General features: G+C 57.7%; 53 protein-coding genes and 1 pseudogene. 38 read left to right on the top strand and 16 right to left on the bottom strand.

The window, feature by feature from the left end:
- Window positions 1-228: 228 nt before the first annotated feature.
- A complete protein-coding gene (locus BT116_RS22310) occupies window positions 229-744 on the bottom strand; it encodes a DUF2062 domain-containing protein (RefSeq protein WP_072347155.1) in 516 nt (171 codons plus the stop codon).
- 144 nt (window positions 745-888) lie between these two features.
- On the opposite strand from BT116_RS22310, the gene BT116_RS22305 reads away from it, so the two are divergent.
- From BT116_RS22305 to BT116_RS22250, 12 genes are all read left to right on the top strand, one after another.
- A complete protein-coding gene (locus tag BT116_RS22305) occupies window positions 889-3,135 on the top strand; it encodes a DNA internalization-related competence protein ComEC/Rec2 (protein WP_072347154.1) in 2,247 nt (748 codons plus the stop codon).
- Between the two features lie 95 nt (window positions 3,136-3,230).
- On the top strand, window positions 3,231-3,866 hold the full coding sequence (locus BT116_RS22300; protein WP_170845976.1) for a MotA/TolQ/ExbB proton channel family protein: 636 nt from the start codon (window positions 3,231-3,233) through the stop codon (window positions 3,864-3,866).
- Complete coding sequence (locus BT116_RS22295; protein ID WP_013694002.1) at window positions 3,863-4,291, top strand: ExbD/TolR family protein; 429 nt, start codon at window positions 3,863-3,865, stop codon at window positions 4,289-4,291. The genes BT116_RS22300 and BT116_RS22295 overlap by 4 nt, the downstream gene beginning before the upstream one ends.
- Window positions 4,291-5,301: a tetraacyldisaccharide 4'-kinase gene (gene lpxK / locus BT116_RS22290; protein ID WP_072347153.1), complete on the top strand. Its 1,011-nt coding sequence runs from the start codon at window positions 4,291-4,293 to the stop codon at window positions 5,299-5,301. Before BT116_RS22295 ends, lpxK begins: the two co-directional genes overlap by 1 nt.
- 23 nt (window positions 5,302-5,324) lie before the next feature.
- Entirely contained in the window at window positions 5,325-5,510 is a 186-nt protein-coding gene (locus BT116_RS22285) for a Trm112 family protein (RefSeq protein WP_003179363.1), read from the top strand.
- Window positions 5,507-6,271, top strand: coding sequence for a 3-deoxy-manno-octulosonate cytidylyltransferase (gene kdsB / locus BT116_RS22280; RefSeq protein WP_072347152.1), 765 nt, complete (start codon window positions 5,507-5,509; stop codon window positions 6,269-6,271). Before BT116_RS22285 ends, kdsB begins: the two co-directional genes overlap by 4 nt.
- Window positions 6,271-6,735, top strand: a complete 465-nt coding sequence (locus BT116_RS22275; RefSeq protein ID WP_072347151.1) for a low molecular weight protein-tyrosine-phosphatase — start codon at window positions 6,271-6,273, stop codon at window positions 6,733-6,735. Before kdsB ends, BT116_RS22275 begins: the two co-directional genes overlap by 1 nt.
- Entirely contained in the window at window positions 6,732-7,751 is a 1,020-nt protein-coding gene (gene murB, locus BT116_RS22270) for a UDP-N-acetylmuramate dehydrogenase (protein ID WP_072347150.1), read from the top strand. The genes BT116_RS22275 and murB overlap by 4 nt, the downstream gene beginning before the upstream one ends.
- A gap of 267 nt (window positions 7,752-8,018) precedes the next feature.
- Window positions 8,019-8,489, top strand: coding sequence for a (2Fe-2S)-binding protein (locus BT116_RS22265; protein ID WP_072347149.1), 471 nt, complete (start codon window positions 8,019-8,021; stop codon window positions 8,487-8,489).
- On the top strand, window positions 8,486-10,801 hold the full coding sequence (locus BT116_RS22260) for a xanthine dehydrogenase family protein molybdopterin-binding subunit (RefSeq protein WP_072347148.1): 2,316 nt from the start codon (window positions 8,486-8,488) through the stop codon (window positions 10,799-10,801). Before BT116_RS22265 ends, BT116_RS22260 begins: the two co-directional genes overlap by 4 nt.
- Window positions 10,801-11,772, top strand: a complete 972-nt coding sequence (locus tag BT116_RS22255; RefSeq protein ID WP_072347147.1) for an XdhC family protein — start codon at window positions 10,801-10,803, stop codon at window positions 11,770-11,772. Before BT116_RS22260 ends, BT116_RS22255 begins: the two co-directional genes overlap by 1 nt.
- 20 nt (window positions 11,773-11,792) lie before the next feature.
- A complete protein-coding gene (locus BT116_RS22250) occupies window positions 11,793-12,383 on the top strand; it encodes a nucleotidyltransferase family protein (protein WP_072347146.1) in 591 nt (196 codons plus the stop codon).
- A 219-nt stretch (window positions 12,384-12,602) separates the two neighbouring features.
- Here BT116_RS22250 and rne read toward each other — a convergent pair whose 3' ends face one another.
- A complete protein-coding gene (gene rne / locus BT116_RS22245) occupies window positions 12,603-15,803 on the bottom strand; it encodes a ribonuclease E (protein WP_072347145.1) in 3,201 nt (1,066 codons plus the stop codon).
- A 699-nt stretch (window positions 15,804-16,502) separates the two neighbouring features.
- On the opposite strand from rne, the gene rluC reads away from it, so the two are divergent.
- Genes rluC through BT116_RS22230 form a run of 3 tightly spaced genes read left to right on the top strand, consistent with a single transcriptional unit; the run spans window position 16,503 to window position 19,124 of the window.
- Window positions 16,503-17,459: a 23S rRNA pseudouridine(955/2504/2580) synthase RluC gene (rluC, locus tag BT116_RS22240; RefSeq protein ID WP_063325247.1), complete on the top strand. Its 957-nt coding sequence runs from the start codon at window positions 16,503-16,505 to the stop codon at window positions 17,457-17,459.
- Window positions 17,449-18,111, top strand: coding sequence for an HAD-IA family hydrolase (locus BT116_RS22235; RefSeq protein ID WP_072347144.1), 663 nt, complete (start codon window positions 17,449-17,451; stop codon window positions 18,109-18,111). Before rluC ends, BT116_RS22235 begins: the two co-directional genes overlap by 11 nt.
- A 20-nt stretch (window positions 18,112-18,131) precedes the next feature.
- Window positions 18,132-19,124 (top strand): S49 family peptidase, encoded by a 993-nt coding sequence (locus BT116_RS22230; RefSeq protein WP_072347143.1) that lies wholly within the window; start codon window positions 18,132-18,134, stop codon window positions 19,122-19,124.
- Between the two features lie 200 nt (window positions 19,125-19,324).
- Here BT116_RS22230 and BT116_RS22225 read toward each other — a convergent pair whose 3' ends face one another.
- The gene (locus tag BT116_RS22225) at window positions 19,325-19,903 is read right to left on the bottom strand and encodes a Maf family protein (RefSeq protein ID WP_072347142.1); all 579 of its coding nucleotides are present in this window, start codon (window positions 19,901-19,903) and stop codon (window positions 19,325-19,327) included.
- Between the two features lie 106 nt (window positions 19,904-20,009).
- Between BT116_RS22225 and BT116_RS22220 the strand changes: the two genes are divergently transcribed.
- The 11 genes and pseudogenes from BT116_RS22220 to BT116_RS22170 all read left to right on the top strand — a co-directional run bounded on the left by BT116_RS22220 (window position 20,010) and on the right by BT116_RS22170 (window position 29,291).
- Window positions 20,010-20,537, top strand: a complete 528-nt coding sequence (locus BT116_RS22220; protein WP_003204262.1) for a YceD family protein — start codon at window positions 20,010-20,012, stop codon at window positions 20,535-20,537.
- A 13-nt stretch (window positions 20,538-20,550) separates the two neighbouring features.
- Entirely contained in the window at window positions 20,551-20,733 is a 183-nt protein-coding gene (gene rpmF, locus BT116_RS22215) for a 50S ribosomal protein L32 (protein WP_003179396.1), read from the top strand.
- A gap of 4 nt (window positions 20,734-20,737) precedes the next feature.
- A complete protein-coding gene (plsX, locus tag BT116_RS22210) occupies window positions 20,738-21,748 on the top strand; it encodes a phosphate acyltransferase PlsX (protein ID WP_072347141.1) in 1,011 nt (336 codons plus the stop codon).
- Between the two features lie 123 nt (window positions 21,749-21,871).
- The gene (gene fabD / locus BT116_RS22205) at window positions 21,872-22,810 is read left to right on the top strand and encodes an ACP S-malonyltransferase (protein ID WP_072347140.1); all 939 of its coding nucleotides are present in this window, start codon (window positions 21,872-21,874) and stop codon (window positions 22,808-22,810) included.
- Between the two features lie 15 nt (window positions 22,811-22,825).
- Window positions 22,826-23,569 carry a 3-oxoacyl-ACP reductase FabG gene (gene fabG / locus BT116_RS22200; protein WP_018613558.1) on the top strand — a complete coding sequence of 248 codons (744 nt, stop codon included), beginning with the start codon at window positions 22,826-22,828 and terminating at the stop codon, window positions 23,567-23,569.
- A gap of 191 nt (window positions 23,570-23,760) precedes the next feature.
- Complete coding sequence (gene acpP, locus BT116_RS22195; protein WP_003175607.1) at window positions 23,761-23,997, top strand: acyl carrier protein; 237 nt, start codon at window positions 23,761-23,763, stop codon at window positions 23,995-23,997.
- A 108-nt stretch (window positions 23,998-24,105) separates the two neighbouring features.
- Window positions 24,106-25,350: a beta-ketoacyl-ACP synthase II gene (fabF, locus tag BT116_RS22190; RefSeq protein ID WP_063324916.1), complete on the top strand. Its 1,245-nt coding sequence runs from the start codon at window positions 24,106-24,108 to the stop codon at window positions 25,348-25,350.
- The gene (gene pabC, locus BT116_RS22185) at window positions 25,350-26,165 is read left to right on the top strand and encodes an aminodeoxychorismate lyase (RefSeq protein ID WP_072347139.1); all 816 of its coding nucleotides are present in this window, start codon (window positions 25,350-25,352) and stop codon (window positions 26,163-26,165) included. The genes fabF and pabC overlap by 1 nt, the downstream gene beginning before the upstream one ends.
- 3 nt (window positions 26,166-26,168) lie before the next feature.
- On the top strand, window positions 26,169-27,329 hold the full coding sequence (mltG, locus tag BT116_RS22180; RefSeq protein ID WP_072347138.1) for an endolytic transglycosylase MltG: 1,161 nt from the start codon (window positions 26,169-26,171) through the stop codon (window positions 27,327-27,329).
- 19 nt (window positions 27,330-27,348) lie between these two features.
- A pseudogene (gene tmk, locus BT116_RS22175) lies at window positions 27,349-27,705 on the top strand (dTMP kinase); the annotation flags it as partial.
- Between the two features lie 746 nt (window positions 27,706-28,451).
- Entirely contained in the window at window positions 28,452-29,291 is an 840-nt protein-coding gene (locus BT116_RS22170) for a hypothetical protein (protein WP_218189682.1), read from the top strand.
- Between the two features lie 146 nt (window positions 29,292-29,437).
- Here the strand turns inward: BT116_RS22170 and BT116_RS22165 are convergent, their stop codons facing one another.
- The 4 genes from BT116_RS22165 to BT116_RS22145 all read right to left on the bottom strand — a co-directional run bounded on the left by BT116_RS22165 (window position 29,438) and on the right by BT116_RS22145 (window position 33,426).
- On the bottom strand, window positions 29,438-29,764 hold the full coding sequence (locus BT116_RS22165) for a hypothetical protein (protein WP_072347137.1): 327 nt from the start codon (window positions 29,762-29,764) through the stop codon (window positions 29,438-29,440).
- Window positions 29,765-29,817: 53 nt separating this feature from the next.
- Window positions 29,818-31,635 carry a patatin-like phospholipase family protein gene (locus BT116_RS22160; RefSeq protein ID WP_170845975.1) on the bottom strand — a complete coding sequence of 606 codons (1,818 nt, stop codon included), beginning with the start codon at window positions 31,633-31,635 and terminating at the stop codon, window positions 29,818-29,820.
- A 248-nt stretch (window positions 31,636-31,883) separates the two neighbouring features.
- Window positions 31,884-32,516: a hypothetical protein gene (locus tag BT116_RS30765; protein ID WP_092156454.1), complete on the bottom strand. Its 633-nt coding sequence runs from the start codon at window positions 32,514-32,516 to the stop codon at window positions 31,884-31,886.
- Window positions 32,506-33,426 carry a hypothetical protein gene (locus tag BT116_RS22145; RefSeq protein WP_072347133.1) on the bottom strand — a complete coding sequence of 307 codons (921 nt, stop codon included), beginning with the start codon at window positions 33,424-33,426 and terminating at the stop codon, window positions 32,506-32,508. Before BT116_RS22145 ends, BT116_RS30765 begins: the two co-directional genes overlap by 11 nt.
- A 215-nt stretch (window positions 33,427-33,641) precedes the next feature.
- Between BT116_RS22145 and BT116_RS22140 the strand changes: the two genes are divergently transcribed.
- Together BT116_RS22140 and BT116_RS22135 are read left to right on the top strand one after the other, a co-directional pair.
- Window positions 33,642-34,613, top strand: coding sequence for a hypothetical protein (locus tag BT116_RS22140; protein ID WP_072347132.1), 972 nt, complete (start codon window positions 33,642-33,644; stop codon window positions 34,611-34,613).
- A 234-nt stretch (window positions 34,614-34,847) separates the two neighbouring features.
- Window positions 34,848-35,033, top strand: coding sequence for a putative quinol monooxygenase (locus tag BT116_RS22135; RefSeq protein WP_072347131.1), 186 nt, complete (start codon window positions 34,848-34,850; stop codon window positions 35,031-35,033).
- A 219-nt stretch (window positions 35,034-35,252) separates the two neighbouring features.
- Here the strand turns inward: BT116_RS22135 and BT116_RS22130 are convergent, their stop codons facing one another.
- Window positions 35,253-36,338, bottom strand: a complete 1,086-nt coding sequence (locus tag BT116_RS22130; protein WP_175497167.1) for an Mbeg1-like protein — start codon at window positions 36,336-36,338, stop codon at window positions 35,253-35,255.
- Window positions 36,339-36,722: 384 nt separating this feature from the next.
- Window positions 36,723-37,040, bottom strand: a complete 318-nt coding sequence (locus tag BT116_RS22125) for a carbohydrate porin (RefSeq protein WP_083569178.1) — start codon at window positions 37,038-37,040, stop codon at window positions 36,723-36,725.
- Between the two features lie 627 nt (window positions 37,041-37,667).
- On the opposite strand from BT116_RS22125, the gene BT116_RS22120 reads away from it, so the two are divergent.
- Entirely contained in the window at window positions 37,668-40,313 is a 2,646-nt protein-coding gene (locus BT116_RS22120) for an AAA family ATPase (RefSeq protein ID WP_072347129.1), read from the top strand.
- A 389-nt stretch (window positions 40,314-40,702) separates the two neighbouring features.
- Window positions 40,703-41,059, top strand: a complete 357-nt coding sequence (locus BT116_RS22115; protein ID WP_072347128.1) for a hypothetical protein — start codon at window positions 40,703-40,705, stop codon at window positions 41,057-41,059.
- A 371-nt stretch (window positions 41,060-41,430) separates the two neighbouring features.
- Here the strand turns inward: BT116_RS22115 and BT116_RS22110 are convergent, their stop codons facing one another.
- On the bottom strand, window positions 41,431-41,886 hold the full coding sequence (locus BT116_RS22110) for a transcriptional regulator (RefSeq protein ID WP_072347127.1): 456 nt from the start codon (window positions 41,884-41,886) through the stop codon (window positions 41,431-41,433).
- Window positions 41,887-42,060: 174 nt separating this feature from the next.
- Here BT116_RS22110 and BT116_RS22105 point away from each other — a divergent pair, with 174 nt between their 5' ends.
- From BT116_RS22105 to BT116_RS22075, 6 genes are all read left to right on the top strand, one after another.
- The gene (locus tag BT116_RS22105) at window positions 42,061-42,789 is read left to right on the top strand and encodes a metallophosphoesterase family protein (protein WP_072347126.1); all 729 of its coding nucleotides are present in this window, start codon (window positions 42,061-42,063) and stop codon (window positions 42,787-42,789) included.
- A 24-nt stretch (window positions 42,790-42,813) separates the two neighbouring features.
- The gene (locus BT116_RS22100; RefSeq protein WP_256572595.1) at window positions 42,814-43,149 is read left to right on the top strand and encodes a hypothetical protein; all 336 of its coding nucleotides are present in this window, start codon (window positions 42,814-42,816) and stop codon (window positions 43,147-43,149) included.
- A gap of 390 nt (window positions 43,150-43,539) precedes the next feature.
- On the top strand, window positions 43,540-43,932 hold the full coding sequence (locus BT116_RS22090; RefSeq protein WP_139209477.1) for a DUF6957 family protein: 393 nt from the start codon (window positions 43,540-43,542) through the stop codon (window positions 43,930-43,932).
- 104 nt (window positions 43,933-44,036) lie between these two features.
- Window positions 44,037-44,456 carry a DUF6957 family protein gene (locus BT116_RS22085; protein WP_072347166.1) on the top strand — a complete coding sequence of 140 codons (420 nt, stop codon included), beginning with the start codon at window positions 44,037-44,039 and terminating at the stop codon, window positions 44,454-44,456.
- Window positions 44,457-44,582: 126 nt separating this feature from the next.
- On the top strand, window positions 44,583-45,887 hold the full coding sequence (serS, locus tag BT116_RS22080) for a serine--tRNA ligase (protein WP_072347122.1): 1,305 nt from the start codon (window positions 44,583-44,585) through the stop codon (window positions 45,885-45,887).
- A gap of 355 nt (window positions 45,888-46,242) precedes the next feature.
- Window positions 46,243-47,727, top strand: a complete 1,485-nt coding sequence (locus BT116_RS22075; RefSeq protein ID WP_072347121.1) for an SIR2 family protein — start codon at window positions 46,243-46,245, stop codon at window positions 47,725-47,727.
- A gap of 254 nt (window positions 47,728-47,981) precedes the next feature.
- Here BT116_RS22075 and BT116_RS22070 read toward each other — a convergent pair whose 3' ends face one another.
- The 3 genes from BT116_RS22070 to BT116_RS22060 all read right to left on the bottom strand — a co-directional run bounded on the left by BT116_RS22070 (window position 47,982) and on the right by BT116_RS22060 (window position 52,475).
- Window positions 47,982-49,034 carry a restriction endonuclease gene (locus BT116_RS22070; protein WP_072347120.1) on the bottom strand — a complete coding sequence of 351 codons (1,053 nt, stop codon included), beginning with the start codon at window positions 49,032-49,034 and terminating at the stop codon, window positions 47,982-47,984.
- A 308-nt stretch (window positions 49,035-49,342) separates the two neighbouring features.
- Window positions 49,343-50,755, bottom strand: coding sequence for a UvrD-helicase domain-containing protein (locus BT116_RS22065; RefSeq protein WP_072347119.1), 1,413 nt, complete (start codon window positions 50,753-50,755; stop codon window positions 49,343-49,345).
- Window positions 50,745-52,475 (bottom strand): ATP-dependent nuclease, encoded by a 1,731-nt coding sequence (locus tag BT116_RS22060; RefSeq protein ID WP_047739276.1) that lies wholly within the window; start codon window positions 52,473-52,475, stop codon window positions 50,745-50,747. Before BT116_RS22060 ends, BT116_RS22065 begins: the two co-directional genes overlap by 11 nt.
- Window positions 52,476-52,724: 249 nt before the next feature.
- Here BT116_RS22060 and BT116_RS22055 point away from each other — a divergent pair, with 249 nt between their 5' ends.
- Complete coding sequence (locus tag BT116_RS22055) at window positions 52,725-53,105, top strand: hypothetical protein (RefSeq protein ID WP_072347118.1); 381 nt, start codon at window positions 52,725-52,727, stop codon at window positions 53,103-53,105.
- A 154-nt stretch (window positions 53,106-53,259) separates the two neighbouring features.
- The gene (locus BT116_RS22050; protein ID WP_139209476.1) at window positions 53,260-54,288 is read left to right on the top strand and encodes a hypothetical protein; all 1,029 of its coding nucleotides are present in this window, start codon (window positions 53,260-53,262) and stop codon (window positions 54,286-54,288) included.
- A 20-nt stretch (window positions 54,289-54,308) separates the two neighbouring features.
- Here the strand turns inward: BT116_RS22050 and BT116_RS22045 are convergent, their stop codons facing one another.
- The 3 genes from BT116_RS22045 to BT116_RS22035 all read right to left on the bottom strand — a co-directional run.
- A complete protein-coding gene (locus tag BT116_RS22045; protein WP_072347116.1) occupies window positions 54,309-55,475 on the bottom strand; it encodes a reverse transcriptase family protein in 1,167 nt (388 codons plus the stop codon).
- Between the two features lie 162 nt (window positions 55,476-55,637).
- Window positions 55,638-56,939, bottom strand: coding sequence for a phosphoribosyltransferase-like protein (locus BT116_RS22040; protein ID WP_256572594.1), 1,302 nt, complete (start codon window positions 56,937-56,939; stop codon window positions 55,638-55,640).
- A partial coding sequence (locus BT116_RS22035; RefSeq protein WP_139212961.1) for a transposase occupies window positions 56,858-57,152 on the bottom strand: 295 nt, incomplete at its 5' end. The genes BT116_RS22040 and BT116_RS22035, both read right to left, overlap by 82 nt.

The following is a 57,152-nucleotide window of genomic DNA, read 5'->3' as shown; positions in this document are numbered from 1 at the left end:
TCCAGACAAAGCGGTTCAGTCAAGAAAATGATGGACCTGTGGCGAGGGAGCTTGCTCCCGCTCGGCTGCGAAGCAGTCGTAAATCGGCGGGTGCGGTGTGTCTGATACTCCACATCTGGCAGGTTTTGGGACCGCTTCGCGGCCCAGCGGGAGCAAGCTCCCTCGCCACGGGTTTGTCGATTGCCTTAAGTGAACAGCATGACCCTACCCGGGAGGCCTTTTTGCGTCTCACATCCGGCTTTTCTTGCGCCGCTTCCACTGTCGGGCCACCCACCAGCGCCAGTAACTCATGGTGACGAAGTAGGCGAGGGCGCCGAGTACCAGGCCGGTCACCACCGAGCCCAGCAGGAACGGCTGCCACAAGGTGGACAACTGGCCACTGATCCATTCCCAGGTCAGCTCTTCGGGCAGCGTCCGGGCGGGCACGTCCATCAGCCAGGCGCCGGTCTGGTAAGTGCAGAAAAACACCGCCGGCATGGTGATCGGATTGGTCAGCCACACCAGGCTCACCGCAATCGGCAGGTTGCCGCGCACCGTGATGGCCAGTGCGGCGGCCAGCAACATTTGCAACGGGATTGGCAAGAACGCGGCAAACAGGCCAACAGCCATCGCCCGGGCGACAGAGTGCCGATTGAGGTGCCAAAGGTTGGGGTCGTGGAGCAAGGTGCCGAGAAAACGTAAGGATTTATGTTCCCGAATGCTCTCTGGGTCTGGCATGTAACGTTTGAATAGGCGCCGGGGCATAAGGCTTCTCGGTCGGTTCAACGCAGTAAGGCCGCAAGTATGTCCGGATTCTACGGCTGACAGATTCAGACTTTGTGACAATTGATAACGCCAGCGGTGCCGTGGACCGTCTATGCCTGAAGAGGGCACTCTCAAGGACGGGTTATGCGCACAGGGTTAGTCGCGCTTGCACTGGGGTTGTTGGCCCCGATTTTTTTGCCGGCACTGCCGCCGTTATGGCTGATTGCAGCCATGCCGGTGCTGGCGCTGATGGCGTTGCCGTTTCGAACCTACCCCCTGGGTTTTTTCCTGTTCGGGCTGGCCTGGGCCTGCCTGTCGGCGCAGTTTGCGCTGGACGATCGATTACCCATCGCGCTCGACGGCGAAACCCGCTGGGTCGAGGGACGAGTGGTCGGCTTGCCGCAACAGGGCGAAGGCGTGGTGCGCTTCGAACTGGCCGATGTGCATTCGCGCCGTACCCGTCTACCGACGGCGATGCGCCTCGCCTGGTTCGGGGGGCCGCCTGTAAACAGCGGTGAACGATGGCGATTGGCAGTGAAGCTCAAGCGGCCCGCCGGGTTGTTGAACCCGCACGGCTTCGACTATGCCGCCTGGTTGCTGAGCCGCGGCATCGGCGCGACCGGTACGATCAAGGATGGCCAGCTCCTGCATGCGGCCCGGGGTGCCTGGCGTGACGAGGTGCGCCAGGCGTTGGCACAGGTTGACGCCCATGGCCGCTCCGGCGCGCTGGCGGCCTTGGTCCTGGGCGACGGCGGCGGGCTGAGTCGCGAGGATTGGCAGGTGCTGCAAGACACCGGCACCGTCCACTTGCTGGTGATCTCCGGGCAACACATCGGCCTGCTTGCCGGCCTGGTGTACCTGTTGGTGGCCGGAGCGGCGCGTTATGGCCTGTGGCCGGCGGGGCTGGCGTGGTTGCCTTGGGCTTGTGCGCTGGCCTTTTGCGCTGCCCTGGGCTACGGCTTGCTCGCCGGCTTCGAGGTGCCGGTGCGGCGGGCCTGCGCGATGATTGGCCTGGTGTTGCTGTGGCGCTTGCGTTTCAAGCAGCCAGATCCGTGGTGGGCATGGCTGCTGGCCTTCGTCGGGGTGCTGGTGTTCGACCCGCTTGCCAGCTTGCGGCCAGGGTTCTGGTTGTCGTTTGCAGCCGTGGCCATATTGATGTTCACCTTTGGCGCCCGCCTGGGGCCCTGGCGCTGGTGGCAAACCTGGACCCGTGCCCAGTGGCTGGTTGCGCTTGGCCTGTGTCCGTTGTTGTTGATCGTGGGCTTGCCGGTCAGCCTCAGCGGGCCGTTGGTGAACTTGCTCGCGGTGCCCTGGATCAGCCTGTTGGTATTGCCGTCAGCGCTGCTTGGCACTGCATTGTTGCCGGTGCCGTTCATGGGCGAAGGCCTGCTGTGGATCGCCGGCGGGCTGCTGGATCTGCTGTTCAAGGGGCTGACGCTGGTTGCCGGACGGATGCCGGCCTGGGTCCCAGCTGCGGTCCCGCCCTGGGCCTTGGCTATCGCCGTCCTCGGTGCTTTTCTGCTGCTGTTGCCCAACGGTGTGCCGCACCGTGTACTGGGCTGGCCGATGGTGTTGCTGATGGTATTTCCACCGCAAGAACACCTGCCGCAAGGGCACGCCGAGATCTGGCAACTGGACGTGGGCCAAGGGCTGGCGGTGCTGGTGCGGACCCGGCGGCACACCCTGCTTTACGACGCCGGACCGCGCTTTGGCGAGGCTGACGCGGGCGAGCGGGTCGTACTGCCGACCTTGCGCAAACTGGGTGTGCGCGGCTTGGACCTGATGTTGCTCAGCCACGCCGACGCCGATCACGCTGGCGGTGCCCGCGCCGTGCGCAATGGGCTGCCGACGCTGGAGGTGATCAGCGGCGATCCCGACGCGCTGCCCGCCGAGCTGCTGGCCGGGCCTTGCGACCGTGGCAGGCGCTGGGAATGGGACGGGGTCGGGTTCGAACTGTGGCGGTGGGCCTCTGCTGTGGAGAGCAACCAGAAGTCCTGCGTCTTGCTGGTGGAAGCTGGTGGTGAGCGCCTGCTGCTGACCGGCGATATCGACACGCATGCCGAGCGCGCCTTGCTCGACGAGGCCCTGGCGGTGCCGATCCAGTGGCTGGCCGCGCCGCACCACGGTAGCCGCAGTTCGTCGTCGATGGCGTTGCTGTCGCGTCTCAAGCCGCATTCGGTATTGATCTCCCGAGGGCAGGGCAACGCGTTCGGCCACCCTCATCCCCAGGTGATGGCCCGGTACCGGCGCTCGGGCCTGACGATATACGACAGTGCCGAGCAGGGCGCCATTCGTCTGCAACTGGGCGCTTTCGAGCGGCCGCGTACCGAGGCCGGGCATCGCCGGTACTGGCGTGATCCGCCAGCAGTCGGGGCACCGAGGCAATATTGATCCAGCGCAATCGGCTGATGCGCTTATCGGTGGGGCGGGTCTGCAAGGCGAGTCTGTGTGATAAAGTGGCGCACTTTTTCGAGGGGGCAGTCACTGTGTGGGAATTGGTCAAATCCGGCGGCTGGATGATGTTACCGATCATTCTGAGTTCCATCGTGGCACTGGGTATCGTTGCCGAACGCCTGTGGACCCTGCGTGCCAGCCGCGTCACCCCGGAGCATCTGCTCGGGCAGGTCTGGGTCTGGATCAAGGACAAGCAACTGAACAAGGACAAGCTCAAGGAGCTGCGGGCCAGCTCCCCCTTGGGGGAAGTCCTCGCCGCCGGCCTGGCGAACTCCAAGCATGGCCGCGAGATCATGAAGGAATGCATCGAGGAAGCTGCCGCCCGGGTCATCCACGAACTGGAGCGCTATATCAATACCCTGGGCACCATCGCCGCCATGTCCCCGCTGCTGGGCCTGCTGGGTACGGTGCTGGGCATGATCGACATCTTCAGTGCGTTTACCGGCTCCGGCATGACCACTAACGCCGCAGTACTGGCGGGGGGCATTTCCAAGGCGTTGATCACCACCGCCGCCGGCCTGATGGTGGGTATTCCGGCCGTGTTCTTCCATCGGTTCCTGCAACGCCGCGTCGACGAGTTGGTGGTCGGTATGGAGCAGGAAGCGATCAAGCTGGTCGAGGTGGTGCAAGGTGACCGTGACGTGGACCTGGCTGGGGGCAAGAAGTGAAATTCCGCCGCAAGCCACGGGAAAACATCGAGATCAACCTTGCATCGCTGATCGACGTGGTGTTCATCCTGCTGCTGTTTTTCGTCGTGACTACCACGTTCACCCGGGAAACCCAGCTCAAGGTTGAATTGCCACAGGCCGTCAGCGGCTCGCCGGCCGAAGACCAGCAACTGAAGAATCTGGAAATCACCATCAGCGCCGAAGGGGCGTTTTCGGTGAACAACCAATTGCTGCCCAAGAGCGACCTGGCGAGCCTGATCGAGGCCCTGCAGAAAGAATCCGGCGGCGACACCAACCTGCCGCTGTCCATCAGCGCCGACGGCAAGACCCCTCATCAATCGGTGATCACCGCCATGGACGCGGCTGGCAAGCTCGGTTTCAGCCATCTGCGCATGACCACGGTCGAGGCGGCCCCCGCACCCTGATGGCCATGTCCGATCGATTGCTTGCCGCGTGGTACGAAGGTCACCCGGCCCTGACGTTGTTGCGGCCGCTGGAGTGGTTGTACCGACGGGTGGTGGTGGGCAAACGCGAGCGTTTCCTGGCGGGCGAAGGCCACATCTACCAGCCCCCCGTGCCGTTGGTGGTGGTGGGCAATATCACGGTCGGTGGCACCGGCAAGACACCGTTGATCCTGTGGCTGATCCAGCACTGCCAGCGCAGTGGCCTGCGGGTTGGCGTGGTCAGCCGGGGTTACGGCGCCAAGCCGCCGCAGCTGCCGTGGCGGGTCGCGGCCGAGCAGGGCGCCGACATCGCGGGTGATGAGCCGCTGTTGATCGTCCAGCGCACAGGTGTGCCGTTGATGATCGACCCTGATCGCAGTCGCGCGATCCAGGGGCTGCTGGAGGCCGAACCACTGGACCTGATCCTGTCCGACGACGGCATGCAGCATTATCGGATGGCCCGGGACCTCGAGCTGGTGTTGATAGACAACGCCCGCGGCTTGGGCAATCGCCGTTGCCTGCCTGCAGGGCCGTTGCGCGAGCCGGTCGAGCGCCTGCAATCGGTCGACGCGGTGCTGTACAACGGCGCCAGTGCCGACCGTGAAGACGGTTTCGCCTTCCAATTGCGCCCCACCGCGCTGGTGAACCTGGCCAGCGGCGAGCGGCGTTCCCTCGACCATTTTCCGCCCGGCCAGGCCCTGCATGCCGTGGCCGGCATCGGCAATCCCCAGCGTTTCTTCAAGACCCTCGAAACGCTACACTGGCGGCCAATACCGCATGGGTTTGCCGACCACGCCGAATACAGCGCCCAGGCCTTGAGTTTCACGCCATCGCTGCCGGTGGTCATGACGGAAAAGGACGCAGTCAAATGCCGTGCCTTCGCCGCCCCCGACTGGTGGTACCTGGCGGTAGACGCCGCGCCGTCGCCGGCTTTCGCGGCCTGGTTCGATACGCAGTTGATGCGCCTGTTGCCGGATCGGCTTTTGCCTTAAAACCTTTTATCCAGGGGAATTCCATGGACACCAAATTGCTCGATATTCTGGCCTGCCCGGTCTGCAAAGGCCCGCTCAAGCTCAGCGCCGACAAGACCGAACTGATCAGCAAGGGTGCCGGCCTGGCCTACCCGATTCGCGACGGCATCCCGGTGATGCTCGAAAGTGAAGCCCGCACCCTGACCACCGACGAGCGCCTGGATAAATGACCGCAGCCTTTACCGTTGTCATTCCGTCGCGTTTCGCTTCGACGCGCCTGCCCGGCAAGCCGTTGCTGTCGATTGCCGGCAAGCCGATGATTCAGCATGTCTGGGAGCAGGCCTGCAAAAGCAGCGCCCAGCGTGTGGTGGTAGCGACTGACGATGCGCGCATCGTCGAGGCCTGCAAAGGCTTTGGCGCCGAAGTCGTCCTGACGCGTGAAGACCATAATTCCGGCACTGACCGCCTGGCGGAGGTCGCGGCGAAGCTCGGTCTTGCCGCCGACGCTATCGTGGTCAATGTGCAAGGTGACGAGCCGTTGATCCCGCCGAGCGTTATCGATCAGGTCGCCGCCAACCTCGCGGTCCATACCGAGGCGCGCATGGCCACCCTGGCCGAGCCGATCGAGGATGTGCAAACCCTGTTCAACCCCAACGTGGTCAAGGTGGTCAGTGACCTCAATGGCCTGGCGTTGACCTTCAGCCGCGCGACGTTGCCCTGGGCGCGGGACGCATTCGCCCAAGGCCGTGACGTGATGCCGGAAGGCGTGCCATACCGCCGCCACATCGGCATCTATGCCTACCGCGCCGGCTTCCTCCAGGACTTCGTCGCCTGGGGCCCGTGTTGGCTGGAAAACACTGAAGCCCTGGAACAGCTGCGTGCCCTGTGGCACGGCGTGCGGATCCACGTCGCCGATGCGCTGATCGCCCCGCCGACCGGCGTGGACACCGCCGAAGACCTCGAGCGCGTTCGTCGCCTGCTGGAGGCTTGATGCGGGTCCTGTTTGTCTGCCTCGGCAATATCTGCCGTTCGCCCACCGCCGAGGGCATCCTGCGCCACAAGTTGCGTGAGGCCGGGTTGGCCGGGCAGGTGGAAGTCGCTTCCGCCGGCACCGGTGACTGGCACGTCGGCAAGGCCCCGGACAAGCGTAGCCAGGCGGCGGCCCTGAAGCGTGGCTACGACTTGTCGGCCCAGCGTGCGCAACAGGTGACCCGCGCTGATTTCGCCGCCTATGACCTGATCCTGGCGATGGACAGCAGCAACCTGCGCCACCTCAAGGCCTTGCAACCGGCCAATGGCAAGGCCGAGCTGGACCTGTTCCTGCGGCGCTACGAAGCTGAACTCGACGATGTGCCGGACCCGTACTACGACGGCGAACAAGGTTTCGAACAAGTGCTGGACCTGATCGAGCGCGCTACCGATCGCCTGGTGATCGAATTGAAGGGGCGGTTATGACCTTGCAGGTGCGGGCGGGCGTCAGCCTCAAGCCCTTCAACAGTTTCGGGGTGGACGTCACTGCCCGGTTGTTCGCCGAAGCCCACGGCGATGGTGATGTTCGCGAGGCGTTGGCTTATGCCGCCGAACATGCCGTGCCATTGTTGGTCATCGGCGGCGGCAGCAACCTGCTGCTGACCGGCGACATAGACGCGTTGGTGCTGCGCATGGCCAGCCACGGCATTCGCCTGCTCAGCGATGACGGCGAGCGCGTAGTGGTCGAAGCCGAAGCAGGGGAGCCCTGGCACCCGTTCGTCCAGCACACGCTGGCGCAGGGCTGGTCCGGGTTGGAGAACCTCAGTCTGATCCCCGGTACTGTGGGCGCGGCTCCGATGCAAAACATCGGCGCCTACGGTGTGGAGATCAAGGACGTCTTCGCCGGCCTCACCGCGCTGGATCGCCAGACCGGCGAGCTGCGCGATTTCAGCCTTGAAGACTGTCGGTTCGCTTATCGCGACAGCCTGTTCAAACAGCAAGCGGGTCGCTGGTTGATCCTGCGGGTGCGCTTCGCCCTCAGTCGCGCCGCACACTTGCATCTGGAGTACGGTCCGGTTCGCCAGCGATTGACCGAGCAGGGCATCGAGCAGGCGACACCCACCGATGTGAGCCGGGCCATTTGCAGCATCCGCAGCGAAAAACTCCCGGACCCGGCCGTGCTGGGCAATGCCGGCAGCTTCTTCAAGAACCCGCTGGTGCCGGCTGCGCACGTAGCGCACCTCAAACTGCAATACCCTGACCTGGTGGCTTATCCACAGCCTGAAGGGCAGATGAAAATCGCCGCCGGCTGGTTGATCGAACGGGCCGGCTGGAAGGGCTTTCGCGAAGGTGATGCCGGGGTGCACAAGTTGCAGGCGTTGGTGTTGGTCAACTACGGCAACGCCACGGGCCCGCAACTTCTGGACCTGGCCCTGCGTATCCAGAAAGACATTGCCGAGCGGTTCCAGGTCGAGCTGGAAATGGAACCCAATCGGTACTGAACCGCGCTTGCCCGATCACCTGGAAAAACGCCCTGCACACCTTGCGCACGATCATTTGTGCAGGATTGTGCAGGGCGTTTTGCTTGATCCTGGGTTAATTTAGCTCGCTAACGATGTCACCATCGGCATCTTGAAGGCCCGGTGCAGACGCCTGCGTGCGCATGCATAAGAGAGCCCGATCAGCCTGAGTCAGTCTGCGACAACCGAACCGTCAACCCAGCGGCAGATTGCTCGACCCCATAACTCGATAACTATGCGGGCGTGCCCATGATTACCCTGAAACTCAATGGAAAAGACCATCAACTGGATGTGACCGAGGACATGCCGCTGCTGTGGGCTATCCGGGATGTGGCCGGTTACAACGGCACCAAATTCGGCTGCGGCATGGGCCTGTGCGGCGCGTGCACCATCCACATCGACGGCGCCCCGGCGCGCAGTTGCATTACGCCAATCGGTTCTGTGAATGGGCAAAATGTCAGCACCATAGACGAACTTCATGTCGATCCGGTTGGGCAAATCGTCCAGAAGGCCTGGCTCGACACAGCAGTGGCCCAATGCGGTTACTGCCAGGGCGGGCAGATCATGTCGGCGACCGCCTTGCTCAAGGCCAACCCCAACCCGAGTGATGAGCAGATCGAAGAAGCCATGGTCGGCAACATCTGCCGTTGCGGCACCTACAACCGGATCAAGACCGCGATCCGCCAGGCTTCCACTCACCTGAAGGAGGCCAAGGCATGAGCCGCTTGCCTGATGATTTCGTGCTGAGCAACCTCAGCCGCCGTGGTTTCCTCAAGGGTGCGAGCGCCACCGGCGTGCTGGTGCTGGCGGCCACGTGGGGGCTGCCGGAGGCCTTTGCCGAGGAAAAGAAATTCGGTGCCGAGGGCATGCCCCATGGCGCGGTCGACGATCCGAAGGTGTACGTCAGCATTGCTGTCGATGGCAGCGTGACCGTGATCTGCAACCGTTCGGAGATGGGCCAGGGTGTGCGTACCAGCCTGAGCATGGTTGTGGCTGATGAGCTGGAGGCCGACTGGGCGCGAGTGAAGGTGCAACAGGCGCCGGCCGATGAGGCGCGTTTCGGTAATCAGGACACCGACGGTTCACGCAGCATGCGTCATTGGTACGAGCCGATGCGCCGTTGCGGTGCTGCCGCCCGGACCATGTTGGAACTGGCCGCCGCCGCGCAGTGGAAGGTGCCGGTGGATGAATGCCATGCCCAACTGCACAAAGTGCTGCACCAGCCTTCGGGGCGTGAACTGGGTTATGGCGAATTGGCCGCCGCCGCCAGTGCCCTGGCGGTGCCAAGCCGTGGCAGCCTGCGCCTCAAGCAGCCATCGGAGTTCCGCTACATCGGCAAGGAGGCGAGCCGGGCCATCGATGGCGCAGACATCGTCAACGGTCGTGCCGTGTTTGGTGCCGATGTGCATTTCGACGGCATGCTCTATGCCGTCATCGCGCGTCCGCCGGTCTATGGTGGCAAGGTCAAGGGCGTGGACAGCAGCGCCGCGCTGAAAGTACCGGGCGTGGTCAAGGTGGTGCAGATCGAAGGGCGCCCGCTGCCCTCGGAATTCCAGCCGTTGGGCGGCGTGGCGGTGGTGGCGAAGAACACTTGGGCGGCGATCAAGGGCCGCGAAGCGTTGAAAATCCAATGGGACGACGGCCCGAATGCCGGTTATGACTCCATTGCCTATCGCAAGGAGCTGGAAGCGGCGGCCCTCAAGCCCGGAAAAGTCGTGCGCAGCAGCGGCGATCTCGACGATGCGCTGGCCAAGGCTGATTCGACGTTGGAAGCATCGTATTACTTGCCGCACCTGTCCCAATCACCGATGGAACCGATGGTTGCCGTCGCCCGGTTCAAGGACGGCCAATGCGAGGCCTGGGCACCGAGCCAGGCCCCGCAGGTGACCCGTGAACGTGTCGCTGAACGCCTGGGCATTCCTTTCGAGAAGGTCACGGTGAACATCACGTTGTTGGGCGGCGGTTTCGGGCGCAAGTCCAAACCCGACTTTGTCGTCGAAGCGGCTGTGCTCGCCAAGGAATTTCCCGGCCAGGCAATACGGGTGCAATGGACCCGTGAAGACGACATCCATCACTCATATTTCCACACGGTATCGGCCGAATACCTCAAGGCTGGCCTGAACCAGGACGGTATGCCGTCCGGCTGGTTGCACCGCACCGTGGCCCCGAGCATCACCGCACTGTTTGCACCGGGCATGACCCACGAGGCGCCGTTCGAAATAGGCATGGGCGTGACCAACATGGCTTACGCCATCCCGAACCTGCGCCTGGAGAATCCCGAAGCGGTGGCCCATGCCCGGGTGGGTTGGTATCGCTCGGTGTCGAACATCCCCCATGGTTTCGCTATCCAGAGTTTCATCGACGAATTGGCCCACAAGGCCGGCCAGGATCCGCTGAAGTACCAGGTCAAATTGCTTGGCCCGGATCGCAAGATCGATCCGCGTAGCTTGAGCGAAGAGTGGAACTATGGCGAATCCCCCGAGCGTTATCCGATTGATACCGCGCGGATCCGCACGGTGCTGGAAACCGCTGCCAAGGCCGCCGGTTGGGGCCGGGAACTGCCCAAGGGCCGTGGCCTGGGCTTGGCCGTGCACTACAGCTTCGTCACTTACGTGGCGGCGGTGATCGAAGTAGAGGTCAAGGACGACGGCACGGTGATCGTGCACAAGGCGGACATCGCCGTGGATTGCGGTCCGCAGATCAACCCTGAGCGCATCCGTTCCCAGTTCGAGGGCGCCTGCGTCATGGGGCTGGGCAATGCCATGGTGGGGGAAATCAGCTTCAAGGATGGCAAGGTGCAGCAGGACAATTTCCACATGTACGAAGTGGCGCGCATGTCCCTGGCGCCCAAGGAAGTGGCCGTGCACTTGGTCACGCCGCCGGGTGAGGTGCCGTTGGGCGGCGTCGGCGAGCCGGGTGTGCCACCGATTGCGCCTGCGCTGTGCAACGCGATTTTCGCCGCCACTGGCAAGCGCATCCGTAGCCTGCCTGTGCGCTATCAGCTGCAAGGCTGGCAGCAGGCGAAGGCCTGATGGACAGCGTTGATCTGAACGTCCTGCGCAGCGTGCTCGAGTGGCGCCGCGCCGGGCAGCGGGTGGTGCTGTTCACTGTGGTCCAGACCTGGGGCACCGCGCCAAGGCCGCCGGGGGCGATGCTGGCCCTGCGCGAAGATGGCGTGGTGATTGGTTCGGTGTCGGGTGGTTGTGTCGAGGATGACCTGATCGCCCGGCTGCACGACGGTCGCATTCCGGCGGACGGTCCGCCGGTGCAACTGATCACCTATGGCGTCACCCGCGAAGAAGCGGCGCGCTTCGGCCTGCCGTGCGGCGGCACCCTGCGCCTGACCGAAGAGCGGGTGGGCGATCCACACTGGGTCGCGCAATTGCTGGAACGTTGCGAAGCCCATGAGATTGTCGCCCGTGAGCTGACAGTCGCCAGCGGCAACGTGGTCCTGACCCCGGCCAGCAAGACCGACGCCCTGGTGTTCGATGGGCAGGTCCTGCGGGCCATATACGGCCCACGTTGGCGGCTGCTGCTGATCGGCGCCGGGCAACTGTCGCGCTATGTGGCGCAAATGGCCCGGTTGCTGGACTTCGAAGTGCTGATTTGCGATCCGCGCAAGGAGTTTGTCTATGGTTGGGAAGAGCAGCATGGCCGCTTCGTCTCGGGAATGCCTGACGAAGCGGTGTTGAGCATCCAGACCGACGAGCGCACCGCCATTGTGGCCTTGACCCACGACCCACGCCTGGACGACATGGCGCTGCTCACGGCCCTGGACTCCAAGGCCTTTTATGTCGGTGCCCTGGGCTCGCGAGTCAACAGCCAGAAGCGCCGGGATAACCTGGCTCAGCTAGGCTTGTCAGCACAGGCCATTGAACGCTTGCATGGACCTATCGGCCTGCACATCGGCAGCCACACCCCGGCGGAAATCGCCGTGTCGTTGCTGGCCGAGATCGTGGCCATCAAGAATGGCGTTGAACTGCGGCAGAAAAAGCCGTTGTAAGCCGCGGGCGAGGAGGGCGTATGAGCGAGTCGATAGGCGTGATCATTCTCGCGGCCGGATCGGGCAGTCGTTTCCGTCAGGTGGCCGGCCCCGACAAGGATAAGTTGCTGGCCGATTGCACCGGGCGGGACGGTGCCGTCCGTTCGGTGATCGAGCAGGTGCTGGTGAACTTGCCTGCCTCCCTGCAAAAGCGCGTCCTGGTGACGAGCCAGGATCGTCCGCAAGCCATCCGCATGGCCCAAGCCTATGGCTGCGATTTCGTGGCGCTGGACTCCCCCGGCCTGGGGGACAGCATCGCGGCCGGTGTCCAGGCTTGCCCGGACCTTGCTGGCTGGTTGATGGTACTGGGTGATATGCCTTTCATCCTGCCGTCGACTATCGAGCAGGTGGCGGCGGGGATTCGCGAGGATGGCATCAGTGTGCCGGTCCTCTCCGGTGAATACGGGCATCCGGTGGGATTCGGCCGTGCGTTTGGCCCAAGACTGATGGCACTGACTGGAGATCGCGGTGCCAAGGCATTGTTTGCCGGGGCGCAAGTGGTCGAGGTGCCGGTGGATGACCCTGGCGTGACGTGGGATGTCGATGTGCCAGAGGCATTGGCCTTCAAATAACAAACGACGCAGAACCCTGTGGGAGCGAGCTTGCTCGCGAAAGCGGTCCGGCATTGATGCAAGCTGACCCGGCGCCATCGCGAGCAAGCTCGCTCCCACATTGGATTTTCAGTGGGCATAAGTCTTGTACTTGGTCCCAGACCCACTGTGGATAAGTATGAAGGCATAAAAAAGCCCCGCCTGGCATCACCAGGCGGGGCTTTTTACTGGGCGGTGGAATCAGGCGTGAGGTTTAGGCTCGTGCTCTTTTTCCAGGGCTTCAGTGTGACGTGGCACGACTTCTTCAGCGGTGTGCTGAGGTTCGTCGAACGTCGGAGCTGATTCAACTGGGGTTTCGGCGACCGGGGCAGGGGCTGCCTCGGCGACTTCTTCCACGGCTGGAGCTGGCTCGGCAGCAGGCGCTTGAGCGGCAGCAGCGGCAGCAGCTTGTTCGGCTTCCTTCTGCAGGCGCTCGGCTTCACGCTTGCGACGGCGCACTTCACGCGGATCGTTCGGCGCACGGCCGTTCGCGGTCAGGGCGCTGGCGGGTGCAGGCACTTCCACCGGGGCAGGGGCTTCGGCAACCACCGGCGCCTCGACCACTGGAGCAGACTCAACCACTTCTGGCTCGACCGCTTTCACGGGCTCTGGTGTCGGTTCTGGCTCGACAACAGGTGCCGGTGCGGCTGGTTCGGCGGTCCAGTTGAACGCAGTCTGCTCCTCGCGGGCAGGCTCCGGTGCCTTTTCCTCGGCCGGTGCTTCGAAGGCTGGCTCAGCGGCTACCACTGGCTGCTCGACAACCGGTGCAGGCTCGGCGGCCACTTCAGTTTCAGCAACCTGGGCTTCATGGGCCGGGGCGACTTCCACTTCTGGCGAGGCAGTGACTTCTACTGGGGTAGTGGCTTCGACCACCGGAGCTTCGGCAACTGGCGCCCTTTCCACCGCCGCGGTAGCGCGTTCGGCTTGTTCGTGAGCCTGGGCTTCGGCCGGGGCGCTGATTGCGCTGCTGGCAACGGCCGCAGTCACGGCCAGGCCGGCAGCCAGATCGGCAGCGCTTGGCGCTTCAGTGTTCTCGGTGGACTCGGACTCTTCCGAACCTTCGATCACGTTGCCGTTGGCGTCGCGCTGACGCTCACGACGGTTGCTGCGACGACGCTGGCCACGGGAGCGGCGGCGTGGACGATCGCCTTCGGCGGTGTCCTGGCCGTCTTCCTGCAACTGCTCTTCGGTGTTCAGCACTTCTTCTTCGCTGGCAGCGGCGGCTGCCTGCTCGGCGCGTGGCTGGCGCTCTTCACGTGGCGGACGCGGTGCACGTTCTTCACGAGGCTGGCGGGCCGGACGCTCTTCAGCGGTGGCGGCAGCAGCAGCCGGGGCGGCATCCAGTGGCTCGCGCAGTTCGCGAACACGTTCTTCACGCTCGCCACGTGGCTTGCGATCTTCACGCGGTGCGCGCGGCTGACGTTCTTCACGCGGCGGACGCGGTGCACGCTCTTCGCGGGCTACGGCTGGCGCTTCCTCACGGACTTCGCGTGGCTGACGCTCTTCACGCGGCTCACGTGGCGCACGTTCTTCACGCGATGCACGTTCTTCGCGAGGCTTGCGTTCTTCGTCGCGACGACCGTTGCGGTTGCGGGTCTGTTGGCGACCGTTACGGCGTTCTTCGTTGCGGGCAGGACGCTCGGTCGTGGCAGGCTTGGCGACAACGGCCGGGGCAGCAGGTTCTTCCTTGGTGGCGAACAGGCTGACCAGCGACTTCACCAGGCCTTTGAACAGGCTTGGCTCTGGTGCGGCGGCCGGGGCGGCAACCGGAGCGGCCACTTCGGTCGGAACCGGAGCGTTGGCGCGGGCCGGAGCGGTCTTGACCGCGGCTTCCTGGCGAACCAGGGTGCGAGTGGCGGCGGCAGGCTGGACTTCTTCCACTTCGGCAGCGGCAGCAGCGATTTCGTAGCTGGACTGGTTGGTGTGGGCTTCCGGGCTGTCATCGCGCAGGCGCTGCACTTCGAAGTGCGGTGTCTCGAGGTGATCGTTCGGCAGGATGACGATGCGGGCGCGGGTGCGCAGTTCGATCTTGGTGATCGAGTTGCGTTTTTCGTTGAGCAGGAACGCGGCCACCGGGATCGGCACCTGGGCGCGAACTTCGGCGGTGCGGTCTTTCAGGGCTTCTTCTTCGATCAGGCGCAGGATCGCCAGGGACAGCGACTCGACGTCACGGATGATGCCAGTACCGTTGCAACGCGGGCAAACGATGCCGCTGCTTTCGCCCAGGGACGGACGCAGGCGCTGACGGGACATTTCCAGCAGGCCGAAGCGCGAGATGCGACCGACCTGTACGCGGGCGCGGTCGGCTTCCAGGCATTCGCGGACTTTTTCTTCCACGGCGCGCTGGTTCTTGGCCGGGGTCATGTCGATGAAGTCGATGACGATCAGGCCGCCGATGTCGCGCAGGCGCAACTGACGGGCGATTTCCTCGGCCGCTTCAAGGTTGGTCTGCAGGGCGGTCTCTTCGATGTCGCTGCCTTTGGTGGCGCGCGCCGAGTTGATGTCGATGGACACCAGGGCTTCGGTCGGGTCGATGACGATGGAGCCGCCGGACGGCAGTTCGACGACGCGCTGGAAGGCGGTCTCGATCTGGCTTTCGATCTGGAAACGGTTGAACAGCGGAACGCTGTCTTCGTAGAGCTTGATCTTGCTGGCGTACTGCGGCATCACCTGGCGAATGAAGGTCAGGGCTTCGTCCTGGGCTTCGACGCTGTCGATCAGCACTTCGCCGATGTCCTGGCGCAGGTAATCGCGGATGGCGCGGATGATCACGTTGCTTTCCTGGTAGATCAGGAACGGCGCGGAGCGATCCAGCGAGGCTTCTTTGATGGCGGTCCACAGTTGCAGCAGGTAGTCGAGGTCCCACTGCATTTCTTCGCTGCTGCGGCCCAGGCCGGCAGTGCGCACGATCAGGCCCATGTCAGCCGGGGCAACCAGGCCGTTCAGGGCTTCACGCAGTTCATTGCGCTCTTCGCCTTCGATACGGCGGGAGATGCCGCCGGCGCGAGGGTTGTTCGGCATCAGGACCAGGTAACGGCCGGCCAGGCTGATGAAGGTGGTCAGGGCGGCGCCCTTGTTGCCACGTTCTTCTTTTTCGACCTGGACGATGACTTCCTGGCCTTCGCTCAGGACGTCCTTGATGTTGACGCGGCCTTCAGGGGCCTTCTTGAAGTATTCGCGGGAGATTTCTTTGAGGGGCAGGAAGCCGTGGCGCTCGGAGCCGAAATCGACAAAGGCAGCCTCAAGGCTTGGTTCGATGCGAGTAATCCGGCCTTTATAGATGTTGGCCTTCTTCTGCTCGCGTGCACCGGATTCGATATCCAGGTCGTAGAGGCGCTGGCCGTCTACCAGTGCAACACGCAACTCTTCGGGTTGAGTTGCGTTAATCAGCATTCTTTTCATGTAGTACCGTCGGTTTCCGGGCTGCCGGAAACGGCGTTCGGCACACACGACTTCTCACGGTCGGTGTCAGGTGCGTCCTGGAGATGGCAAGGCCACTCCAGTGTCCAGCGAGTTCGACCCAATGATGGCGAAGTCGCGACGGACGCGTCCTGCTTGCTGGTACTCAAGCACTCAGTCAGGAGGAGGAATCAACCGGCGCCTGTGGACGAGATGAAGCGTCTAAATATAAGCCTAGTGCTACACAGTCCGACGGTTGTACATCTCCACCCTACACGTATCCCTGATAATTCGGGTGCTGCCGCGCGCAGAATCCGCAGCGGGTTGGCATTTACCGTGAGCTCCGGAAGGGGAGGTCACGCATCATGGCTAATTTAGGCGTTGTTTCCGAAGCATTCGCTCGGGGTCGTCCGCAGCTGACTGCACTTTGTGAACTGGCCGTGAATGTGGCGCGCAAGGCGAGTCAAAACTCTGCTTTGCGGCGTATTTCAGGCCTCATGTCACCTGCGCTCGTTACACCTGAAAACTCTACCGTTACGTAGCGAAAGCCCCGTAGGACGGCCTCTCGTCCTCGTGAATTGCGTTGGTCAGGGCCGGTTTTTGACCGCTGGTCCACTGTCCAGCCACTTTTGGCGGCGTTCGCGACTATAGCAGCAATGATTAAGTGCTTCAATTCCATAAAAAATTGTTATGATCGCCGCCATGACAACTACTGCCCCTTCGACCCCTGGCGTTCAACTGCTCGAGGTCTCGCCGGAATATGCCGGCCAACGAATCGATAACTTCCTGCTGGCCCGGCTCAAAGGCGTGCCCAAGACCTTGATCTACCGCATTTTGCGCAAAGGCGAAGTGCGAGTGAACAAAGGTCGGATCAAGCCCGAGTACAAGCTCCAGGCCGGTGACATCGTGCGCGTGCCGCCGGTTCGCGTGCCCGAGCGCGATGAACCGGTGCCCCTGGCCCAGGGGCTGCTGCAACGCCTTGAAGCCTCGATTATCTATGAAGACAAAGCCCTGATCGTGATCAACAAGCCCGCAGGCATTGCGGTTCACGGCGGCAGCGGCCTGAATTTCGGTGTGATCGAAGCCTTTCGTCAGTTGCGCCCGGACGCCAAGGAGCTGGAACTGGTCCACCGCCTCGATCGCGACACCTCCGGCCTGCTGATGATCGCCAAGAAACGCAGCATGTTGCGCCACCTGCACGAGCAATTGCGCGGCGATGGCGTCGACAAGCGCTACATGGCGCTGGTGCGTGGTCGCTGGGAAACCTCCATCAAGCAAGTCCGTGCGCCGTTGCTCAAGAGCAACCTGCGTTCGGGCGAGCGCATGGTCGAAGTCAACGAGGAGGGCAAGGAGGCGCTGACGGTATTCAAGGTGCTGCGCCGTTTCGATGACTTCGCCACCCTGGTCGAGGCCAAGCCGGTGACCGGGCGCACCCACCAGATCCGTGTCCATACCTTGCATGCCGGGCATTGCATTGCCGGCGACAGCAAGTACGGCGATGACGATTTCACCAAGGAAATCCGCGATCTGGGCGGCAAGCGCCTGTTCCTCCATGCTTACATGCTGACCGTGCCGCTGCCCGATGGGGGCGAGCTGAAATTGCAGGCCCCAGTGGATGACATGTGGGCCAAGACCGTGGAGCGGTTGAGTGCATCCTGACTACAAACTGTTGATCTTCGATTGGGATGGCACTCTGGCCAACTCCATTGGCCGGATCGTGGAGGCGATGCATGTCGCCTCGGACCGCATGGCGTATGCCCGGTGCGACGACTTAGCGGTAAAAGGCATCATTGGTCTCGGATTGCCCGAAGCTATTCGCAGCCTGTACCCGGAAATCGACGACAATGAGCTGGTGGTTTTTCGCCAGCATTACGCCGATCACTACATCGCGCTGGACGCCGAGCCTTCACCGTTGTTCGAGGGTGTGGCGGGTACGCTGGAGGTTCTGCGGGCCGAGGGCTATCACCTGGCTGTCGCGACCGGCAAGGCTCGTCGCGGGCTGGATCGAGTGCTCAAGTCCCATGGTTGGGAGGATTATTTCGACATCACCCGTGCCGCGGACGAAACCGCCAGCAAGCCGCATCCGTTGATGCTCGAGCAGATCCTGGCGCACTGCGACGTGCCGCCGGAGCAGGCGCTGATGGTGGGGGATTCGTCATTCGACCTGCAGATGGCGCGCAACGCCGGCATGGGGTCGGTGGCGGTCAGCTACGGCGCTCAAACGATCGAGGCGCTACGGGCATTCGAGCCGCGACTGGCCATTGATCATTTTCCTGAGTTGCACGCCTGGCTGAGCCAGCGGGCTCTTTAAGTTTTGCTGGGAGTTCACGCATGACCGATGAATGGAAAGCACCACCTGTCAAGGCGAGCGCCGAGAGCGGGGATGACAAAAGCTGGAAGCTGTTGGAGAAAACCTTGCTCGCCAGCGTGCAGGAACAGCGTCGCTCCCGCCGCTGGGGTATTTTCTTCAAGTTGCTGACCTTTATTTATCTCTTTGGTGCACTGGCGCTGTTCACGCCGCTGATGAACATGGAGAAAAGCGCTGTCGCCGGCTCAGCGTACACCGCCTTGATCAATATCGAGGGCATGATCGCCGACAAAGAGCCTGCCAGTGCCGACAACATCGTCGGTAGCCTGCGGGCCGCCTTCGAGGACTCGAAGGTCAAGGGCGTGGTGCTGCGTATCAACAGTCCAGGCGGTAGTCCGGTGCAATCGGGGTACGTTTACGACGAGATCGTGCGGCTGCGCGCATTGCACCCGGATACCAAGGTGTATGCGGTCATTTCCGATCTCGGTGCCTCCGGTGCTTATTACATTGCCAGCGCGGCGGACCAGATCTATGCCGACAAGGCCAGTCTGGTGGGCTCCATTGGTGTGACTGCGGCCGGCTATGGCTTTGTCGGGACCATGGATAAGTTGGGGGTGGAGCGTCGCGTGTATACCTCCGGCGAGCATAAATCCTTCCTTGATCCGTTCCAGCCGCAAAAGCCTGAGGAAACCGCTTTTTGGCAGGGCGTGCTCGATACCACTCACAAGCAATTCATTGCCAGCGTCAAGAAAGGCCGGGGCGAACGTCTGAAGGATAGGGAGCATCCGGAGTTGTTCTCCGGGCTGGTCTGGTCGGGTGAGCAGGCGTTGCCGCTGGGTCTGATCGATGGCTTGGGCAGTGCCAGTTCGGTGGCGCGGGATGTGATCGGCCAGAAGGATCTCGTGGACTTCACCATCGAGGAATCGCCGTTCGACCGCTTCTCGAAGAAACTGGGGGCTAGCATTGCCGAGCATTTGGCGATGTGGATGGGGTTCCAGGGGCCGGCGTTGCGCTGATTGTATGGGGTTTTTGTGGGGGAGGGGGCTGGTAGCTCCCTCTGTGGCGAGGGGATTTATCCCCGTTGGGGTGCGAAGCGGCCCTCTCAATTGGGTTGTACACCGAGGCGACAGATTATGGGGCGCTTCGCGCCCAGCGGGGATAAATCCCCTCGCCACAAGTTTTGTATTGGCCAGTGGTTGCTCCCAGTGCTGACGCTTCAGGGGAGCTGTACGCCCTCGGCCAGCAACATATCCACAAGACGAATCAACGGCAGGCCAACCAGGCTGGTGGCGTCTGGCCCTTCGGTGCTCTGGAACAGGCTCACGCCCAGTCCTTCGGCCTTGAAGCTGCCCGCGCAGTCATAGGGTTGCTCGGCCCGCAAGTAGCGTTCGACGCGCCCTGGGTCCAGTGCGCGCATGTTCACGGTAAATGGAATGCAATCGACCTGGCAGTGGCCGGTCTGGCTGTTGAGCAGCGCCAGGCCTGTCAGGAACGTGACCCTCGCGCCGCTGGCGGCCAACAATTGCTCGCGAGCGTTCTCGAAGGTGTGAGGCTTGCCCAGGATGCGTTCGCCGAGCACGGCGACCTGGTCCGAGCCGATGATCAGGTGCGCCGGGTGACTGTCGGCCAGTGCCAGGGCTTTTTCCCGGGCCAGGCGCTTGACCAGTTCAAGGGCGGGCTCGCCGGGACGACGGCTTTCATCGATGTCGGGCGAGCAGCAGACGAACGGCAGTCCCAGGCGGGCAAGCAATTCCCGGCGGTAGACCGAGCTTGAGGCAAGTAATAAAGGCAGCATGGGCGGCTCCAAAAAGGCAGGAGCGAATTCTAGCGAGGCGCGCAAGTGACGGACAGGGCTGAATTTCCTTTGACATGGCCGGGGGCATCCCTATAATGCTGCGCCTATGTTGAATGACCCGATTCCACCTCACGTTGACCCGCGCAAATTGGCTGACCGTGGCACCACCCTTCAAGGTGAACTGCTGCTGGCCGATTTGAAGAGACTCTGCGACCCGCTTTCCGACGATGTCGGTACGGTCCAGGCCAAATTCGTTTTTGAACGAGATGAACGTAAATCTGTGGTAATCCACAGCTTTATCGACACTGAAGTCAAAATGGTTTGCCAGCGTTGTCTTGAGCTGGTCACCCTGCCGATCCACAGCGAATGCAGTTACGCCGTGGTGAAGGAGGGTGCGAATACCCAGTCGTTGCCGAAAGGTTATGACGTGCTGGAACTGGGCGAAGATCCATTGGATCTGCAGTCACTGATCGAGGAGGAGCTTCTGCTCGCCTTGCCCATTGTGCCTGCTCATCATCCGGAAGAATGCCAGCAGCCGGCGGGAGCAGATGAGCCCGAACCGAGCGAGGACGAGGTAACGCGGTCCAACCCGTTCAGTGTATTGGCGCAGTTAAAGCGTGACCCAAACGTTTAGGAGTTAATCAATTATGGCTGTTCAGCAGAACAAAAAATCCCGCTCTGCCCGTGACATGCGCCGTTCGCACGACGCTCTCGAGGCTAGCACCCTGTCCGTAGAAAAAACCACTGGTGAAGTTCACCTGCGTCACCACGTATCGCCAGAAGGCGTATACCGTGGCCGTAAAGTGATCGACAAGGGCGCCGACGAGTAATCACTTGTCCGCTCAAGTCATCGCGATTGACGCAATGGGCGGGGACTTCGGTCCCCGCAGCATTGTTCAGGCCAGCCTTGCTTGTCTGAATGCTACGCCCTCGCTGCACCTGACCCTCGTCGGTCAACCCTCCCTCCTGGAAGAAATGCTCAACGGCCAATCGGCTGTCGATCGCGCGCGCCTGACGATTGCCCCGGCGTCCGAAATCATCACCATGGACGAAAAGCCGGCCCAGGTCCTGCGCGGCAAGCCTGACGCCTCGATGCGGGTAGCCCTTGAGCTGCTGCGCGATGGCAAGGTCCAGGCATGCGTCAGCGCTGGCAATACCGGTGCGCTGATGGCGCTATCGCGCTACGTGCTCAAGACCTTGCCGGGTATCGACCGGCCCGCGATGGTGGCGGCGATTCCGACCCAGCGTGGGTTCTGTCAGTTGCTCGACCTGGGGGCCAACGTCGATTGCAGTGCCGAGCATTTGCTGCAATTTGCGGTGATGGGCTCGGTCGCGGCGCAAACCCTGGGTATCGTGCGCCCTCGCGTGGCGTTGTTGAACATCGGTACCGAAGACATCAAGGGCAACCAGCAGGTCAAGTTGGCGGCCACGCTGCTGCAGGGCGCGCGTGGCATCAACTACATCGGCTTCGTCGAAGGCGATGGCTTGTACCGTGGCGAGGCCGATGTGGTGGTGTGCGATGGCTTCGTCGGCAATATCCTGCTCAAGTCCAGCGAAGGCCTGGCGACCATGATCGGCCAGCGCATCGAGGCCTTGTTCAAGCAAAGCTTCGCCTCGCGGGTAGTCGGCGCCCTGGCGCTGCCGTTGATGCGTCGGTTGCAGGCGGACCTGGCGCCGGCGCGGCACAACGGTGCGAGTTTCCTCGGGTTGCAGGGGATCGTGATCAAGAGTCACGGTTCGGCGGGGGTGCAGGGTTTCCAGAGTGCGATCAACCGAGCGGTGATCGAGATCCAGGAGAACCTGCCGGAGCGCCTGCATGGTCGCCTCGAGGATTTGTTAACTTAGGCGTTTTCGTCCGACAATGCTTAAATGTGACCGGTCGGTTCAAGCCGCCATCCAACTCTCAGTTTCCTAGCGCCCCCAGGGGCGTCAATTTTTGACGACAAGATCATTAGGGGCTTTGTTTTCATGTCTGCTTCCCTCGCATTCGTCTTTCCAGGACAGGGCTCGCAGTCCCTCGGCATGCTGGCCGAGCTGGGCGCGCAATACCCGCTGATCCTCGAAACATTCAAAGAAGCTTCCGATGCGCTCGGCTATGACCTCTGGGCACTGACCCAGCAAGGGCCGGAAGAGCGCCTCAATCAAACCGATAAAACCCAGCCAGCCATCCTGACCGCCTCGATCGCATTGTGGCGCCTGTGGCTGGCTGAAGGCGGCGCGCGCCCGGCATTCGTCGCCGGTCACAGCCTGGGCGAATACAGCGCCCTCGTGGCCGCTGGTAGCCTGAGCCTGGGCGACGCGGTGAAACTGGTGGAGCGTCGTGGCCAGTTGATGCAGGAAGCGGTTCCGGCCGGGCAGGGCGGCATGGCCGCGATCCTCGGCCTGGAAGACGCCGATGTGCTGGCCGCCTGTGCCGAAGCGGCGCAAGGCGATGTGGTCAGTGCGGTGAACTTCAACTCCCCGGGCCAAGTGGTCATCGCCGGTGCCAAGGCGGCTGTCGAGCGCGCCATCGAGGGCTGCAAGGCCCGTGGAGCCAAGCGCGCCATGCCACTGCCGGTCAGCGTGCCGTCGCACTGCGAACTGATGCGTCCGGCTGCCGAGCGCTTTGCCGAGTCCATCGCCGCCATCGACTGGCAGGCCCCGCAGATTCGGGTGGTGCAGAATGTCAGCGCCAACGTGGCGCCGGATCTCGAGACCCTCAAGCGTGATCTGCTGGAGCAACTCTACAAGCCGGTTCGCTGGGTCGAATCGGTGCAGACCCTGGCGGCCAAGGGCGCGACCGAGCTGGTCGAATGCGGCCCTGGCAAAGTGCTGGCAGGCCTGAACAAACGCTGCGCCGAAGGCGTATCGACTTCCAACCTCAACACCCCAGACGCCTTTGCTGCCGCCCGTGCAGCGCAGGCCTGAACAGGAGAAGCTTGCATGAGTCTGCAAGGTAAAGTTGCACTGGTGACCGGTGCAAGCCGTGGCATCGGCCAGGCCATCGCCCTGGAACTGGGTCGTCAAGGCGCCATCGTCATCGGCACCGCGACTTCCGCTTCGGGCGCCGAGCGTATTGCTGCGACCCTGAAGGAAAACGGCATCCAAGGCACCGGCCTTGAGTTGAACGTCACCAGCGACGAATCCGTTGCGGCGGTGCTGGCAAGCATTCAGGAGCAGTTCGGTGCGCCGGCGATCCTGGTCAATAATGCCGGTATCACCCGCGATAACCTGATGATGCGCATGAAAGATGACGAATGGTTCGACGTCGTCGACACCAACCTGAACAGCCTGTACCGACTGTCCAAGGGCGTTTTGCGTGGCATGACCAAGGCTCGCTGGGGTCGAATTATCAGTATCGGTTCGGTTGTGGGTGCCATGGGCAACGCAGGCCAAGTAAACTATGCTGCGGCGAAGGCCGGTCTGGAAGGTTTCAGCCGTGCGCTGGCGCGTGAAGTGGGTTCGCGCTCGATTACGGTAAACTCGGTTGCACCGGGTTTCATCGACACCGACATGACCCGTGAACTGCCGGAAGCACAGCGCGAAGCCTTGTTGACACAGATTCCGCTGGGTCGTCTGGGGCAAGCTCAAGAAATCGCGTCCGTGGTCGCTTTTCTTGCGTCGGACGGTGCGGCATACGTGACCGGGGCTACAATCCCGGTGAACGGCGGGATGTACATGAGTTAAATGTGACGGATTGCTTCAAAAAAATGTCATACGAGCTGTCTAAAATCCGTTATAAAGCTGCAATCAATTTATAGACGGCGGGCCGCAGGGTTTGAGGAGTGAAGCTTTCGGTTGAAAAACCGAAAAGTTCTTCTATACACTTACCCACCGGCCAGCTGCCTGAATTTGTCCATTAGGAGTGAAAACAAGGTATGAGCACCATCGAAGAGCGCGTCAAGAAAATCGTTGCCGAGCAACTGGGCGTTAAAGAAGAAGAAGTTGTGAACACCGCTTCCTTCGTTGAAGACCTGGGTGCCGACTCCCTTGACACCGTTGAGCTGGTGATGGCTCTGGAAGAGGAATTCGAAACCGAGATTCCTGACGAAGAAGCTGAGAAGATCACTACTGTACAAGCTGCTATCGACTACGTTACCAGCCACCAGGCGTAATCGTTTTTAGTCGTCGCTAGCTGTCATGGAAAAACCGCACTGCCATCACGGCGTGCGGTTTTTTCTTTAGGCCTGATGCAAAGTCGTCATTAGAAAAAGGAGAGTGCTGTGTCGCGTAGACGCGTCGTAGTCACCGGTATGGGTATGTTGTCGCCACTGGGCACGGATGTGCCGAGCAGTTGGCAGGGCATTCTGGCTGGCCGCAGTGGCATTGGTCTGATCGAACACACCGACCTTTCTGCCTATTCCACCCGTTTTGGCGGCTCGGTAAAGGGCTTCAATGTCGAGGAATACCTGTCGGTCAAGGAAGCTCGCAAGCTTGACCTGTTCATTCAATACGGCTTGGCAGCCGGTTTCCAGGCAGTGCGCAACGCCGGGCTGGAAGTCACCGACGCCAACCGTGAACGCATCGGCGTGGCCATGGGTTCGGGTATTGGCGGCTTGACCAATATCGAAGAAACCAGCCGCACGCTGCACGAATCGGGGCCGCGACGGATTTCTCCGTTCTTCGTGCCAGGCTCGATCATCAACATGATTTCCGGTTTCCTGTCCATCCACCTGGGTGCCCAGGGACCCAACTACGCCATTGCCACGGCATGCACCACCGGTACCCACTGCATCGGCATGGCCGCGCGCAACATCATGTACGACGAAGCCGACGTGATGATTGCCGGTGGCGCCGAGATGGCGGCTTGCGGTCTGGGCATGGGGGGCTTTGGTGCTTCCCGTGCGCTGTCGACCCGCAACGACGAGCCCGCCCGTGCGAGCCGGCCGTGGGACAAGGGCCGCGATGGCTTCGTGTTATCCGACGGTGCCGGTGCGCTGGTGCTCGAGGAGCTGGAGCACGCCAAGGCGCGCGGCGCGACCATCTACGCCGAACTGATCGGCTTTGGCACCAGCGGCGACGCCTACCACATGACGTCGCCACCGGCCGATGGCGCCGGTGCTGCCCGTTGCATCGCCAACGCCTTGCGTGATGCGAAACTCAACGGCGAGCAGGTGCAGTACATCAACGCCCACGGCACTTCGACCCCGGCCGGCGACTTGGCCGAAGCCCAGGCGATCAAGACCGTGTTCGGCGATCACGCGTACAAGCTGGCGGTCAGCTCGACCAAGTCCATGACCGGTCACCTGCTGGGTGCGGCAGGGGCGGTGGAAGCGATCTTCAGCGTCCTGGCGATCAACAGCCAGACAGCGCCGCCGACCATCAACCTCGATGAGCCGGACGAAGGTTGCGACCTGGACTTCGTGCCGCACACTGCCCGCAGCATGGACATCGATGTGGTGCTGTCCAACTCCTTCGGTTTTGGCGGGACCAACGGTTCGCTGGTGTTCCGCCGGTTCGCCGGTTGATGGAAAGCTGGGTCGACGGTCAGCCGGCCGACGTCCTGTCGCTGAAGGATCGTGGCCTGGCTTACGGCGATGGGTTGTTCGAGACCCTCGCCGTGCAGGGTGGTGAACCGGTGTTGCTGGCGCGTCACCTGCAACGCCTGGAAACCGGTTGCCGGCGGTTGGCGCTCAACGTCGACATGAGCGCGTTGAGCACCGAGTTGAATGCCTATGCCCGGTGCCTGGGCAGCGGCGTGCTGAAGCTGATCGTGACTCGTGGCGACAGTCTGCGCGGTTATGCCGCAGATCCCTCGACCCCGGCCCGACGCATCCTGCAAGGGAGTCCACCAGCCGCTTATCCCGCCGCCCATGCCGAACAAGGCGTTCTGCTGTTTCCCTGCAGCGTGCGGTTGTCCGAGCAGCCCTTGCTTGCCGGCCTCAAACACCTCAATCGCCTGGAGCAAGTGCTGGCTCGTGCCGAATGGAGCGATGGGCAATACGCCGAAGGCTTGATACTGGATACGTCCGGGCGGGTGATCGAAGGTGTCTTCAGCAACCTGTTCCTGGTGCGCGACGGCGTGTTGTTCACGGCGGACCTGAGCCGTTGCGGCGTGGCCGGCGTGATGCGCGCAGAGTTATTGTTTCAAGCCAAGTCCCAAGGCATCGCCACGCAAATCACGGATATCAGTCTCGAACAGCTGCACCAGGCTGATGAAGTCTTTGTCTGCAACAGCGTTTATGGCGTGTGGCCGGTACGCGGATGCGGTTCGGCGCGCTGGTCGGTTGGCCCGCTCACCCGTAAACTGCAAACCCTTGCCCGTGCGCTATTGGATGTTTGATTCGTGAGACGTAAATTCTTGCTGCTGCTGGAGACCGGACTGGTTCTGGCAGGGCTGATGTTGGGCGCTTCGGCCTGGAAGATTCATTCGGCGCTGCAACAGCCGCTGAACATCACCCAGGAAGAATTGCTGGACGTGCCCAACGGGACCACCCCGACCGGAACCCTCAAGCGCCTCGAAGCCGATGGCCTGATCAAGGACGCCTTCTGGCTGCGGATCTATTGGCGCTTCAATCTCGCCGACCAGCCACTGCATTCCGGTGAATATCGGATGGTGCCGAGCATGACCATGGAAGGCCTGATCGGTGTCTGGAAACGCGGCGAAGTGGTGCAGTACAGCGTGACGCTGGTGGAGGGCTGGAATTTCCGCCAGGTGCGCGCCGCACTGGCCAAGGATGAAAAACTCCAGCAGACCCTCACCGGCCTGAGCGACGCCCAGGTCATGGACCGTCTGGGTCACTCCGGGATATTTCCCGAAGGCCGATTCTTCCCGGATACCTATCGCTTCGTGCGCGGCACCTCGGACGTCGACCTGCTGAAAAAAGCCTACGAGCGCCTGGAAGACGTGCTCGCCAAGGAGTGGGCACAGCGTGCCGCCGATGTGCCTTATACCCAGCCGTATCAGGCGCTGATCATGGCGTCGCTGGTGGAGAAGGAAACCGGCGTGCCCCAGGAACGCGGGCAGATTGCCGGCGTCTTTGTGCGGCGCATGCGCTTGGGGATGCTGCTGCAGACTGACCCCACGGTGATCTACGGCCTGGGCGAGCGCTATACCGGCAAACTCACCCGTGCCCATCTGAAAGAAGAAAATCCGTACAACACCTATTTGATTCCTGGCCTGCCGCCGACGCCGATTGCGATGGTGGGGCGCGAGGCGATTCATGCCGCGTTGAACCCGGCGCAGGGCAATAGCCTTTACTTTGTCGCCCGCGGTGACGGCAGCCACGTGTTCTCCGATGACCTGGAGTCGCACAACAACGCGGTGCGCGAGTTCCAGCTCAAGCGCCGTGCCGATTACCGCTCCAGTCCGGCCCCGGCAACACCGGACGAGCAGGCACCCATTCCCGCGGCATCACCCGACACGGCGCCCGACGCTGTACCCCAGGTGCCGCCCCAAGTGCCGGCGCCCGAACCGGATGCCAGCGAGCCGCCGAGCCCGCAATGACTTTGATTAAGGATCGCCTGTGACTGGCTTGTTTATAACGCTGGAAGGCCCGGAAGGCGCCGGCAAGAGCACTAACCGCGAATACCTGGCCGAACGCCTGCGTGCGGCTGGCATCGAGGTGGTGTTGACCCGCGAACCGGGCGGTACGCCGCTGGCCGAGCGAATTCGCGAGGTACTGCTGGCGCCCATTGAAGAGGTCATGAACCCTGACACCGAGCTGTTGCTGGTGTTCGCGGCCAGGGCACAGCATCTGGCCGAGGTGATTCGCCCGGCGCTGGCCCGTGGCGCGGTGGTGCTCTGCGATCGTTTTACCGAAACGTTAGTTTCTCTTTGGTTGGAAGGTAAACGCGCTTTCGCTTTCTCTTCCTTTCCTCAGAAAACCTACCTTTTTGCCTGAAAGCCCCATGCAGCTTGGGTTTCCGGTGTCTTGATGGTTACTGCTTATTTCTAATATGCACCTACCGCAGATAAAATGTAAACCCCCTATCCAAAAATGTTTCAATCTAGCGAAACGTAAACCCCTATGACGCAAAAACGTCGGATCTGGCTTCCCCAGTTTCCCCTGAAAATCCGTAAGCCCAGTAAAGCTGGGCCCTCCATGGGTTTACGTTTTACCCATTTCGCTTTCCGACACCTGAAGATATCAACGGAAGCTGAACCTCAGATCTTCTTCTTGGCTCGACAGTAACCTGCTATCAACCTGTGCCACAGCACGCACTGAAGTGCAGCAGAGATAGGAGATGACCGCGAGGGGATTACCGCAAGCCCTAGGCGATTCTGTGGGGCATCAACCGAGCTCTGAGGGGGAGGTCTATCCGTCCGGCGAGCTAATGGCTCTAGTGAAGCCTGCGGTGCATCTGCAGCGCCGTTTGCTACGCACTTACCGCAATCTGGCCTGGGCAGACTTGGGCGATAGTTCGTGTATTGCTCAAGTGGATGACTGCAGGGTGACGTTGGCACCAAAGTGGCGAGGTCGTTGGTTGGTGGTAGTGATGCATAAGAATGGGCACGGCCCGCCTTATCCTTGATGGCAGGACAGCCTGGAGGCGGCCAAGCGGATGGCTTATCTCACGCTCGACAGTCTGCTGAACTGGGTTGAGGAATATGAGATCGAAAAGGTTCGTGAAGCTGCCCACGATTTGCATTAAAATTTTCGATCTCTTTCGCGGCAGCATCGACCACGACAGCATCGACAGCAAGGCCCAGTCTAGGAGCGAAGCGGAGCACATGGAGAAGCACACGTTCATTGACCGATATTTCCACAGTCAGCGTGAACTGATGGACATCAGGCATACTGAAAATCGTAACATCAACACTTTATTCACCTACCTGAACAACCTCCATTCAACAGCTGACAAGTTGATGGAGTTGTTCGACTGCAACATAAAGACGGTTCCAGAGTTCAAGTTGTTGCGAATTGTCAGAAACTACTTCCATCATGTGGGAGATGTCGACGAAATTCGGCTGTGTGTCAAAGTGGAAGAAAATGTAATGGTAAGCCATTCGCAGCACCTTTTAATACCTTTGGAGGTATTTGCAAAGAGCGTTAAGTCCTTTATCGATAACACGGTGCCTGGCGAAAAAAACAGAAATTACAAAGCTAAGTTGAAGTTCGTGCAAAAGGAAATGAGTGACGTCGCTGAGATCTTCGACTACGCCTCAACTCTCATGAAGGATCTAGAAGTATTCTGTAAAAAGCCTAGCCTAAGACTTGACGGAAAGGCCTATGAACTCGGATTTGATATATACAAATTTGTTTTCAATATTTCGAATATCATTGCAGACAAATGCCGTGATATTCCAGAGCTCTGCGAAAAGAAGGTCATACAGGAGCTCGATTCGTCTTATCGTGCTGAAAACAACATAGGCAAGTACGACGTATTTTGCAGCCCGTCCAACGTCCCCATTACCACCACTGAAGGCTTTGTGTACGCCAAAGAAATTAAATTGGCGCATGATTGAGTGGTTTGGTTTGAAGGGCTTTAAAAGCTAATGAGCACGGGCAATTCAAGTAGGCATGAATGACAGCAGAGGGCTTTAAAGACTCTCAAATAACCACTGAAGCGCCGGTCACCACAGCGCCCCAGCTACCACTCAAGTTACCCTAATTACGGCTCGTAGCCGTTATCATTTGTTTTGTTCGGCTTCGAGGGGGTGGACTGAGTCCGGTTTTTTCGATGATGAGTGCCGCTGTTATAACGCTCTTCCCAGTACTCGCGCGCTGTGGCGGCGCCCGAGCTAAGCGATCTCATGATTTCATAAAATCTTTCCTTATCGCCGTTATTGACCCACTCGGAGTAACCCACCTCTGCGAGGTGTTTTTCAAGCCGGTCTAGCTCATTGCTTTGGCGTATAAGTTCGCGCACTTCTCTGGCTGTTTGTCTGATTTCTTCAATGTTTTCAGAAATCGCATCAGCAGCCGTTTTTTTCGCCATAGTTCGTTTCTTCGAGTCCGAAGAGAGAACGGCACCACCTGGGATGTGGAGTTTTATTTCCATTTGTTTTGGCCCTGCACGTAGTCTGCAATTCCAACGTCGTTACTATAATCATGCACGGCGCGTTGAGCTTCTGTCAAAAAATCAAGAAAATTATCATACGCGCTACGACTTTCTCGAATTTGCATATCACAATCAATTTTAATGATGCATGGACGGATTTTGTCCCGCGTTCCTTGGATGATCTGTTCGCCATACCGGTTAGCGCTGCACTCCTTGTCTTTGGGGTAAGACGGAATGCAGACCATCCATCTCATCGCAGACCAGGCATCTCCCATCAGCGGCTCCGTAAGTGGTTTGACGGTCGCATGCGCCGCTTTTTGACTCCAAGCGGTTCCCGCGTAGGATCCCCGCAAGGGTACGGTTGCGTACCGATCAGGATCACTAGGTTCATAGCCATGATCGAAGACAAATGTGACGTCCGAAGTGGAGTAGCCAATCTGAGCGCCCAAGGCGACCCTCAATCGAAAGCGTGAGAATTCCTTGGCGAAACTACGTCCTTTTTCGTTGAGGATTTGCTCAAAAATAGCGTGGATGTCCTTTGCACCCTTGCTCAATGCGTTCGGAGCATGAATAAGCTCGTTACCCACGTCTTTCAATGCTTTGACCTTGGCCCTGTCCACCTCAGCATAGACCTCCTCCGCAGACACATCGAAAGCCAGGAGATCTAGCGTGGTCGGAAGTGCGACGGTCGCCACTGAGCCAGTTGCCCGTGTATGGATCTCACCTGACCCATTAACCACTGTGTTAGCGATGGATAACAGCCAATGCATCTTATCTTTCGGGGCAGGGCTTTCCAGGCTGAACGCCACGGTAGTGGCGTCGGCTTGCCTGAGTCGTTCTTCATCGAACGCCCAGGCCGGTAGGTTCGATACGAGTCCCCCGTCTAGGAATTTCCCATAGACCTTCTCAACGCCCGTCGGCGTATGGCGAAGGAAGTTGAATTTCCAGTGTCTGAAAATGATGGGAAGGCAGATCGAGGCCGCCACCGCGTCGGCCACTCTCACGCGAGGTGTTCGACTGTACGAAAAGTACTCAAGTCTCTCGGAGCTTTTGTTGGTAGCAATAATTTTTAGGGGGATGCAGCCGGCACTGTGCATATCCCGGAAGGTGATGTTTTTATCTTTGCGGGTTTTGCCGTTTTCCTTGAGTTTGAAGGCGATTGCAGCGTCTATGAAATTCCGGACTTTGCGCACCGTAGTAAGGCCGACCAGTGCCCAGATGAAGAAGACGACTACCCCAATCCCGGTGAACACCAAAGGCCAAACCGGCATAGGCCAGGTTTTATAAAAGCCCAAGGATATCCAGGCTGCGATGATGGTTAGCCAGATACAGTTGGCGATCGTTTCCACTTTGGAGTCGCCGGGCCAAGGCCAAAAGATCTTCAGCGCTTTGCCGAGTAGTACGGCAGACTTGATCGTAAACCAACCTCGGCGGGTAAATAGATGCGTCGGTTTCGAATACTTCAGCTGACCCTTTTCTTTACCGAAGAGCTTGGTTCCAAAAAAGTGCTTTTTGCCGTCAGGGTCGACGAGTTCCTTGGAGCTGAAACCTGCAGCAATCAGCGCGGCGACCATTGAGCCTGCGGAGGTGCCCGATACTGCCCTGATGTCGAAATTGAGCTCTTCCAGAGCAGCGATGCCGCCAATATGGACAATGCCCTTGGCGCCGCCACCCTGAAGCGCCAGGAACACAGGCGATTTAGTAAGCGGCTCGTTCGCGGCTCCCTTCTCAAACACCTCGACATTTACGCCGCCCGAGGTGAAGGGGGCTTCGCGCATTTTAACAGCATCTTCCGTTGAGCTTGTCATGTTGGATTTATCAGGTCTGGTTGACAGATGGGCGCACATTCACCGCCTTGGGCTTGCGCGCAGAATGCGCAGAGCTCGGAGGTTGGTCAGGCGGAGTGTGCAATGCCGCTTACATGGCGTTGGTAACGTCCGGAGCGGTCTGGTGGGGTGTTTCGACAGGGGCGAATATTATCACGGAATATCAGTTTGATATCATTGGTTTCGCCGTGCGCGACGCGCGCCATCACTAGTTCGAGCCGCAGCCCTACTTAGATATGGCGCAAGAACAGATGCCCGGGATGCTCGCTGCGCTCGAAGCTCAAAACGTCGGGGTAGCCATCCACGCCAACGACCTTGATCGATCCAGGGGCGGGAGAGTGCATGCAGACCAAGGTGCAGGTGGTGAGCCCTGGTAAGGGGACTGCTTCGTGGAAGGTGTGCCGTTCGATCCGGTAGCTATCGCCTGCCAGCATCCGCGCTGGTTCGCCCGCCGAAAGGTCAACACGAGTCGATGTCTTCCTCAGCAAGTTAGTTGTCTGCTTTAGGTATCTATCCCCGTGGTAGTGCGCTTCATACAGCGGCCAAGCCCCTGTCTCTACTTCGCTCACCGCATACTGCAGGTTGGTCAGGGTGCCGAGCAGAATTCGACTATCAACGTGTTTGTCATGGGTATGCACGCGACCAGGCATTCCATAGCCGTCTGCTCGATCACTGGGCCAAAGATGCAATCGCCATTCTTCACCTTCTTGGCGCTTCAGAGGCAACACAAAAAATCCGTGGGGATGCATCAGACATGTGGGGTTCTGCTCTGCTATCCACCATTTCAGGGCTTTGAGCAGAGCGCCGCGATCGCAGCAGAGGAAATGCTCGCGGGATAGGAGTTCATCAAGCTCAGCGTGCATACGGGGCTGGGGAGCTTGTGGCTTTCGCTGCAGCAGCTTGGCTTTCCGGCGAGACAAGGTCACCAAACATGGCCGTGAGAATTGCACACGCGTCAGGATCGATCAGGGCTGGTACGGTAATTTCTTCGGCTTCACTTTTGACCCAGTTGAACTCGGTCAGTAGCCCCGAAAAGTCCTTGTGCTTGCGGGGGTAGCAATAGGCGTAATCCTTCGGGTCTTCGCGGGTCACCATGATCTCATCCGCAGTGCCCTCTATTCGGAAGGTGGAAAGGCGGCTGCTCAGGTGCAGTTCCGCCTGGATGAAAGGGCGATTGAGATTGACGGCTTTGACAAGCGCAATGATCGTCGCAAGCACTTCGTGCTGAACGTACTCTCTGCTCCATTGATGGTCATGGGACGCTGACTTGCGAAATTCGGCGTATCGCTGGCAAACCTCAATATCCCTGAAATCCAGCAAAATAACGTCCAAGCGAATGGGCTGCCGGCTCTCACGTGCGTGTTTTACAAGGGCGGGTAGCGTTTTGGCACGGAAATGTCTGCCGGTGCGCACGTAAATTCGATAATCGTGCGCACCACCGGCCAGCCGGCGCAAATTCTCATCAATGTCCTGAGGCAGGATCAGTGTCTCGGCGCGCGCGAGGCGAGGGTCAGTGAAATAGGACAGGTAAAGCGTTGAGATAATGGCGAAGGCGCCACTGGCGACGATGGATATGAAGAAGTTGTTGAAGGCTTCCCACAGAGGCTCATCCTTCCTGTAGTAGGCAATCAGCAGGATAATGGCGCCACACACCGCAATCACGAGCGTACTGGCGACCAGAAAAGAACGACGCTGAGAGCGTGAGCTGAAAATGCCGGAGAGCGACACGGTGCGCTTTGACTCTAAGATAAAACACGGGATTTTGCGCAGCAATCGGGCTCTGCGCAAGCTTGAAATGCTTGGTAGCACAGGGGAAAGCGTAAGCGCATGCCATACAGCATAACTGGCAACGCTCGACAGCCTGCTCAGGTCGATCAGCGTCTCGCGCAACGAAATATAGGCGTTGTCATCTGCACGTGCTTAACTGTCTCCGAAGTGCTACCGCGAATCGCTCAACGACGGGCCTCACCTTGCTGACAGGATGAATCATGGAAGATCAGAAGAGCACTGTGTTCAAGGTGAACCTTGGGATCGGGATTATGGGCACGACTTCTGTCACCACATCTGTCGGTGAAAACTCAAAGAAAACAGTGATAGAGCGTCATGGCTCTACAATTGGCAATCTAATCCCGTCCGTGATCGTTATTTGTGAAGATAATTTGGCCAAGACCATTCTCGGGATGGTGGCCTCTGAAGCGAAGGGGTCGTTCAAAATTATCACAGCCGGTGCATGGGATAACATGCCAACGCTTTTGTATGGGATTTATGTCTTTCGCGTGCTACTAAAGGAGTCTGGGGATAATAGATTTCTTGAAGTTTTGTGCGTGACCGATGGCGATATCGGCGAAGAAAAATTGGAAAAGGTGTGCCGTAAGGTACATAGTGGCATCAATGTGCCTGACGATATGAAACAGGCGTTGTCCTTAATTGAGGGCAGCTTGTATGGGTTTGAGTTGGACAAATCTAAGCGCATTGGCGGCCTTCCCGAGTACAATCATCAGCTGTGGCTGAATGAGGTCTCTCACGATGTCGTTATCGCTCATCACCAAGAGCGAATTCAAACGCTTGAGTCTTACATTGAACGAGCAGATGAAAAGGTTAAACCTGGTATTGAGTTGCAGCTGATTCTGCTTAAGAGAGACATGGCGGAGGTCAACAGGATAGCTGATGCTTCAAGAGGGATATTGCCGCATACTCTTAAAGATAAGAAAGGACGAGTGGATTGTCACGAATTTTACGGTGTCCTTAAGGCTAAGCTTTCCGAAGGAGACACCCTGAATAAGTACCCTTTGCATCACTTGGATTACTCAGTTCTGTCCATCATAAGGCAGTATAACCCTGTCCGATGGCAGGCCTATATTGCCCCTGTCAAAGATGCGATGGAAAAAGCGTTCGCCAACCATGTGAAGATGTTCACCCCTGATCGGTTCAATCTCACTGAGATCGGCGGCGGAACGTAGATACTCAGCTGTCCGTATACAGTGCGCTCGGCTCGCGACCCAGAAGGCCACTCCCTCCTGTATAACCTCAACCCTCAGATGAAGCTGCCCCATAAGCACCTTGCCGATTCCTCTACGGCTGGGCGCGTGTCCTCAAGATTCCAGAGCAGGGCTTCAGCGCGGCTGTGTAGCTCGCCATCGATCTCGTCGCGTATCTCGACAAGCGTGCGCTGTTCATAAGGCCCCGGCAACCTGGTGTTTAACCTCTATGAGGATCGTAAGGATCCGCACGCATTCGTGCTTTATGAGCGTTGGGCAACGGCCAAAGCGCATCAGGATCACCTGGGCCAGTCGTACAGCGCCTCATTCGACCATGAGCTGGTGGGCATGATGGCATCCTTGCCCGAAACACTGGTTCTGAATGACAGAATCGAACAGTGATAGGCGAGGGTAGGGCTAGGTCTATTCGGTTGTATGAAGTGTCTGCCCGGTTGCCTACTATTACAGAAGAGACGTAGACAGTAGCATTTATTTTTTGTCGTTTTGGCAGTGCGTTATGTGAGGTGGTCGGTACAGATTTAATTTTCACTTCCGGAGAAAAGCTATAGTGAGGGTCATGCTATTCCGGAAGCGAAAATCCAGCTTGTGAAATAATGCCTGTTAATCAGTCTCTACTGCTTTGTCTACGTTGGTTATTTCTTTCAAACTGATCGTGCCAGAAGCGGCAGAGGTATTCTTGTTTTTTTGTTCGTATGCTGTACGGCGTGCTTTAGTTTCATCGTCCGTAAGGCTGCAATTAGCGTCTGTTATATTCTGTGAGGCGATAATTTGCAGTGGTGTCGGTTCTGTAGCTATGAAAGAGGGATGTTTTTTTTGGTCAAAATACTGTGCCAAATCAGCGTACCAGAGGATCTCACGTGCCAGTACCCAGCGATAATGGTTGTAAAAAGAGCTGCTTTCAATTAGATCAAAATCAGTATATTTGTTTCGCTCTTGCACGCCTATCTGGCTTCTCGAAGAGATGTTCAATATTTCAGAGCGGGTAGAGAGTAATCGTATTTTTGGGTTCCCACCCTGTGGAGGTGATACACCTGGCCTTGGGCTTGGGTTGAAAAGCCATGCCTCTGTGATAAATTTCTCTGTGTATTTAGTGTTGGTCACATGCGCTGCGAGCGCCCCACCTAGTGAGTTTCCTGTCACCACAACTTTGTCACTAAACTCGTCTTTGTGGGTGTCTCGATAGTGCATTGCGTTGAGGACGTATTCACGAGCAGAGCTATTTTGTATCTGCCAGAATCCAAAGTTTTGGCCAAGATAATCGATGAGGAACTGGTCGCTGCCGCGAAAGGCAATGATCAGCTGTTTTTTTCCTCTCGGGTCAGGAAAGGTAAATGTTTCGGCTTGAAAGCCGTTTAATTTATCAACTGATAGGCTAGGGATTTTAGTAAGGTTTTTGATAGGGCCGAAATTGTATTGTTTTTCAGAGTTGTCTTTTTCTAAGGTTAATGTTGCTGCGAGGGCGTAAATATATCCATCTTTTGAAAGTCTAAGTTTTTTGCCGTATTCGCTATCTATATCTTTAGGAGCTTTCTGATATTCATTAACCATGTCAAGGTATCTTTTGCTACACCACGCTACTCCCTCAATTTTCCCACCAAATTTGGGGAATGGTGAGAATCTGAAGCTACTGCATCCACTTACTGTTAATGCTAGTAAAATAGCTACAGCTACCCTATGTTTTTTCATGTTCATCTCCCCTCTGTCTGGTTTTTGATGTTTACTACAAAAAGCCTTGGAAGTTTTTGTGATGCGTGATTTGTTGTTTTTAGAATGATGCTAACCAAGCTAGCTCAAAAAAATTAGCGCGCAAGGAATCCCTTCGTTTTTTTAACGAGAATCCATGCAAGTCGCGGTTGTTGGTTAGCTAGCTATTTTAACTTTCGTCGTTAAAAACATCGATCCGAGATGGTTAGGAATGCAGCAGTCCGCAAGGGGGCTGGGTTACTCCTTGAAAGCCTTCTTTGGTTGGTACGTAAACGGCCTTTAGATATCGGAGCAAAGATTAAGGGATGAGAATGCCTGTGCAGCTACTCAGGGCGAGTAGCCGCAGCATCTTGAGCTGATCGGAGACTAGAACTCGCTTTTCACCTCTAGCCCCATCGCCACCGCATTGTGTACTTCTCGCACCCCATCAGGGTTCTGGATGTGCTGGAGGTTCAGCATCACGCTGAGCCACTTGGTCGCGGCAACGCGATAATTGAGCTCGGCGACGTACATGGTGTGCTGCTCGGGAACATACCCCTCATCGTCATAGCTCAGACCACTGGCAGCGTTAGCGACTTGGGCATTACGAAGGAACCTGGAGCTGGCGTGTAAGCCTGAGGATCCGTGGGCGGAGTTATGGGGCACCGTCATCAATAGGCGGTGACGACGGGCCAAAAGATTCATGGATGCGATACTTGATATAAATATGCGACAACTTCAAGTGCCTAGGCCTTAAATTTTTTTAAACGCGACGGAGTTTATATATTTGAAGGCGAAGGAAATGCAGGGATCCTGCTGACGAGTACAGACCTCACGTCATGCGGTGATGCGGTTTTGTGCTTTTGCTCTTGCGGTTTTGGCTTTGGGATTGTTGAACACGGTGGTACCACCGACGAGGGGCTGCCCCGCCAGGGGCATGAAAAGATCGGCTTTAAGGTCGCCAGGCCGTGCTGCTTTCCCTTTGGGTTCAAAGAACCGAGGGTAAAAGGCTCTTTTTGGCGCGGGTCATTGCGCCTGTTGGTTTTCGAGTGTCGGACAACGCGCAGCGCGTCGTGTAGTAGGTGTTGAACGCGGTGCCCTGCATGAGGGAAGGCATTTTCTCTGCTGATCTGGGGCTATAGCGTATCTCTGGCGCAACTGAGATCTGAAAAATGCCCGGATGGTGACGTCGACTTTTACCCCTGCCTAGGCTTAGCTGTACAGGTGGTGACAAAATCACATCGCTGGTTCTTCATACAGTTGATGGCTTAATACTTGGTCAGCTTTTCGCGCGGAACGGTTCTGCTTTAGGTCAGGAAATGGGAGGCAAGGATGACGTCGGCTTTACAGGACTACCACCAGTTCGTGCGCTGGATTCACACACCCGAAAATGCCGCCTCTGAGGACGCTCGCAGAGTTGCCAATATTGTCCTCCAGCGTTTTGTTGAGGTCGCAGGCACCAGTCGGCAGCGTAGCCAGCGATCGGCTCTACTGATCGGGTTGATGCGTGAATTACTGGCGACGACGGCTCCGACGCTGCCCCCAATCGCACCTCCACCGCCCGGAGACGGATGGCAGTGGAGCAAGTTAAAGCACCTCAAGGTAGGCCCATTCCGGGGATTCCGGTTTCCCGAGCCGTTCGATCTTCATGAGCGCATCACCCTTTTCTATGGGCCGAACGGCAGTGGCAAGACCAGCCTGTGCGAAGCCTTGGAGTTCGCTTTGCTGGGGGCTGTCGATGAGTCGGGTATGAAGCGCATCGCGGTGGGGCGGTATCTGTCCAATCACCACGAAGGTAAGTACATTCCGCCCGAGCTCAAGGCTGTCACAGCTCAAGGGCAGATGATCCCCGTTGTCGCTGATGCAGAGGTCTATCGGTTCTGTTTTGTCGAAAAGAACAGGATCGATGCCTTCTCTCGAATTGCCGCCAAACCCACCGTGGAAAAAACCGAACTGATCGCCGCCTTGTTCGGCATGGATCAGTTCAACGATTTCGTGGGTCACTTCAACGATTCCATGGAAGGGCTTCTGACACTTCTTCCTTCGAAGCAGGTCGAGCTGACAGCGAAGCGCGGCGCCTTGGGCCAAGACCATGAAGCCGTCGCAAATGAAGCTGTAGCGCTTGCACACCAGGCGCAGGTCGAAAGTGCCTACGCCGCGAGCATCCAGCCAGGCATGACCTATTCAGATTTGCTTGCCGCCATCGGTAGCGAGGTGAACCCAGGTCGCCTGCAGCAACTGGACAATCAGCTTAATCAGCCTCCTGCGTTCATCTATGGAATCAGCAGCGCCGAGCTCCTGCTGGCGTATCAGGCAGCGGACGCCGCTCAAAAAGTGGTGCTAGACGTCACTGCCGAACTGGTAGCGCGGACTTATGATTCCTCATTCCAAGATCTCTACAACGCTGTTCTGGGGCTCCAGCACGTTGCTGGCGACCATTGTCCAGCTTGTGATACCCCCTTGGCAGGTGAGCATCGGGTCGTCCACAACCCGTATGAAAAGGCGACAGCAGGGTTGGCCGGGTTGCAAGCGCTCAAAGAAATCCAGGGTCGCCATCATCTTGCGATCCAAGCACGCAACGAAGCCTCCGAGGCGCTGCGGGTCAAGCTTTCAGCATTCGCCCATTGTGTGACGGCCACTGAACAGAGTCCTCACGCCGTTGTGCGGTACTTGGCCAACCCAGGTGTTGATCCGCTACGCGATTGGTGGACAGACGGATACCGAACCGACGGATCGGTGCCTCACTTGGCCAATCAGGCCGTGGCTTACGCCCAGCAGCTAGAGCAACAAGACACCCAGTCTGCCTTAGCTAATGCCGAGCGCAGCAAGCTGATCGCTGAGCGCGACCGACTGAACCAGGCCAGGGTCGACGTCGGGGCTCATGCGATGACACGCCAGCGTCTGACTCAGGCTGTGCAAGAGGCCAAAAAGCGGATCGCTGACTTTGAGCAAGACAATGCCGAGTTGATCAAAGCAGCTGCCGATGAAGCCAACGCGATCCTTCGCGACCGTCGTATCAATATCGCCTATGACCAGTTCCTGGGCTTGCTGCGTAGTTACAGAACCCAGCTCCCAGGCACCTTGATGGCGGGTCTGAATTCCCTGGCTCTTGAGCTGTACAACGAGTTCAACATCCGAGATCTTGAAGCTGACAAGCTGGCTGGGCTGAGTTTGCCGGTGACAGGGGAAGGGCGAATCGGGCTTTCCTTCCGAGGCAAGCCGGATGTGTCAGTCGATGCACTGCAGATACTCAGCGAGGGGCATGTACGGTGCTTGGGGTTGGCTATCTTGCTGGCCAAGGCATTGAAGATCGGAGCGCCCGTGATTGTGTTTGACGACGCGATCAACGCGATCGACCACGAGCATCGGCAAGGGATCAGGGAAACAATCTTCGAGAGCCAGCGCTTCGCGGGTACGCAGCTGCTTGTGACCTGCCATTCCAACGAGTTCATGAAGGACGTCCAGAATCGCGTTCCCAATGAGCATTGGACGTCCTATGTGTTCCGGCACCACAACGGAAATTATCAGCCCCGCGTGCTAGGGAATGTAGCCCCGCAAACCTACCTGCTCAACGCCCGCGCTGCAATCGACCGAGGTGATGCGCGCACGGCATTGGCGGAGTCCCGGCAAGCGCTCGAAATGTTGAGCGACAAGCTGTGGAGATGGCTGGGCAAATACGAGATGGGGACACTGAGCCTGAAAATCGCGGGCTCTGGCGCTGATCCGACCCTGCGCGGCCTCTGTGAAGCCATGCTCGCTCGCTTGAACAAGGCGCCTGAATTCGTGCATCTGGACAAGCCTGTCGTCATGCAGTCACTCGGTCTTATCTTGGGTCAGCCCGAGCAGTCACTGGTGTGGATGTATCTGAACAAAGGCACACACGAGGAGGCTAACAAGGACGATTTCGACGAGGCGCTTGTCGAGAAGATTGTGGTGCAGCTTGAGGCACTCAACGGTTTGAAGCTGAAGGGACGGTAGCGCAACGTGCCCGCCAATGAGGAGTGCCAGTCAGTGGGGATTGCCACTGATTGGCGCAACCTACAGGGAAATGGGTGGCTACGTGTCGAATGTGATGAGCCATGTGATATGAACGGCCTTGGTCACCAGGCCTGACAGCAATAGGGGGCTGGCCGAACCCAACGGGCTGGAGCACATCAATCCCGTATAGCCTGGCGACGATCAGGTTGGCTTGATAGTTAGGCTGTACGTTTTTACGTCTCTTGACCTGCCGTAATCACATCGTAATGCAGGTGTGGGATCCTTTCGGAGGCGTCGTTCGCGCTGGATGTAGATAAAGTGGCAGAGAAGCTATCGGCACGTGCTGTGCTGTGCTGTAGTCAGTAGTGTTTTGTTATTTAAGGACGAAAATGAAACTGAAAATCGCAAGTGCTTATCACCACGGAAACGTTGATAAAGAACATGTGGTGTTGAGTGTGCTGGAAGACTGCAACCTGGGAGGTTACGTATTGATGGACACGACCTATGACAAAGTCGGCAATGTTTCTAACAAGCATCGGCATGTTAAATGGTTGCCTCGCATCGCCGCGAAGAAAGGGGACAAGGTTTCAGTCTGGACGAAAACAGGCACTGACGAGTCTGTGACGTCCGATGGTGTCAGGTGGCATCGTGTTTACTGGAACATGCATTCCTCGATCTGGAACAACGACGGGGATGTCGCGGTGCTGCTGGAAATTAACGACGTAGATCACAAGCGGGCGAAGTAGTCCCGCCCTGGCTTGGAGACGCGCGCTTTTCCAAGCTTTGCAGCCGTCGCAAGGATGGTCTATCAGAGCTTGCGAGAAGGTAGTGGCCGCTTGGGAGCGTTCGGATCTATTGCACTGGTCGAGGTGTACTTACGCGACGGGGTGACAGGAAGCATGGAGTTCTGGAAATTTCCCTTGGCATCGCTGATTTAAATATTCGAGGTGCCGATTGAGGTACACGAATGAAAACTTGTCATTAAACGGTGCCAGGCGAAAAAACTGGTTGTAAGCCGCGCAAGCAGTGTCCATGAATAAACCCAGCAACGGTACCCACAAGGATGAAATGACCCAGAAAGAGGTGCTGACAGCTGAGGGAGTAGCAAGAATAAAAACTAGCCCGATCGATGCCAATGACGCTGAACCGTGGTCTTTGCCATCCCCAGCGCCCTTGCGATTTCAGCCTGCGAAAAGCCTTTTTCTTTGAGTGCCTGGACAGTCTCTCGTGCCTGTGCGGCAGAAACAACACGAGGGTGAGGCGACTCCTCAATTTCCAACGGAATCGAATCCCTTAGGAGCGCGATGTCCTGGAGATCTTTTTCGGCGATTTTCAGGACATCGCCTGCGCTCTGTGAGTCTTGTGCTCCGCACACCAGTGCCATGAGGGCGACAGGACTTAACTCTAATACCTTAGCGAGCTCGAAAATTGATTCGAGACTAGGGGAGGTCTTTTCATTTTCGATGCGGCTTACATGCGATTGATCGACCTTTTGGCTCAGAGCCTCCTGCGTGAGGCCACGCTTTGTTCGCAAAAGCTTCAGCGCTACGGCAAATGCGGTGCGGACAGACATTTTTCCGTTCCGTAAAAACAAAGCTGTATGCCGTGATTGTCATGATCCACTCAAATGTATATATTCATGCGAGTGGATCTTGTGGCGAAATTGTGCGTTATCAATCTATGAGAACCAGCCGCGTGCCTGTCTTCAGGTATTTCAATTTAGCTGTAAATCGAGATCGGGCTACAGATGAAGCTCTACGTGCTTTCGGATCTGCATAACGAATTTTCTCCATTTGCCCCTGAGCCTGGAGACTACGACCTGGTTATTTTGGCCGGGGATATCGACGTCCAAACTTGCGGTGTGAAATGGGCAAACGAGACGTTCAACTGCCCAGTCATTTATTGCGCCGGCAACCACGAGTTTTACAAAGGGCACATCGACCACACCCTGCGCAAAATGCGAGAGGCCGCTTCACCGCATGTTCACGTCCTGGAAAATCAGGTGTGGGTTTGCAACCAAACGCGGTTTTTGGTGACAACGTCGTGGACGGATTTTTCATCGACCGGCGACGTTGTAGCTGCGTCGACGATGTGCGGGCAGTGGATGAATGACTTCCAGGTGATCCGAGCAGAGGAGTGTTTTCGACGGCTACGCCCGGCAGATGTGATTGAGCGAAACCGGGTTGCGTTTGACTTTTTGGTGAGTGAACTCAACAAGCCATTTGAAGGGGCAACGGTTGTTGTTACACACCATTGTCCGATCCCGGAAGTTGTAGGCGACAATCATGACGGTCATCTCAGCGCGGCTTATACAAATCGATGGCACTCGCTTCTGCCGATGGTGGACGTTTGGATTTTTGGACATACACATCGCGCTGTTGATATGGAGATTGGAGGGTGCCGGCTCGTCTCAAATCCACGCGGTTATCCCCGAGAGGACACAGGATTTATTCCGGATTTCACGATTGAAATCTGACCCATTTAAGGAATGGTAGCCGGGATGTACTGGATAAAAACTTATGGAGCCAAGCTCTGCGATCTTCGCTTTCACAGGTACCCAACGGTCATTGAGAAAGCGCGTGAAGCCATTACTGATCCGGATGTTGTCGGGTATCTGCTCTGCGCCTTGGAGCGACCTCCAAAAATCACAGGTCTGTTGTTTTGCGACCCGGCGAAAAAGTACCCGGAAGGTCTGCCCATCCATGCTCTGCCGGTCATCAATCGGTGTCGGAGAGCAGGCTACGATCTTTTCACGATAATCGATGGCGGGACTTTCGTTGTTGCTCACTGGCTGCATGAAAATGGCGCTTTAGACCGTTTTGACCGAGTTCATTAAGTAGGGTTTGCGGGGCTATTTGTCATCAATTCGGGGCTGAGGCAGGAACGAATGGCTTTGCCACAATGCGTCATTGACGCAAGGAAAATTGACTTTGGCGTTCAAATTACTGGGTATCTGTGTTGCGCCGAATTCGAGCCTCCTTGCGTTGTCGGCGTTGTTTTTTGTGAAACACGCGGGCGCTTTGTGGATGGAAAAACCATCCGTAGCTCCAGGCTGAAACGCGTATTCGAGCTCAAGGGGTACAAGTTTTGCGAGACAGACAGTGGTAGTCGATATCTGGTGTGTCATTGGTGGTACGAGAACGGAGCTGTTCCCTTGGTCAATATGATCCACTGAGGATCGTCGGGTGTCGGGTCTGGTCTGGTGGTTTCGAGAATGGAGGTGGAAGTGGATAGCGAATTGGTCGAGCTTCTAGACGGTGGTGGTGAGGCCACCAATGGCTTTGCAAAAGAGATTTGGGAAGCTGAGGTTGAAGCCCTTCTGAATTTTCCCGATAAGCCGTTCTGCATCGTGAAGCGGTGGCGAATCATCGAATTAGACGTCGATGAAAGTTACAGGGCCTCGCTGTTGAGTGATGGACTTACCCCCTATGTGCTGTACGCCAAAGAGGTGATTATTCATAGCACCGGAAAACGAAGCAGAGGCGACTGGGTGCGTAGCACTTTTCAGCGTTCGCTGACACTGGGCTACCTGTTTGAGACGAGTAATACCGTCTACGTCTTGCTTGGGCGCGGCGTCCGCAAGAAGGGCAGTGCCCGGGCGGTTATGAGTATTTGCTGATAGGCACGGCCATACAAGTTTTGCCGAAAATATGTTCGGGTATGTGGCTCGCTGTCACCCCTGGATTCGGTACTGCGTGTATCCAAAAAACTAAGTGGGATAGTGTGGAATTAGAATTGTTGGCGGATCTGCTCTTGGGCCCCGCGCGCGTTTTGAATGGTGCAAAGCTCGATGACGACGAGTTGATTCGAGCATCACATGAAGCATTTGACGGGCGGCCTTTTTGCGTCGTGCGGCAATGGATGTTGTTGGATGTCATGCTCCCAGCGTCCCAAGAGCAAGAGGTCAAAACGCAGGGCCTTAAGCCATGTGTTTTGTATGCCCAAGCGACTGTGTATGACAGTCTGGGTGAACTCAAGCCGGGCGACAGTCTCTTGAGTGATTATGAGCGCGATTTCGACGGCTGTATTTTTGAAAGCAAAGATGTGGTGTACATCTTGGGCGGTCGAGGTGCTCGTAAACATGTGAGCTTGCCTGCTCTTGAAGCGCTGAATGCATACGAAAATGTTGGTAGGGGTGCGTAGCTGCCGGCCTAAGGTCTTCGTTTTCGCACTGATGTCCTGATCAACCTCTCTTAAACCGTCTTTCAGTTGGCTTGGCTTACTCACGATTGAATTGCAAAACTACCCTAGGCCTGCGAGAAACCGAAAATGCTCGATCCCAAACTGTTACGTAGCAACCTTCAGGACGTGGCGGATCGCCTGGCTCCCCGTGGCTTTGCCCTGGATGTTGCACGCATCGAAGCGCTGGAAGAGCAGCGTAAGACTGTCCAGACCCGAACCGAAGCACTGCAGGCTGAACGTAACGCACGCTCCAAGTCCATCGGTCAGGCCAAGCTGCGCGGCGAAGACATCGCACCGCTGATGTCGGACGTCGAGCGCATGGCGGTCGAATTGAGCTCCGGTAAAGTCGAGCTCGACGCGATTCAGAGCGAACTGGACTCGATCCTGCTCGGCATCCCGAACCTGCCGCACGAGTCCGTACCGGTCGGTGAAGACGAAGACGGCAATGTCGAAGTGCGTCGCTGGGGCACTCCGCGAGTCTTCGATTTCGAGATCAAAAACCATGTCGGCCTGGGCGAGAAGTTCGGTTGGCTAGACTTAGAAACAGCCGCCAAGCTGTCCGGCGCGCGCTTCACCCTGCTGCGCGGCCCGATCGCCCGTCTGCACCGCGCCCTGGCGCAGTTCATGATCAACCTGCACGTTACCGATCACGGCTACGAAGAAACCTACACGCCGTATCTGGTTCAGGCCCCGGCGCTGCAAGGTACCGGTCAACTGCCGAAGTTCGAAGAAGACCTGTTCAAAATCGCTCGCGAAGGCGAAGCCGATCTGTACCTGATCCCTACCTCCGAAGTCCCGTTGACCAACCTGGCGGCAGGGCAGATTCTCGATGCAGAACAACTGCCCCTCAAGTTTGTTGCCCATACCCCGTGTTTCCGCAGCGAAGCCGGCGCGTCGAGTCGCGACACCCGTGGCATGCTCCGCCTGCACCAGTTCGACACGGTCGAGATGGTACAGATCGTCGAGCCGTCGACGTCGATGGAAGCCCTGGCAAGCCTGACTACCAACGCCGAGAGAGTCCTGCAACTGCTGGGCCTGCCTTACCGAACCCTGGCGCTGTGCACCGGCGACCTAGGCTTTAGCGCAGTTAAAACCTACGATCTGGAAGTGTGGATTCCGAGCCAGAATGCATACCGCAAGGTCAGCTCTTGCTCCAGCTGCGGAGATTTCCAGGCCCGTCGCATGCAGGCGCGTTTCCGCAATCCGGAAACCGGCAAGCCGGAACTGGTGCACACCTTGAACGGTTCTGGCCTGGCGGTCGGTCGTACGTTGGTGGCGGTACTGGAAAACTATCAGCAGGCCGACGGTTCGATCCGCGTGCCGAACGTGCTGAAGCCGTATATGGACGAACCCTTATTGGACATTTTCAGCTCAGAGCGTGTATCCGTGTAGTGATCTCTCATTCCCAAGCCCCCTTTTCATGGGGGGTAGCCGTCTTCTCCACTGTGCACCACGGTATCCCCGGAGCCAATTGCAACGCAACCCTCGCTCAAGGCTGTCCGATCTGCAGTTCCTGTCGCGGTTTTTGCTCGGCGGCTCCAACCTGAGAATTCGATGTAAATTGCCCCCCAAATCAGAGCTGCCAGAGGTACTGAAGCAGCGCGACGAGGAAATGGCCAATGGCTACAAATGGCGTTTGAATCTATGGTAGCGTGGGCCCATCCCAACGGCTTTGGTATGACGGCCTGGTCGTGTCAGTTTGCCTTCAACGTAGCCCAACCGACCCCATGTATTAGGATTTGAGTAGATGGATCTCAACACTCTGGAAGAGCGCTTGGAGCAATATGGATCGGGCGGATATCTTTTCTTAGAAGCATTTATCATCAAGCTTCTACAGGTCGAGGGAGAGCAGCTAGGCCAGAAAATTGAAGGGCAAGATAGCCATGGTTCGACTTTTGACGCCATTGCTCCAAGTGGCATCGGTGAAATTTCTTCACCGCTATTAGTGGAAATCGTATTTTCAGTTTCCAGATCAAAACTCGATGCTACTGTTGAAAAGTTTAGAGGGTATGGTACGCGCGGTTATAGCTTGCTGATTATCGCTCCTAAAATATCAGATCTGAAGAAAAGTATTTATATCAGTGAAGAAAATCCAAGAGCGGACAGTCTTGTTTATCTATGGGGGGAGAAGGAAGTTAACGAGCTGATGCTTAAGCATCAAGCGGCTGTTGAGATGCTCACGACTAATCTGTTTTCGTTGCGTTTAAAAATGGCTGCGGAGCGCACTGTCAGATCTTGGAAAGAGGATCGTGATCAGCTAGTGAAGGTGGTCGCGGAAAAATACCGAGCGGGCAGATTTTCTCTAATACTAGGCGCCGGAGTATCTAGTAGCGCTGGATTGCCTGATTGGAATACGCTGCTGAATTCCTTATTTGTTTCCATGCTATCGCAGGAGAATTTTGGCGGCCCTCAAGGCGATCCGGTGAAGGTATCTGCAATCGTTGCCAGGCTAATGGAAGTAGATGGGCCGTCTACACTGATGTTAGCAAGGTATATCCGAAAGGGGCTTGCTGTGGGGTCACCTGTAGAGCAGCAAGGATTCGTTGATGCAATCACGCATCAGCTTTATTCGTTACGTGATAAGCGCTTTTCAGTTGAATCGGATCTAATATCCTCCATCGCGAAGCTATGTACCCCGACCCGAACCGGCGCCAACGTGAAGTCTATCTTAACTTACAACTTCGACGATTTTATCGAGAGAGCGTTGCTCTCGCGTTCATTGATACACAAAAGCGTTTTCGAAGAGTTTGAGACACCAACCGCTGAAGAACTACCTATATACCACGTGCATGGTTTTTTACCGGAGGATAGGCAGCGCTACTCCAATCTGGATCGATGCACGTTAGTTTTCTCTGAGGAAGGCTATCACCAGATTTACCGTGACGCCTATCACTGGTCGAACTTGGTACAGTTGAACAGCTTCAAGGAAAGCTCGTGCCTTATGATCGGCCTTTCACTGACTGATCCGAATCTGCGCCGGCTATTGGAGATCGCGTCCAAATCGATCGAGGAGCCCAAACACTTCGCTTTCATGCGGCGTTTGACCCCCAAGAAATTCATGGAAGGGACGAGTGGCAAGCCTCTCAAAATCTCAAATACTATGGTTGAGCGCTTCCTTGAAAGACACCATGCCACCAATGAAGAGCTTATGCGCGAGCTTGGGGTGAGCGTCATTTGGTACGAGGAGTATGGCGACATCCCGGAAATTTTGAACAAGATACGCGCGGGGTGAACGGCCTGTGTTTGCCTAGGGCGAGTTCACCCAAAAGCTAATCGGTGAGGCCACCTAAAGCTAGCCACCGCGCCTGGGCGCCCTAAGGTCGTTGACTGGATCAATGACAACTGGGCTGCGAAGGCTTCTTTCAAGGGCTTGAGGCCTAAGAAAGCGTAAGTTGGCCAGCCGCCGTTGCCCTGTGTGGAAGCCGTTGTTGGCTCCCACAGATCCAGCCATTGTGTGGGACGCGCTTCGATCCAACGAACCTCTGATTACAACGAGCTGACCTCTTGGTAGAACGTCTCGAAGGCTGGGTCAGTTGTTCTGAGGAGCTGCAGATTGATGCCATCTATCGAATTGGCGAGGTGTGCCATCAGTTCCCCGCGACGGCGCAGACGCATCGTTTCTTCGACTGAGCATCCAAGCCAGGTCTCGATCGCGGGATTGACGACAATAGGTGTCCAGTTGTCGGACTCGATGATGTTCTTAAGCATCAGCTCTGAGCCTTGAATGTCACCATCACTGTCCACCACAGCCAGCACCTTAACATCTGGGTTAGCTGCCAATACGCTGTTGGCAACATGCGGCACAGCCACTTTACCCAGCGCTGATATGAGCTGAATTTTCTTGGTGGCCCTAGCGCTCTTCAAAATCCGCTGCACCAGGTTGGCCAGCAGTTCACGGTCAAAGTCCCCTTCGCACACGATAACCAAATCTGGGGTGGTGGCAGGCTGATCTGCTGGGCTCAACAACGTTCCGGTCACTCGATCGTAATGCACTCGCTCGATGAGGACGGGCTCCGACGGGGAGGTTTTCACCTGTTCGGCGACAGTTGGGAAGAATGCCAGGCCTTCCTCAGCAGCTTTGCGAAGCTTGTCCTTGAGGATTTTCTTGAACCCCAGCTGCTGGATGATCGCCGCATCCATGTCCTCTTTTGTGAATAGGATCAGGTTGAGAGATTTGCCGGCGATGAGGGCGTCCACGGCGTCATCGGAGTAGCCAGACATCGAGATGAAAACGCCAACGGTACCCACCAGTTTGCCATCCACTTTGCCTTTGAACTGATAAAGCGTCGAGGCAGGGACGGGCAGGGCATGCCATTTGGCTTCCACCAGGAGGAAGCTACCGTCCAGGTAAAATGAGCCGTCGATTTGCTCACCGACAGACTTGTAACTGGAGCGGGGATCAAGTCCCTCAGATGCCAAGAGGCCCTTGAGAACCTTCTCGAAAGCGAACCCGCGAGCACGCTTTTCAGGGGCAGTAGCCTCCGGGGCAAGCTCAGAGAGTTCGACGTACCATTCACGGAAGTGTCGCTCCTGCGTCATATCGGAAATCCTTTTAGATGAACATTATGTGTCCACGCGTGGCATGCAAGCGGTGCGGTCTAGAGCGGACTTCATACCATGAAGCAGGGCGCAGATCACGCTCCAGTGATGCTGTCCGCTAGTCAACGTTATGTTCCTGGCTTGGGAGGGGGGCTGGATAAATCGCTCCCTATACCGGCAAGAACCAGATTCTGCGCCACGGTAATGGTAGCAGCCCCAGCTCTTGGCCTTCTCCCGATAGACACTATCAAGCGCGGGGGGCTCAAGTTCCAAGCCAGAAAAAAGCAGGCTCGCTCTCTTGCCTTATCTTAGGCGCCGAGGAACCGGTTCTGGCTGCAGATGACGAGCCGTTTGGCACCCCGTGTCATTGCCACGTAGAGATTCCTGGCGTTCATGTTCTCTGGCTCCAAAATGACCGCGACGTCCGCTTCCAAACCCTTCAACAGCAACGTGCTGCCAACCGCCCGCCGGGTCAAAGGCCGACCTTGGAGGCGGTTGCGCTCTCGGATCTGAACGGCTGCTTCAAAGAATGTGTGGGTTCGGGACGCGGCCATCCTCAGTGCTGCAATGCAGCAGCGAAGAATTTCCGGGCGGTAAACGCGGCAGTCCTGCTGCTGAGAGAACCGTTGCAAAAGATCGATCACCCCCAGAAACGTCGGCTCGGCGAGGAAGCCCACGGCGACGGATTCTGCAACCGTAGGCGGGGTGCGGTGTCGGTTGTTTCGAATCGTCTCGACACGTGTGAGGAAAGGATTGATGCCGACGCCGGTCATCACAATACCCGCGAAATTCGTAATCTGGTTGAGGGCCCATGGCCCTGCAAGGTCGAAGTTCTGAGCGAAGGAGATGAGGTCTGGCAGGTCAACGGGTTCAACCGTGGTAGCGCCTGACATTTGGCTTGTTAGGCGTTGTCGGCCAACGGCGTTTCTTGAATCGCCGATGATGAGTGCGGTCTCCCCTTGGCGCAGAGGGGTCATGGCTGCGTTTCGCCGCTGCGTATCTGCAGTCGCGGCCTGGATCTGAATACACTGAACTTCGGGTGGGGCTGAAGTGAGATCTAACCGCTGGCCAGCTTCCAGAAGTTGTCTGACTTGCAGGAGCCAGTTGCCCAGGTTCTCGGCGCCGGCGAGTCGCCAACGCCAGGGTGTGGCCAAAGCGCCAATGACGGGAAAGTCTCGGATCACCTCAGTGTGCCAATCAACCAACCTGTTTTGCGCGATGTCGAAAATGGACTGCATCGGATCGCCCAGCACGTACGTGGGCAAGGTAGCGGCCAGGCAGGTGACTATGGCGTGTTGCACCTGATTGCAGTCTTGGTACTCGTCGACCAACACATGGGAATAGCTTGATCGCAATACCTGATCAACATGCCTGGCCCTCAGCAGCGCCAGGGCTGCTGCGCGAATAGCCGGATAATCGTTTGCCCGGTTGGCGAGTTGCATGATTGCAGGGTCGTGCCCGCTCCTGGCAGGGAATCTGCCAATGAGCTTCAATGTGAAGCCATCCAGTGTGGCAACTCGGTACGAGCCCGAGGCGACTCGGGCACGGGCCATACGCGCGCGCAGTGCTGTGACCCCTGCGTTGGTATGGGTGAGGATCAAAACGGGTCTTGGGCCGGTGTGCTGAGCCAATGTGTCTGCGATCAGCTGAGTTTTGCCACACCCGGCAGGAGCCGTTATGGAGCCTCCTGCGAAGTCGAACAACGTGATCTCAGGCGGCATGTACCCAGCCCCTGATCCGGTTGATGGTCGCTTGCAGATCGGGGCCAGAGGCCTGGAGCTCAGGGCCGATGATCGTTCTTGCGATAAGCTCGTAGGTGGTGACCGACTTGAACCAGCCATTTTTACGAATGCGCGACGCGAGACCCAATGACACCCTCGTGGGTGCGGCATAGGCCGTCCCTTGTGCGCGAAAGGCTTGAATAAGCTCAAGGCTCAGAGCGTTTTGCGATCGACCACGAATGTGGCTGTTTACCAGGTCGCGATCGCGCGCGTCGATGGCTATAGCGATCAGTCTGTCGATCGCAGTATCTGGCAAACTGATGAACAGTTCGTCCTCAAGGGCTCGACCCTGCCCCCAGGTTGCCGATTGTCCACCTGCTGCATGAAACGCGGCCTGGATTGCGGCAGTCGCGGGCTTGTCTGCGTCTACGATGACGAGCACTTGGTACCCGAGGCTCAGCAGTGCTGAGCCTCGCGTGTAACAGTTATCAGGGTCGCCGCCGTTGACGTTGACATAGGCGCCGCCGAGGGCCAGAAAGGAGATGTGACCCAAACCGCGCCAGTATTGATCCAGGCCACGCATGAGACCGACCTCGCTGGCTCCCTCACACACCACGACGCGCTTGGCCAGGAAGGCTTCAGGGTCAGTTCGTAGCGTGCTTTGTACGTCATTCGATATGCCGGCCTGGCGCACTACGTGATGGCCCTGCTGTGGTCGAACCACAAACAGTTGATGTCCTGACAGCTCTCGCAGAGCTACAGGCGAGTGCGTGGTCAAGAACACTTGCAGAGGCTCAGGGGAATTCTTGGCCCCCAAGGAGTCCATGAATCGAATCAACCGGTGTGGCTCAAGCCCAAACTCTACCTCGTCGACCAATGCGATTGATGCAGCTTGGGCTGCTTGGCGCTGGAGTCCAGCGATCAGCAGTCGAGAGGATCCGGTGCCCAATGATCGCAGTGGAATGCCTTGCTCATTATGCAAGGCAATGGCCCCGTCACCGATTGAGACGGCATGGGCATCGAGCAGGGCTTGGGCAAAGGCGCCCACCGGTACGCCAAGCTGAGTAGCCGTTTGGGTCACGATCTGAAGGGGCTGCTGGAGCTGCGCGCCGGCTTGCACCCCGAAGCCGTTGCGGGCGTCCCGTGCTGCCGCTGCCAACGCACCGCCCAAAGCCGGCCTCTCCTCTGTCAGTCTGTTGAGGATGGAGTTACGGCTCCATGAAAAGTTGGTGTTGGCATAGCTGCCTATGCGAGCTGGGGCAATCCGTGCCCGATCTTTCCAGGCAAGATTGCGCTCGATGCCTTGTTGGAGTGCCCGTTCTGAGTGAAGCTGCCAAACCGGCTCAAGATCACTCTCGACTTTGAGCTGTACGGTTAAGACCGTTTCAATGCCGAATCGCGGCTCGTCTTCCAACGCTCCATTAGCGGGGTCGTAGCCACGCAGGAAGTCACCATAGCTATCCAGGTTGATCAAGTCGTCAGGGAGGTCGCCCAAGGTCGCTGTAATCAGGATTGGGCGAATGACGTCTAGCCTGTAAAAGTCAGTGTCGCCGAACGGTGCACTGCGCCGCGCCCCCAGGCAAAGATCAATGGCATCGAGAATGCTGGATTTGCCGCTATCGCCAGGGCCAACCAAGCAATTAAAGCCCGGTGCGGGACACCAATCCAAGCGTTGGATGGAGCGGAAGTTCTCGATCTGAAGCCGACGAATTCTTGCCATGCGCTTATTCCCTGCGTACTGATCGCACTAATACCGTTGCGCTTTGATCATAGCCATCTTTCTGAAAAACGCTGGACTATGCCGCAGCTGCGAATCGACGAACTCAGGGCTTAGATCGCAGGTGATGAATCGGTGGTGATGAGAGCAACCGTTGGCCACTTAGGTCATAATGGCACCCTCTTTAAGCTCGCTGCCTCACGCTGTCCTACCCAAGCGTGCAGTGCCGTCTATGCCGTGTGAGCCGCCCCAATGACCTTGAACCTGAGCGAAGAGGAAATGCGCAAAGCACTGTTCGGGAGCGCCGGCTCTGTTGCGTCGGAAGTAACCGAATCCCTTGCGGCGAAGCCTGTGCTGCGTAGTGTTGCCAAAGCTGCGCAGCGCAAATCATCGTCTCCTAGGCTTCGTGTAACGCTGAAAGTGACCAAGACCTTTGATGGGGTCGAAGAGAATTTTACGTACGACGCCAACACGCTCAGCTCTCTGATCGCAGAGCAAGAGGCGAAGAGCGCTGCCAAGAAGAAGCGGTACAAATATTTTGAGGTTGTCTCCATCGGTCTGTGTGAGCATCGCTCCTGGATCGCTGTGATTGAATCGTGGCGACCGTCGATTCAGGTGAGGCTGAGACTCTGAACAAAGGTGGACGAGTTCCTGGCGCTGAGCCATCCGTACCCCTTCGTCCTAGCTGGTAAACTCGTCTATCCCATCCGTGATGGATAACCGCGTGAAGCATCGCCAAAAACCAATTTCTTGGGCTCTCCCTTTGGACTTTCCTCTGGACGACCTGATGGCCACGTCCGAATTGCTCAAGGAAGCAAATTTTCTGCTTCCTGGATATGTGGCCCCGGAAGCGGGCATCTACCAGCCGGCAGTCTATTTCCACAATCGGGATCTCGGGATCAAGACCGTGATACTCCCGGATCGCAACGTCGCATCCCGGTTGGCAAAGGTTGTTCAGGGCGGTCGCACGATTGATAACGACCAACTGAGAGCGTGCGCGGGCCTGCTCGGATTTGCGCACCTATTGGACATTGAGTTCGAGCCGAGTATCGCCTATCACGAACTCGCTCATGGCTGCGGCAACGAAAATGCTGCGGAGGAGCTTGGCTGGTTCCGCACCGCGAACAATGCTTCTCCCCAGGACATGCTCAATGTGGCTTTGGGTTACTCAGACGGTGTCTCGCGCTCATACGTTGCCCAACAGGCGCATATCGGTGATATGGCTGCACCTCTCAAACGTTGGAACCGAAATTACATCGTTGCATTGAAAGTGCTGGAGCTGGATTACGCCAAGCTGCCCGCCTTGGAAAAGGCCTTGCGGCTGGTGGACTGGATGGCGAATGAAATGATCTTCGCCGGGCCCGCGATGATGCTCGCGGTCATCTATCTAGGGTCGAAGTCGCCAGGCCGTAAAAAGGTGTTCAAAAACAAGGGATCTGCCGACAGGTCTGCGGCAATCGACGGGGTGAAGAATGCCGCCTGGGACATCACTCATCTCAGTGATTTCGTACGGCGCATCAACGAATCGCTTTCTGAAAACAAGGTTCAGTACCTGTTCGCGACGTTTGATAATCACCTGAAACTCATGGCAACGCTGCTGGCTGAAATCGGGACTCAGGGAGCTAGCCGGGCAGTCATCGCGCGAGGTTTGTCCCAGTGGTGGGCACTGAAGGAGGCGGAGCTGATCGCGCAAGTCCTCATGGAGCAGGTCGAGCGGATCAACAGTGAACATCATGTTCCCAAGATGTCCGACGATCCCGATTTCATTCCAAAGATGATCGCCAAAGGCGAGCGAGCCATTATTGACTCGCTATAGGGCCCACTGCCACGGGTGTCTCATGGAAAGATGACGTGGTCGAGTTCGAGCTTTCGGCAGATGCCTTTCAGCTGTTTACCTTGTTTCTTGGCCCAATCTGCCTCGATGCTGAAGCCGTAGGCAATCTTCCCACTGACATGATTGATCAGCCCCTGGAGCGATTGAAACCCATGACGCTTGGCGTGGGCCATAGGGGCGATCTTGGGGTGGGACAGGTAGTAGAGGTGATCACTCACGTACTTCTTATAGGACTTGGAAAGCCGGGGCTCATCGCCGTCGACCAGCAGTCCCAGCACGATCTTGCGAGCCCCGGGCGGGACGATTTTCGTCTTCGCCTCGTTGAGCCAGAACCCCTCCTCAATCAGGCACTTGCCGATCAGCTTGATGTGTTGGATTGCCGCTTGCCGGTCGAACGCATTCTTCGACGAGAACACCAGATCGTCCGCGTACCGCGAGTACACCAGCTCATTGTCGCAGGCGTAGTCGTGCAGGCTTTCATCCGGAGACTGCATCACTAGGTTGGCGATCCTCGGGGACGTCGCGGCGCCTTGGGGGAGGTGGCCGATACGGGGATCTGCGGGGTAAGGCAGGCCTGCAGGAAGCTCCCTATTGCCGAACCTTCGATCAGGATTACCGCTTGCTCGGACGCGGGTGCAGAGCCGGGCAAGCTCGAATGCCACCAGCGGTTGGTACCCGAACGACCTGAAAAGCTCGTACACCCGAGGCTCCAGGATAGACTCGAAGAAGTTTGTGAGGTCGAGTTTTATCAGCCATTGAGCCCCGCAATGAAGCTCAGCTGCATCCAGCACACCGTGACGGTTGTCATAGGCATAGCTGGCTTCGTGGGGTTCAACCTTGGACAGAATGTGCGTATTTATCCAACGCTGAACTCGGAGCAATTCTTCGCTCGGTGCGCATATCCACCGGAAGCGATCCGCGCTATGACCTACGTTTGGCTTCCTGAGCTTGAAGACGTTGTACGCCTCCGTTCTGTAGGTTCGGCTGACCATCCGGTGCAGGAAGGAATGGGGAACGCCTGTCAGATGCGAGAGGTGATTCAGGGTGAGGATAGGCGGGCAGCCTTGCTTCACCTGCTTTGCCGTCTTCACAGCATTCTTGAGTACGTCCCCAGGCACGCCCGCTTTGCGGCCTGCCTTTAAATAGGGCTGAGAGCTCCAGCGACTCATCTACCTTTAAATTCCGCCCTGGCGGATGGCAGGCTTCTGGCGCCAGACTTCGATAGCGAACACCACGGAGTCTGCCGCCCTCCAGTAGGCGTGAGATCGTCCAACGGTAAGCATAGTTTGCTCCCAAAACGCCCCGCACAATGTGCGGGATACTAGATTCCGCTACAGCGGAGCCCTCAGCTGCGTTGGATAATACGAAGCGAAGGGATCCGGGGCCACAAAATTCTTCCTCCCTTGACGACGGAGCAAGCGGATCGCCCTATGCCCCGCGAGGGTCAGCGCGCCCGATCGTGTGAGCCAGCCTCTGCTGACCGCGCGGTCTTTTGCACTGATGAGGACGTCCAACGACAATGGCAATACTCGACGAAGCTCTGCCAGTCGCCGCTTCCCTTGAGCATGGGCGAGCAGAATGATGAAGGCCGATTTGTTCTTGGTGTTTGATTTGCGAAAGCGGGGGGATTTTGAGATTTCTGGGATGTTCAGCTCATCGAGGGCATGGGAGATGACCTCGCTCATGTCGACTTCGGCTGTTCTCCAGAGGTTTTCCGTAACGCGCTTGGGGAACAGCGGCGTCCATTTTTTTGCCCCCCTGGATTTCCCTGAAACGAAAATCGCAGGCATGTTGTTCGGTGCCCCATGCTCGAATGCCAACAGCGCTGCGGTCTTTTTCCAGCCCAATGGATCCTTGCTGAAGGAACCATACTTTTTACAGAGCTCGATCATTTCGTCCTTACCCTCCCCGAAACTGTTGAACAGGGTCGGGCACTCGTTGACGATATGAACATTGGGAGAAAACCGGTGGCTGCAGACGTTTTGCACGCCTATGTCTGTGCCGCTGTAGGCCATGACCCAGAACTTGATAAATTTTCCTGAGTGCCAGCTTCGTATGGATGCAACGTTCCACATGGCATCGAGCAGCGTTCTTGCCCGGTCGCCACTGCCAATGAAATCGGTCAGGATGACAAAATTTCTGACTTTGGAATTTCTTACATTTTCGGCTGTAGGGTGAAGCAGGAATCGGCGGTCATTCTTGCGGCACAGTGTACTCGCAACATGCGCTGTGAGCGCTTCACTCCCAATATCTTGAGATGTGTATCGGAGCGATTTTATGGCCTGTATTGCGGCCCCATACGCCCGTTTGTGCTTTTTCTTCGAAATTGGATTGAGAGTTTTTTTCTGCTTGTAGATGGGGGGTGGAAGCGTTGCTTTAGTGGACTGTAACTCTCGCTCTATGAAAAGAGCAGAAGGCTGCCTCAGTGGAAGCTTGGTTTTTATCAGTTTGATTAAGTTGTTTTTGAATTCGCTCAGTGTGCAGTAGAGAATTGAATCGACGAGCTGTTCAGCCAGGGGGTGTACTGAATTTTGTGTAAACGGGGTTGCTGTTAATCCTGCAAAAGCCTGTCTTCGAACTGGATGCTGAACCTGTTTAGAGCCCCCGCCCAGTCCCTGATTGGCATCGTCCACTTCTTGCTGATGTTATTCAGCGCCAGATAAAAGAGCTTCATTACCGCATCATCGGTCGGGAATGAGGCCCTGCTTTTGGTGACCTTGCGCAGACTCATGTTGATCGACTCGATGGCGTTGGTGGTGTAAATCACCCTCCGGATCTCCGGTGGATAATCGAACAGAGGGATGACTCTCGCCCAGTTTTTGCGCCACGACTGGCTGATTAAAGGG

The sequence above is a fragment of the Pseudomonas sp. NFACC16-2 genome (genome assembly GCF_900119205.1).
Classification (GTDB): Bacteria; Pseudomonadota; Gammaproteobacteria; order Pseudomonadales; family Pseudomonadaceae; genus Aquipseudomonas; species Aquipseudomonas fluorescens_Q.
Note: the sequence above shows the minus strand (reverse complement) of the source record. Positions and strands in the feature narration are given on the sequence as shown.

What these genes read in the sequence shown, in the direction of transcription:
- BT116_RS22310 (WP_072347155.1), bottom strand. Translation starts at nt 744, where the DNA reads ATGCCCCGGCGCCTATTCAAACGTTACATGCCAGACCCAGAGAGCATT.
- BT116_RS22305 (WP_072347154.1), top strand. Translation starts at nt 889, where the DNA reads ATGCGCACAGGGTTAGTCGCGCTTGCACTGGGGTTGTTGGCCCCGATT.
- lpxK (WP_072347153.1), top strand. Translation starts at nt 4,291, where the DNA reads ATGGCCATGTCCGATCGATTGCTTGCCGCGTGGTACGAAGGTCACCCG.
- BT116_RS22285 (WP_003179363.1), top strand. Translation starts at nt 5,325, where the DNA reads ATGGACACCAAATTGCTCGATATTCTGGCCTGCCCGGTCTGCAAAGGC.
- kdsB (WP_072347152.1), top strand. Translation starts at nt 5,507, where the DNA reads ATGACCGCAGCCTTTACCGTTGTCATTCCGTCGCGTTTCGCTTCGACG.
- BT116_RS22275 (WP_072347151.1), top strand. Translation starts at nt 6,271, where the DNA reads ATGCGGGTCCTGTTTGTCTGCCTCGGCAATATCTGCCGTTCGCCCACC.
- murB (WP_072347150.1), top strand. Translation starts at nt 6,732, where the DNA reads ATGACCTTGCAGGTGCGGGCGGGCGTCAGCCTCAAGCCCTTCAACAGT.
- BT116_RS22265 (WP_072347149.1), top strand. Translation starts at nt 8,019, where the DNA reads ATGATTACCCTGAAACTCAATGGAAAAGACCATCAACTGGATGTGACC.
- BT116_RS22260 (WP_072347148.1), top strand. Translation starts at nt 8,486, where the DNA reads ATGAGCCGCTTGCCTGATGATTTCGTGCTGAGCAACCTCAGCCGCCGT.
- BT116_RS22255 (WP_072347147.1), top strand. Translation starts at nt 10,801, where the DNA reads ATGGACAGCGTTGATCTGAACGTCCTGCGCAGCGTGCTCGAGTGGCGC.
- BT116_RS22250 (WP_072347146.1), top strand. Translation starts at nt 11,793, where the DNA reads ATGAGCGAGTCGATAGGCGTGATCATTCTCGCGGCCGGATCGGGCAGT.
- rne (WP_072347145.1), bottom strand. Translation starts at nt 15,803, where the DNA reads ATGAAAAGAATGCTGATTAACGCAACTCAACCCGAAGAGTTGCGTGTT.
- rluC (WP_063325247.1), top strand. Translation starts at nt 16,503, where the DNA reads ATGACAACTACTGCCCCTTCGACCCCTGGCGTTCAACTGCTCGAGGTC.
- BT116_RS22230 (WP_072347143.1), top strand. Translation starts at nt 18,132, where the DNA reads ATGACCGATGAATGGAAAGCACCACCTGTCAAGGCGAGCGCCGAGAGC.
- BT116_RS22225 (WP_072347142.1), bottom strand. Translation starts at nt 19,903, where the DNA reads ATGCTGCCTTTATTACTTGCCTCAAGCTCGGTCTACCGCCGGGAATTG.
- BT116_RS22220 (WP_003204262.1), top strand. Translation starts at nt 20,010, where the DNA reads ATGTTGAATGACCCGATTCCACCTCACGTTGACCCGCGCAAATTGGCT.
- rpmF (WP_003179396.1), top strand. Translation starts at nt 20,551, where the DNA reads ATGGCTGTTCAGCAGAACAAAAAATCCCGCTCTGCCCGTGACATGCGC.
- fabD (WP_072347140.1), top strand. Translation starts at nt 21,872, where the DNA reads ATGTCTGCTTCCCTCGCATTCGTCTTTCCAGGACAGGGCTCGCAGTCC.
- fabG (WP_018613558.1), top strand. Translation starts at nt 22,826, where the DNA reads ATGAGTCTGCAAGGTAAAGTTGCACTGGTGACCGGTGCAAGCCGTGGC.
- acpP (WP_003175607.1), top strand. Translation starts at nt 23,761, where the DNA reads ATGAGCACCATCGAAGAGCGCGTCAAGAAAATCGTTGCCGAGCAACTG.
- pabC (WP_072347139.1), top strand. Translation starts at nt 25,350, where the DNA reads ATGGAAAGCTGGGTCGACGGTCAGCCGGCCGACGTCCTGTCGCTGAAG.
- BT116_RS22165 (WP_072347137.1), bottom strand. Translation starts at nt 29,764, where the DNA reads ATGGCGAAAAAAACGGCTGCTGATGCGATTTCTGAAAACATTGAAGAA.
- BT116_RS22160 (WP_170845975.1), bottom strand. Translation starts at nt 31,635, where the DNA reads ATGACAAGCTCAACGGAAGATGCTGTTAAAATGCGCGAAGCCCCCTTC.
- BT116_RS30765 (WP_092156454.1), bottom strand. Translation starts at nt 32,516, where the DNA reads ATGCACGCTGAGCTTGATGAACTCCTATCCCGCGAGCATTTCCTCTGC.
- BT116_RS22140 (WP_072347132.1), top strand. Translation starts at nt 33,642, where the DNA reads ATGGAAGATCAGAAGAGCACTGTGTTCAAGGTGAACCTTGGGATCGGG.
- BT116_RS22130 (WP_175497167.1), bottom strand. Translation starts at nt 36,338, where the DNA reads ATGAAAAAACATAGGGTAGCTGTAGCTATTTTACTAGCATTAACAGTA.
- BT116_RS22125 (WP_083569178.1), bottom strand. Translation starts at nt 37,040, where the DNA reads ATGAATCTTTTGGCCCGTCGTCACCGCCTATTGATGACGGTGCCCCAT.
- BT116_RS22120 (WP_072347129.1), top strand. Translation starts at nt 37,668, where the DNA reads ATGACGTCGGCTTTACAGGACTACCACCAGTTCGTGCGCTGGATTCAC.
- BT116_RS22115 (WP_072347128.1), top strand. Translation starts at nt 40,703, where the DNA reads ATGAAACTGAAAATCGCAAGTGCTTATCACCACGGAAACGTTGATAAA.
- BT116_RS22110 (WP_072347127.1), bottom strand. Translation starts at nt 41,886, where the DNA reads ATGTCTGTCCGCACCGCATTTGCCGTAGCGCTGAAGCTTTTGCGAACA.
- BT116_RS22105 (WP_072347126.1), top strand. Translation starts at nt 42,061, where the DNA reads ATGAAGCTCTACGTGCTTTCGGATCTGCATAACGAATTTTCTCCATTT.
- BT116_RS22100 (WP_256572595.1), top strand. Translation starts at nt 42,814, where the DNA reads ATGTACTGGATAAAAACTTATGGAGCCAAGCTCTGCGATCTTCGCTTT.
- serS (WP_072347122.1), top strand. Translation starts at nt 44,583, where the DNA reads ATGCTCGATCCCAAACTGTTACGTAGCAACCTTCAGGACGTGGCGGAT.
- BT116_RS22075 (WP_072347121.1), top strand. Translation starts at nt 46,243, where the DNA reads ATGGATCTCAACACTCTGGAAGAGCGCTTGGAGCAATATGGATCGGGC.
- BT116_RS22070 (WP_072347120.1), bottom strand. Translation starts at nt 49,034, where the DNA reads ATGACGCAGGAGCGACACTTCCGTGAATGGTACGTCGAACTCTCTGAG.
- BT116_RS22065 (WP_072347119.1), bottom strand. Translation starts at nt 50,755, where the DNA reads ATGCCGCCTGAGATCACGTTGTTCGACTTCGCAGGAGGCTCCATAACG.
- BT116_RS22060 (WP_047739276.1), bottom strand. Translation starts at nt 52,475, where the DNA reads ATGGCAAGAATTCGTCGGCTTCAGATCGAGAACTTCCGCTCCATCCAA.
- BT116_RS22055 (WP_072347118.1), top strand. Translation starts at nt 52,725, where the DNA reads ATGACCTTGAACCTGAGCGAAGAGGAAATGCGCAAAGCACTGTTCGGG.
- BT116_RS22050 (WP_139209476.1), top strand. Translation starts at nt 53,260, where the DNA reads ATGGCCACGTCCGAATTGCTCAAGGAAGCAAATTTTCTGCTTCCTGGA.
- BT116_RS22045 (WP_072347116.1), bottom strand. Translation starts at nt 55,475, where the DNA reads ATGAGTCGCTGGAGCTCTCAGCCCTATTTAAAGGCAGGCCGCAAAGCG.